This is a genomic window from Stenotrophomonas sp. SMYL8 (assembly GCF_036320065.1).
In the GTDB taxonomy this organism is placed as follows: Bacteria; Pseudomonadota; Gammaproteobacteria; order Xanthomonadales; family Xanthomonadaceae; genus Stenotrophomonas; species Stenotrophomonas maltophilia_A.
The window spans coordinates 1-50459 of the sequence record NZ_JAWIRR010000013.1; the positions used below are offsets into that span (position 1 = coordinate 1).

Annotated in this window: 74 protein-coding genes and 1 other RNA gene (1 of these 75 running past the window's edge); 27 read left to right on the top strand and 48 right to left on the bottom strand. The window is 64.5% G+C overall.

Annotated features, from left to right (window positions below; all coding sequences use genetic code 11):
* Positions 1-180 precede the first annotated feature (180 nt).
* From V3B25_RS11845 to V3B25_RS11855, 3 genes are all read right to left on the bottom strand, one after another.
* Positions 181-753, bottom strand: coding sequence for a hypothetical protein (locus tag V3B25_RS11845; protein ID WP_032128284.1), 573 nt, complete (start codon positions 751-753; stop codon positions 181-183).
* A 141-nt stretch (positions 754-894) separates the two neighbouring features.
* Entirely contained in the window at positions 895-1326 is a 432-nt protein-coding gene (locus tag V3B25_RS11850) for a GNAT family N-acetyltransferase (protein ID WP_049400306.1), read from the bottom strand.
* 85 nt (positions 1327-1411) lie between these two features.
* Positions 1412-1639: a hypothetical protein gene (locus V3B25_RS11855; RefSeq protein ID WP_228756320.1), complete on the bottom strand. Its 228-nt coding sequence runs from the start codon at positions 1637-1639 to the stop codon at positions 1412-1414.
* A 197-nt stretch (positions 1640-1836) separates the two neighbouring features.
* On the opposite strand from V3B25_RS11855, the gene ssrA reads away from it, so the two are divergent.
* Both ssrA and V3B25_RS11865 read left to right on the top strand, forming a co-directional pair.
* Positions 1837-2229: a transfer-messenger RNA gene (gene ssrA, locus V3B25_RS11860) on the top strand.
* Positions 2230-2393: 164 nt separating this feature from the next.
* The gene (locus V3B25_RS11865; RefSeq protein WP_329810791.1) at positions 2394-3599 is read left to right on the top strand and encodes an integrase arm-type DNA-binding domain-containing protein; all 1206 of its coding nucleotides are present in this window, start codon (positions 2394-2396) and stop codon (positions 3597-3599) included.
* 3 nt (positions 3600-3602) lie between these two features.
* Here V3B25_RS11865 and V3B25_RS11870 read toward each other — a convergent pair whose 3' ends face one another.
* The 3 genes from V3B25_RS11870 to V3B25_RS11880 form a co-directional block, all read right to left on the bottom strand.
* Complete coding sequence (locus tag V3B25_RS11870; protein WP_329810711.1) at positions 3603-4103, bottom strand: hypothetical protein; 501 nt, start codon at positions 4101-4103, stop codon at positions 3603-3605.
* Between the two features lie 80 nt (positions 4104-4183).
* Positions 4184-4798, bottom strand: coding sequence for a hypothetical protein (locus V3B25_RS11875; protein WP_329810712.1), 615 nt, complete (start codon positions 4796-4798; stop codon positions 4184-4186).
* Between the two features lie 80 nt (positions 4799-4878).
* A complete protein-coding gene (locus V3B25_RS11880; protein ID WP_329810713.1) occupies positions 4879-5307 on the bottom strand; it encodes a BLUF domain-containing protein in 429 nt (142 codons plus the stop codon).
* A 137-nt stretch (positions 5308-5444) separates the two neighbouring features.
* Between V3B25_RS11880 and V3B25_RS11885 the strand changes: the two genes are divergently transcribed.
* A complete protein-coding gene (locus V3B25_RS11885) occupies positions 5445-6110 on the top strand; it encodes an SOS response-associated peptidase (RefSeq protein WP_329810714.1) in 666 nt (221 codons plus the stop codon).
* 117 nt (positions 6111-6227) lie between these two features.
* Here V3B25_RS11885 and V3B25_RS11890 read toward each other — a convergent pair whose 3' ends face one another.
* The 37 genes from V3B25_RS11890 to V3B25_RS12065 all read right to left on the bottom strand — a co-directional run bounded on the left by V3B25_RS11890 (position 6228) and on the right by V3B25_RS12065 (position 32888).
* The gene (locus V3B25_RS11890; RefSeq protein ID WP_329810715.1) at positions 6228-8885 is read right to left on the bottom strand and encodes a sialate O-acetylesterase; all 2658 of its coding nucleotides are present in this window, start codon (positions 8883-8885) and stop codon (positions 6228-6230) included.
* A gap of 21 nt (positions 8886-8906) precedes the next feature.
* On the bottom strand, positions 8907-11969 hold the full coding sequence (locus tag V3B25_RS11895) for a host specificity factor TipJ family phage tail protein (RefSeq protein ID WP_329810716.1): 3063 nt from the start codon (positions 11967-11969) through the stop codon (positions 8907-8909).
* On the bottom strand, positions 11966-12343 hold the full coding sequence (locus V3B25_RS11900) for a nitrite transporter (protein WP_329810717.1): 378 nt from the start codon (positions 12341-12343) through the stop codon (positions 11966-11968). Before V3B25_RS11900 ends, V3B25_RS11895 begins: the two co-directional genes overlap by 4 nt.
* Complete coding sequence (locus tag V3B25_RS11905; protein ID WP_329810718.1) at positions 12340-12822, bottom strand: DUF1833 family protein; 483 nt, start codon at positions 12820-12822, stop codon at positions 12340-12342. The genes V3B25_RS11900 and V3B25_RS11905 overlap by 4 nt, the downstream gene beginning before the upstream one ends.
* Complete coding sequence (locus tag V3B25_RS11910) at positions 12819-13277, bottom strand: hypothetical protein (protein WP_329810719.1); 459 nt, start codon at positions 13275-13277, stop codon at positions 12819-12821. The genes V3B25_RS11905 and V3B25_RS11910 overlap by 4 nt, the downstream gene beginning before the upstream one ends.
* The gene (locus tag V3B25_RS11915; RefSeq protein ID WP_329810720.1) at positions 13277-15802 is read right to left on the bottom strand and encodes a phage tail length tape measure family protein; all 2526 of its coding nucleotides are present in this window, start codon (positions 15800-15802) and stop codon (positions 13277-13279) included. Before V3B25_RS11915 ends, V3B25_RS11910 begins: the two co-directional genes overlap by 1 nt.
* Positions 15803-15864: 62 nt before the next feature.
* Positions 15865-16089, bottom strand: a complete 225-nt coding sequence (locus V3B25_RS11920; RefSeq protein WP_329810721.1) for a hypothetical protein — start codon at positions 16087-16089, stop codon at positions 15865-15867.
* A 68-nt stretch (positions 16090-16157) separates the two neighbouring features.
* Complete coding sequence (locus tag V3B25_RS11925; RefSeq protein ID WP_197598303.1) at positions 16158-16547, bottom strand: phage tail assembly chaperone family protein, TAC; 390 nt, start codon at positions 16545-16547, stop codon at positions 16158-16160.
* The gene (locus V3B25_RS11930) at positions 16544-17263 is read right to left on the bottom strand and encodes a phage tail tube protein (protein WP_329810722.1); all 720 of its coding nucleotides are present in this window, start codon (positions 17261-17263) and stop codon (positions 16544-16546) included. Before V3B25_RS11930 ends, V3B25_RS11925 begins: the two co-directional genes overlap by 4 nt.
* Positions 17264-17326: 63 nt before the next feature.
* Positions 17327-17692 carry a DUF3168 domain-containing protein gene (locus V3B25_RS11935; protein ID WP_329810723.1) on the bottom strand — a complete coding sequence of 122 codons (366 nt, stop codon included), beginning with the start codon at positions 17690-17692 and terminating at the stop codon, positions 17327-17329.
* The gene (locus tag V3B25_RS11940; protein ID WP_180836782.1) at positions 17689-18171 is read right to left on the bottom strand and encodes an HK97-gp10 family putative phage morphogenesis protein; all 483 of its coding nucleotides are present in this window, start codon (positions 18169-18171) and stop codon (positions 17689-17691) included. The genes V3B25_RS11935 and V3B25_RS11940 overlap by 4 nt, the downstream gene beginning before the upstream one ends.
* Complete coding sequence (locus V3B25_RS11945; protein WP_329810724.1) at positions 18164-18499, bottom strand: phage head closure protein; 336 nt, start codon at positions 18497-18499, stop codon at positions 18164-18166. Before V3B25_RS11945 ends, V3B25_RS11940 begins: the two co-directional genes overlap by 8 nt.
* The gene (locus tag V3B25_RS11950; RefSeq protein ID WP_329810725.1) at positions 18496-18702 is read right to left on the bottom strand and encodes a hypothetical protein; all 207 of its coding nucleotides are present in this window, start codon (positions 18700-18702) and stop codon (positions 18496-18498) included. The genes V3B25_RS11945 and V3B25_RS11950 overlap by 4 nt, the downstream gene beginning before the upstream one ends.
* 60 nt (positions 18703-18762) lie before the next feature.
* Positions 18763-19071 (bottom strand): head-tail connector protein, encoded by a 309-nt coding sequence (locus V3B25_RS11955; RefSeq protein ID WP_279914471.1) that lies wholly within the window; start codon positions 19069-19071, stop codon positions 18763-18765.
* A complete protein-coding gene (locus V3B25_RS11960; RefSeq protein ID WP_329810726.1) occupies positions 19071-19373 on the bottom strand; it encodes a hypothetical protein in 303 nt (100 codons plus the stop codon). Before V3B25_RS11960 ends, V3B25_RS11955 begins: the two co-directional genes overlap by 1 nt.
* Before the next feature lie 66 nt (positions 19374-19439).
* On the bottom strand, positions 19440-20642 hold the full coding sequence (locus V3B25_RS11965) for a phage major capsid protein (RefSeq protein WP_329810727.1): 1203 nt from the start codon (positions 20640-20642) through the stop codon (positions 19440-19442).
* Positions 20639-21289 carry an HK97 family phage prohead protease gene (locus tag V3B25_RS11970; protein ID WP_329810728.1) on the bottom strand — a complete coding sequence of 217 codons (651 nt, stop codon included), beginning with the start codon at positions 21287-21289 and terminating at the stop codon, positions 20639-20641. Before V3B25_RS11970 ends, V3B25_RS11965 begins: the two co-directional genes overlap by 4 nt.
* Positions 21270-22499 (bottom strand): phage portal protein, encoded by a 1230-nt coding sequence (locus V3B25_RS11975; RefSeq protein WP_329810729.1) that lies wholly within the window; start codon positions 22497-22499, stop codon positions 21270-21272. The genes V3B25_RS11970 and V3B25_RS11975 overlap by 20 nt, the downstream gene beginning before the upstream one ends.
* A 2-nt stretch (positions 22500-22501) precedes the next feature.
* Complete coding sequence (locus tag V3B25_RS11980; protein ID WP_329810730.1) at positions 22502-24205, bottom strand: terminase TerL endonuclease subunit; 1704 nt, start codon at positions 24203-24205, stop codon at positions 22502-22504.
* On the bottom strand, positions 24198-24626 hold the full coding sequence (locus tag V3B25_RS11985) for a hypothetical protein (RefSeq protein ID WP_180836769.1): 429 nt from the start codon (positions 24624-24626) through the stop codon (positions 24198-24200). The genes V3B25_RS11980 and V3B25_RS11985 overlap by 8 nt, the downstream gene beginning before the upstream one ends.
* 142 nt (positions 24627-24768) lie before the next feature.
* Positions 24769-25137, bottom strand: coding sequence for an HNH endonuclease signature motif containing protein (locus V3B25_RS22330; protein WP_343240052.1), 369 nt, complete (start codon positions 25135-25137; stop codon positions 24769-24771).
* Positions 25137-25418 carry a hypothetical protein gene (locus tag V3B25_RS11990; protein ID WP_329810731.1) on the bottom strand — a complete coding sequence of 94 codons (282 nt, stop codon included), beginning with the start codon at positions 25416-25418 and terminating at the stop codon, positions 25137-25139. Before V3B25_RS11990 ends, V3B25_RS22330 begins: the two co-directional genes overlap by 1 nt.
* A gap of 1 nt (position 25419) precedes the next feature.
* Positions 25420-25902 carry a hypothetical protein gene (locus V3B25_RS11995; protein WP_329810732.1) on the bottom strand — a complete coding sequence of 161 codons (483 nt, stop codon included), beginning with the start codon at positions 25900-25902 and terminating at the stop codon, positions 25420-25422.
* The gene (locus tag V3B25_RS12000; RefSeq protein ID WP_329810734.1) at positions 25899-26354 is read right to left on the bottom strand and encodes a hypothetical protein; all 456 of its coding nucleotides are present in this window, start codon (positions 26352-26354) and stop codon (positions 25899-25901) included. The genes V3B25_RS11995 and V3B25_RS12000 overlap by 4 nt, the downstream gene beginning before the upstream one ends.
* Positions 26351-26839, bottom strand: coding sequence for a glycoside hydrolase family 104 protein (locus tag V3B25_RS12005; RefSeq protein ID WP_329810735.1), 489 nt, complete (start codon positions 26837-26839; stop codon positions 26351-26353). Before V3B25_RS12005 ends, V3B25_RS12000 begins: the two co-directional genes overlap by 4 nt.
* 102 nt (positions 26840-26941) lie before the next feature.
* Complete coding sequence (locus tag V3B25_RS12010; protein ID WP_329810736.1) at positions 26942-27739, bottom strand: hypothetical protein; 798 nt, start codon at positions 27737-27739, stop codon at positions 26942-26944.
* Positions 27715-28440: a hypothetical protein gene (locus V3B25_RS12015; protein WP_329810737.1), complete on the bottom strand. Its 726-nt coding sequence runs from the start codon at positions 28438-28440 to the stop codon at positions 27715-27717. Before V3B25_RS12015 ends, V3B25_RS12010 begins: the two co-directional genes overlap by 25 nt.
* On the bottom strand, positions 28437-28850 hold the full coding sequence (locus tag V3B25_RS12020; RefSeq protein ID WP_329810738.1) for a hypothetical protein: 414 nt from the start codon (positions 28848-28850) through the stop codon (positions 28437-28439). The genes V3B25_RS12015 and V3B25_RS12020 overlap by 4 nt, the downstream gene beginning before the upstream one ends.
* Positions 28851-29054: 204 nt before the next feature.
* Positions 29055-29369 carry a hypothetical protein gene (locus V3B25_RS12025; protein ID WP_329810739.1) on the bottom strand — a complete coding sequence of 105 codons (315 nt, stop codon included), beginning with the start codon at positions 29367-29369 and terminating at the stop codon, positions 29055-29057.
* Positions 29369-29578, bottom strand: a complete 210-nt coding sequence (locus V3B25_RS12030; protein WP_329810740.1) for a hypothetical protein — start codon at positions 29576-29578, stop codon at positions 29369-29371. The genes V3B25_RS12025 and V3B25_RS12030 overlap by 1 nt, the downstream gene beginning before the upstream one ends.
* Positions 29575-29778, bottom strand: a complete 204-nt coding sequence (locus V3B25_RS12035) for a hypothetical protein (protein ID WP_329810741.1) — start codon at positions 29776-29778, stop codon at positions 29575-29577. Before V3B25_RS12035 ends, V3B25_RS12030 begins: the two co-directional genes overlap by 4 nt.
* A complete protein-coding gene (locus tag V3B25_RS12040; RefSeq protein WP_329810742.1) occupies positions 29775-30143 on the bottom strand; it encodes a Ref family recombination enhancement nuclease in 369 nt (122 codons plus the stop codon). The genes V3B25_RS12035 and V3B25_RS12040 overlap by 4 nt, the downstream gene beginning before the upstream one ends.
* Positions 30143-30361: a hypothetical protein gene (locus V3B25_RS12045; RefSeq protein ID WP_329810743.1), complete on the bottom strand. Its 219-nt coding sequence runs from the start codon at positions 30359-30361 to the stop codon at positions 30143-30145. Before V3B25_RS12045 ends, V3B25_RS12040 begins: the two co-directional genes overlap by 1 nt.
* A gap of 189 nt (positions 30362-30550) precedes the next feature.
* On the bottom strand, positions 30551-31153 hold the full coding sequence (locus V3B25_RS12050; RefSeq protein ID WP_231109158.1) for a hypothetical protein: 603 nt from the start codon (positions 31151-31153) through the stop codon (positions 30551-30553).
* Positions 31119-32045 carry a helix-turn-helix domain-containing protein gene (locus tag V3B25_RS12055; protein ID WP_329810744.1) on the bottom strand — a complete coding sequence of 309 codons (927 nt, stop codon included), beginning with the start codon at positions 32043-32045 and terminating at the stop codon, positions 31119-31121. Before V3B25_RS12055 ends, V3B25_RS12050 begins: the two co-directional genes overlap by 35 nt.
* Positions 32046-32067: 22 nt before the next feature.
* On the bottom strand, positions 32068-32310 hold the full coding sequence (locus tag V3B25_RS12060; protein WP_329810745.1) for a winged helix-turn-helix domain-containing protein: 243 nt from the start codon (positions 32308-32310) through the stop codon (positions 32068-32070).
* Entirely contained in the window at positions 32307-32888 is a 582-nt protein-coding gene (locus V3B25_RS12065; RefSeq protein WP_329810746.1) for a hypothetical protein, read from the bottom strand. Before V3B25_RS12065 ends, V3B25_RS12060 begins: the two co-directional genes overlap by 4 nt.
* 122 nt (positions 32889-33010) lie before the next feature.
* On the opposite strand from V3B25_RS12065, the gene V3B25_RS12070 reads away from it, so the two are divergent.
* Entirely contained in the window at positions 33011-33229 is a 219-nt protein-coding gene (locus tag V3B25_RS12070; protein WP_164088798.1) for a hypothetical protein, read from the top strand.
* 218 nt (positions 33230-33447) lie between these two features.
* On the opposite strand, the gene V3B25_RS12075 is transcribed toward V3B25_RS12070, so the two are convergent.
* Positions 33448-33939, bottom strand: a complete 492-nt coding sequence (locus tag V3B25_RS12075; protein ID WP_329810747.1) for a helix-turn-helix domain-containing protein — start codon at positions 33937-33939, stop codon at positions 33448-33450.
* 82 nt (positions 33940-34021) lie between these two features.
* Here V3B25_RS12075 and V3B25_RS12080 point away from each other — a divergent pair, with 82 nt between their 5' ends.
* On the top strand, positions 34022-34684 hold the full coding sequence (locus V3B25_RS12080) for a S24 family peptidase (protein WP_329810748.1): 663 nt from the start codon (positions 34022-34024) through the stop codon (positions 34682-34684).
* 319 nt (positions 34685-35003) lie between these two features.
* Complete coding sequence (locus V3B25_RS12085; RefSeq protein ID WP_329810749.1) at positions 35004-35582, top strand: hypothetical protein; 579 nt, start codon at positions 35004-35006, stop codon at positions 35580-35582.
* 286 nt (positions 35583-35868) lie between these two features.
* Here the strand turns inward: V3B25_RS12085 and V3B25_RS12090 are convergent, their stop codons facing one another.
* A complete protein-coding gene (locus V3B25_RS12090) occupies positions 35869-36294 on the bottom strand; it encodes a hypothetical protein (RefSeq protein ID WP_329810750.1) in 426 nt (141 codons plus the stop codon).
* A gap of 173 nt (positions 36295-36467) precedes the next feature.
* Here V3B25_RS12090 and V3B25_RS12095 point away from each other — a divergent pair, with 173 nt between their 5' ends.
* The 17 genes from V3B25_RS12095 to V3B25_RS12175 all read left to right on the top strand — a co-directional run bounded on the left by V3B25_RS12095 (position 36468) and on the right by V3B25_RS12175 (position 44152).
* Entirely contained in the window at positions 36468-36704 is a 237-nt protein-coding gene (locus V3B25_RS12095; protein WP_329810751.1) for a hypothetical protein, read from the top strand.
* Positions 36701-36916, top strand: a complete 216-nt coding sequence (locus V3B25_RS12100; RefSeq protein WP_329810752.1) for a hypothetical protein — start codon at positions 36701-36703, stop codon at positions 36914-36916. The genes V3B25_RS12095 and V3B25_RS12100 overlap by 4 nt, the downstream gene beginning before the upstream one ends.
* Positions 36913-37185 (top strand): hypothetical protein, encoded by a 273-nt coding sequence (locus V3B25_RS12105; protein WP_180859081.1) that lies wholly within the window; start codon positions 36913-36915, stop codon positions 37183-37185. The genes V3B25_RS12100 and V3B25_RS12105 overlap by 4 nt, the downstream gene beginning before the upstream one ends.
* A complete protein-coding gene (locus V3B25_RS12110) occupies positions 37182-37508 on the top strand; it encodes a hypothetical protein (RefSeq protein WP_164088804.1) in 327 nt (108 codons plus the stop codon). Before V3B25_RS12105 ends, V3B25_RS12110 begins: the two co-directional genes overlap by 4 nt.
* Positions 37505-37681, top strand: coding sequence for a hypothetical protein (locus V3B25_RS12115; protein WP_329810753.1), 177 nt, complete (start codon positions 37505-37507; stop codon positions 37679-37681). Before V3B25_RS12110 ends, V3B25_RS12115 begins: the two co-directional genes overlap by 4 nt.
* A complete protein-coding gene (locus tag V3B25_RS12120) occupies positions 37674-38057 on the top strand; it encodes a hypothetical protein (RefSeq protein WP_329810754.1) in 384 nt (127 codons plus the stop codon). Before V3B25_RS12115 ends, V3B25_RS12120 begins: the two co-directional genes overlap by 8 nt.
* Positions 38057-38299, top strand: coding sequence for a hypothetical protein (locus tag V3B25_RS12125; protein WP_329810755.1), 243 nt, complete (start codon positions 38057-38059; stop codon positions 38297-38299). The genes V3B25_RS12120 and V3B25_RS12125 overlap by 1 nt, the downstream gene beginning before the upstream one ends.
* A gap of 77 nt (positions 38300-38376) precedes the next feature.
* Positions 38377-38586, top strand: a complete 210-nt coding sequence (locus V3B25_RS12130; protein WP_107432075.1) for a hypothetical protein — start codon at positions 38377-38379, stop codon at positions 38584-38586.
* The gene (locus tag V3B25_RS12135) at positions 38583-39695 is read left to right on the top strand and encodes a hypothetical protein (RefSeq protein WP_329810756.1); all 1113 of its coding nucleotides are present in this window, start codon (positions 38583-38585) and stop codon (positions 39693-39695) included. The genes V3B25_RS12130 and V3B25_RS12135 overlap by 4 nt, the downstream gene beginning before the upstream one ends.
* Positions 39688-39861 (top strand): hypothetical protein, encoded by a 174-nt coding sequence (locus tag V3B25_RS12140; protein WP_329810757.1) that lies wholly within the window; start codon positions 39688-39690, stop codon positions 39859-39861. The genes V3B25_RS12135 and V3B25_RS12140 overlap by 8 nt, the downstream gene beginning before the upstream one ends.
* Positions 39854-40294, top strand: a complete 441-nt coding sequence (locus tag V3B25_RS12145; protein WP_329810758.1) for a DNA N-6-adenine-methyltransferase — start codon at positions 39854-39856, stop codon at positions 40292-40294. Before V3B25_RS12140 ends, V3B25_RS12145 begins: the two co-directional genes overlap by 8 nt.
* A complete protein-coding gene (locus V3B25_RS12150) occupies positions 40287-40889 on the top strand; it encodes a DUF1643 domain-containing protein (RefSeq protein ID WP_329810759.1) in 603 nt (200 codons plus the stop codon). Before V3B25_RS12145 ends, V3B25_RS12150 begins: the two co-directional genes overlap by 8 nt.
* Positions 40882-41088: a hypothetical protein gene (locus tag V3B25_RS12155; RefSeq protein WP_329810760.1), complete on the top strand. Its 207-nt coding sequence runs from the start codon at positions 40882-40884 to the stop codon at positions 41086-41088. The genes V3B25_RS12150 and V3B25_RS12155 overlap by 8 nt, the downstream gene beginning before the upstream one ends.
* A complete protein-coding gene (locus V3B25_RS12160; RefSeq protein ID WP_329810761.1) occupies positions 41085-41669 on the top strand; it encodes a hypothetical protein in 585 nt (194 codons plus the stop codon). Before V3B25_RS12155 ends, V3B25_RS12160 begins: the two co-directional genes overlap by 4 nt.
* On the top strand, positions 41666-41974 hold the full coding sequence (locus V3B25_RS12165) for a hypothetical protein (RefSeq protein ID WP_329810762.1): 309 nt from the start codon (positions 41666-41668) through the stop codon (positions 41972-41974). Before V3B25_RS12160 ends, V3B25_RS12165 begins: the two co-directional genes overlap by 4 nt.
* An 11-nt stretch (positions 41975-41985) precedes the next feature.
* Positions 41986-42204, top strand: coding sequence for an AlpA family transcriptional regulator (locus tag V3B25_RS12170; protein ID WP_049459583.1), 219 nt, complete (start codon positions 41986-41988; stop codon positions 42202-42204).
* Positions 42205-42646: 442 nt separating this feature from the next.
* Positions 42647-44152 carry a S8 family serine peptidase gene (locus tag V3B25_RS12175; protein ID WP_329810763.1) on the top strand — a complete coding sequence of 502 codons (1506 nt, stop codon included), beginning with the start codon at positions 42647-42649 and terminating at the stop codon, positions 44150-44152.
* Between the two features lie 63 nt (positions 44153-44215).
* On the opposite strand, the gene V3B25_RS12180 is transcribed toward V3B25_RS12175, so the two are convergent.
* The gene (locus V3B25_RS12180) at positions 44216-45634 is read right to left on the bottom strand and encodes an MFS transporter (RefSeq protein WP_329810764.1); all 1419 of its coding nucleotides are present in this window, start codon (positions 45632-45634) and stop codon (positions 44216-44218) included.
* Positions 45635-45742: 108 nt separating this feature from the next.
* On the opposite strand from V3B25_RS12180, the gene soxR reads away from it, so the two are divergent.
* Together soxR and V3B25_RS12190 are read left to right on the top strand one after the other, a co-directional pair.
* Positions 45743-46213: a redox-sensitive transcriptional activator SoxR gene (gene soxR / locus V3B25_RS12185; protein WP_329810765.1), complete on the top strand. Its 471-nt coding sequence runs from the start codon at positions 45743-45745 to the stop codon at positions 46211-46213.
* A 93-nt stretch (positions 46214-46306) separates the two neighbouring features.
* Entirely contained in the window at positions 46307-46792 is a 486-nt protein-coding gene (locus V3B25_RS12190; protein ID WP_329810766.1) for a hypothetical protein, read from the top strand.
* 14 nt (positions 46793-46806) lie between these two features.
* Here V3B25_RS12190 and V3B25_RS12195 read toward each other — a convergent pair whose 3' ends face one another.
* Positions 46807-47268, bottom strand: coding sequence for an isoprenylcysteine carboxylmethyltransferase family protein (locus V3B25_RS12195; protein ID WP_329810767.1), 462 nt, complete (start codon positions 47266-47268; stop codon positions 46807-46809).
* A 153-nt stretch (positions 47269-47421) separates the two neighbouring features.
* Here V3B25_RS12195 and V3B25_RS12200 point away from each other — a divergent pair, with 153 nt between their 5' ends.
* Positions 47422-49443 carry an alpha/beta fold hydrolase gene (locus V3B25_RS12200; RefSeq protein ID WP_032128277.1) on the top strand — a complete coding sequence of 674 codons (2022 nt, stop codon included), beginning with the start codon at positions 47422-47424 and terminating at the stop codon, positions 49441-49443.
* A gap of 74 nt (positions 49444-49517) precedes the next feature.
* Here the strand turns inward: V3B25_RS12200 and V3B25_RS12205 are convergent, their stop codons facing one another.
* Positions 49518-50210 carry an alpha/beta hydrolase gene (locus V3B25_RS12205; protein WP_125895148.1) on the bottom strand — a complete coding sequence of 231 codons (693 nt, stop codon included), beginning with the start codon at positions 50208-50210 and terminating at the stop codon, positions 49518-49520.
* 98 nt (positions 50211-50308) lie between these two features.
* Between V3B25_RS12205 and V3B25_RS12210 the strand changes: the two genes are divergently transcribed.
* Positions 50309-50459, top strand: partial view of an AraC family transcriptional regulator gene (locus V3B25_RS12210; protein WP_329810769.1) — the 5' portion only. It continues 782 nt past the right edge of the window; only the first 151 of its 933 coding nucleotides appear in the window; it begins with the start codon at positions 50309-50311; the stop codon falls past the right edge of the window.

The following is a 50459-nucleotide window of genomic DNA, read 5'->3' on the forward strand; positions in this document are numbered from 1 at the left end:
TCCCCTTTGGGGGCCGTACGATCCTTTATCGACGTTCGTGTGCGGGATGGGGATCGCTCGACTCGTCTGTCGGCTAGTATCCGCAGATGCATGCTTGACGGTCCCTCCACCCTGGCTCCTACATACCGCGTAGGAGCCGGGAGGAACATACAAGCATGGCTCGACTCTACAAAAGGCGGGTCACCCCGCCAGCATGCCCTGCCTGCGCATCCGCGGCGACAGCGCCGCGTGCATCACCGCCAGGTGCATCACTACCGCCAGCTCCGGTGCGTAACGGTCATCGCCCAAGCGCCACTGTTGGGCCAGGTTCGCGGCATCAGCCGGCAGCAACGCCAGCAACTGGGCGTCGTCCAGTGCATCGGCCGCGCCCTGCAGCTGGCGCGCCATCTGTCGCGACTGCCACACATGCACGCCGATGCTGAGACTGGCCAGCGACATCAGCACCACAGCCAGCCCGTGCTCGAACCACTGCGACAGCACTTCCGGCCCCCACAGCAGGGCGGCCAGCACTGCCAGGCCCGGCAGGCGCCACCCCAGCCAATGGATGCGGCCGCGCTGCGACCAGTGCACCACCACCGCGCTGGCGACCAGTGCCGCAGCTGCCGTGGCCGGCAACTCCGTCACCCAGGTGGCCGCCAGCAGCACCGCCAGCACCGCCCAGACCCAGCCCGGCGGCAACGCACGCCGCTGGTAGTCGGCACCGACCGGCCCGATCAGCTGCCGCAGGCTGCGTTGTTGGCTTGCATCGGTCACCCATGGTCTCCGTGTCTGTCCTGGCTCGGATGGTCATCGCCAGTGTGTCGCAAATTCGTGCCCACGAAGTTAGCAATCCGCTATGACAGACGCTCTACAACAAGTTGCGGATTGACAGGACGCGCGGCTCGCCCGCAGCGCTCACCCCACCGACAGATCCTTGCTGAGGAACACCCTGCATGTGCCGGCCGGATCGCATGGCACCCGGCCGAACACGACCCATCCATGCTTCACATAGAAGTCGGGCGCCTGGAAGCTGAGGGTGTACAGCACGCCGGAACGGCAACCGCGACGCCGCGCTTCATCCTCTGCCGCCTTCAGCACACGCGACCCCAGCCCGTTGCCGCGATGGGCCGCTGGCAGATGGAACAGATCCACGAACCACAGGCCCAGTGAGGTTCGCCCGGTAAGGCCCCCTACTACCTTGCCGCTGGCCGGATCGGTAACCAGTACCGCCAGCGCGCGTCGATCGGCATACCCTGCAGCCTCCAGATTGAACTGGTCCAAGCCAGTGCCAATCACCTCCAGCGCTTCGTCGCTGGGTTCATCTGTTACTGCAACGTCCAGCGTCATGGCGTCCTTCCACTGGCTCAACTTCAGGAATCTGGATGCTATCAAGCCTGATCGCACCTACGCCGGCCCGCTTCAGCGTTTGGCGCTATTGCGGCCCGTCTTGAGCACAGACCGATGCCACTGCCTTCAACAACAGATCGGCCTGCAGCCCTGATGCAGGACCTGTTGCCGGAAACGCCGCCGCGAGGGCCTTCGCCGCCCGATCTGCGTGTGGCTGGATGTACCAGGACGATTCAGCCGACAGCATGCCACCGCGCACCTCTTGCCCGATCCGATACTGTCCCCAGTTGCCGGGGCTGACGGAAATGGCCATGAGGCCCCCCGTGGAGTGGTACCGGAAATTCGAGCACGGTGTCCCAAGGGATCGCAACGTGCCAATCAGCTGGGAGACGGACGCTCACCCGCGTGACTGTTCAGGAAGATTGCCGTAAGATCCGTCTCGTTTGGCAGGGTCAGTGTCAGCTTTTATGACGGCATTGGCCCCAAAGCCTTGCAATGCTTGAAGAAACCGGGGGTGCATTGGTTTCGACGGGGGTTGTGAAGTCGCCTGGCGCATGCCGAGGGGGTAGCTTTCCTCGTAAATCCAGCTGCAAAACTCTAGTTGCCAACGACGACAACTACGCTCCGGTCGCTCTCGCAGCCTAAAAACTGCGGTGCGTGACCTTCTGCCGACTTAGGCGGAGCCTCGAAACTGCTTGTGTCCATGCTCGCAGCGTAGAGTCATTATCATGGAATCGCGCTGGGCGGCTGCCTGTCAGTCCGGCACTAGAACACAACAGGCTGGTTCCCGGGTGCGCTTTGCACACCGTGCTGCTCGGGGATGAGATTCAACGGTGAGCTAAGCATGTAGTGCTGGGGATGGAGTGCCTTCGGACGGCGGTTCAATTCCGCCCACCTCCACCAACGAACGGTTCGTCAAGGACCGGAGAAGCCCGGAAACCCCCGCATCACAAGGGTTTCCGGGCTTTTTTATTGTCCGCAGCAGACCGGGGCAATCCGTTTCAATCCATGAGACGGTGGGGTATATCAAGGGGTATCCGACCGCACCCACTGAAGCGATACCCCCAATGCCTCTGACAGACGCAGCCATTAGGCGCGCCAAGCCCAACGACAAGCCGCAGAAGATCACCGACGGTGGCGGCCTGTACCTCTACCTCACCCCGACCGGCGCGCGCAGCTGGCGCTGGAAGTACCGCATCGCCGGCAAGGAGAAGCTGCTGTCGATCGGCCTGTACCCGGATGTCTCCTTGGCGCGCGCGCGCGAGGCCCGCGACGAAGCCCGCCGGCTGCTGGCCCGAGGCGTCGACCCGGGCGCGCAGAAGAAGGCTGCCGCCCTCGCCCACTCCGTCCTCGGCTCGGACAGCTTCGAGACCATCGCCAATGAGTGGCTGGCCACACGCCCATGGGTGCCCAGCTATGCGGAGAAGGTCGAAGCCTGGATGAAGAACGACGTATTCCCGTGGATCGGGTCGCGCTCTGTCGCCGACCTTTCCGCGCCGGACTTCCTCCGGGTGGCCCGGCGCATTGAGGAACGCGGCGCGATCGAATCCGCGCACCGGATCATGCAGAACTGCGGCCAGATCATGCGCTACGCCGTAGCCACCGGCCGCGCCGAGCGAAACCCGGTTGCCGACCTGAAGGGAGCGCTCGCGCCGCCGAAGGAAGCCCACCACGCAGCGATTACGGACCCCGTGCAGCTGGGTGGCCTGCTGCGCTCCATCGAGGCGTACAGCGGATCTGTCATCACCCGTTCGGCGCTGCGGCTGGCGCCGCTGGTGTTCCTGCGTCCTGGCGAACTGCGGCATGCGGAATGGGAGGAGTTCGACCTCGACTCGGCCGTGTGGACCATCCCTGCCAGCAAGATGAAGATGCGTGCTGCGCACTTGGTGCCGCTGTCCAGGCAGGCGCTGCAGATCCTGGAGGACATCAAGCCGATCACCGGCCGGCACAAATGGGTGTTCTCTGGCGCCCGCGATGCCAAACGCCCGATGTCGGAGAACGCCGTTACTGCGGCGCTGCGCAATATGGGTTACGACCGAACGATGATGACCGGCCACGGCTTCCGCGCGACGGCTCGCACCATTCTGGACGAGGTCCTGCACTTCCGCCCGGACATCATCGAGCACCAGCTTGCGCACGCGGTGAAGGATCCCAACGGCCGGGCCTACAACCGCACATCGCACCTGCAGGAGCGCGTGCGGATGATGCAGGTCTGGGCGGATTACCTCGATGGCCTGCGCGATGGCAACGTGGTGAGGCTGCGGGCCGGATGATGCCTACACGCCCCGCCGCATCTGCTCCAGCCCTGCCCTCAGCCACGCCTTGCGGGCGTCCTTCGGGCGAGGCTTGGTCTCCTTCGGCGGTCGGCGCGGTTCCAGCGCTTCCTTGATTCGCTCGATCTCCTTCGCCCCAGCCTCCGCCAAGCGCCTGGCCTGTTGCTGCTGCTCGCGGGTTGGCGGCAGTCCGGGCAGCGGCGGTGGCGGCTGGATCGGCGTCGTGTCGGTCAGACGGGCGACGGCCTCGCGAAGGGGCAGATCGGGATAGAGCCTGGCCGCGCACCAGCGCTCGGCGTAGCGCTTCGCCTGTCGGACGTTGGCGGCGCGCGCTTCCTTGGTGTGCCACATCTTCTGGCCTTCCATCCATAGCCGGACGCCGGGACCGCCATCGAACGTGACGTTCGCCGTTTCCCGCCCGTTGTACCAGAGCGCCCAGCGCTCGCCGGTCTGGACCCAGCCAGAGGGAATCGGGGCAGTGCGGAAGCCGTGGGAGGAATACATGGGCGGAAGGATACGGCTGGCGGTCGCAGATCCTGCGAACACGGCGGCGACCTAGCTGAATCGTTTGGGAGCCCAAATCGTCAGATCGGTCCCAGGTCCTTCACCACAGCCTGGCCCTGCTGCAAGAACCCGATCAGCAGACGCCCTCCGGCGACTTTCCGGCCCATCTGCTCGTTGAGGTAGTTTGCCTGGAGACGTCCCGCCGCCATCAAGTCGACCTGCAGCATGCTCGGCGCCACGCCCTTGAGTGGATCACCCGGTGACGCGAATTGGCCACCTATCGGCTGCACTGCCGTAGCCTGCCGACTGTCGCTCTTGGCGTAGGCCGTGGCCATCATCCTGCCGCTTCTGGGCGACCAGCCGCCCAGGACAATCTCGGTCCCCAGCTGTTCGATAGGCAGGTCAGCCTCTGCGGCCGCCTTCTCATAGTTCAACCACAGTTGGTCCATTACAGGCCCCATCTCGGCCGAAAGCTGCTCAATGGAGAAGTCGGCCCGGAAGCTCGCCTGCAGAGCCAGCTCGTAGATCTTCAAGAAGAACTGCGCTCCGCCTCTGGTGGCCAGCAGCACGTTGTGCTGCGGTATCAGGAGCACCTTTGCACCAGCAGAGTAAGCGCCTGTCAGCGCATCCTCCGCGAGCGTATCCACTGCAACGACAAGCTGGTCACGGCTGATCAGTACGTTGAGGATGCTCATAGGGCACGTCCATTGGCCAGCCGTGACTATGGCCGTCGCCCTACCCTCTGTCCACTGCGCTTGCGCCAGCGCGGCGCTGCTTAAGCAGCCTCGGCGAATGGTTCGACAAGTGCCACCAGCATCTCCATGGCGGTGGCTGGGGCGACTTGATCGCTCCCCCGCTGCAGGAAGGAAGTCCAGTCGGCCCGCACCAGCTGCACCAGCTCCGGCGGCGACAGGGGGATGCAACGAATAGGCCAGTAGGGAAGCCTGCGCTGCCCAACCCGCCCCCGCGCAATCTCGATCAGGCTTGAATGGCTGGTGGCGCCCGCTGCTCTGGAGAAGGCCACATCCAGGCCATCGGGCGGTCCCTCCATGTAAGCGAGGAACCTCTGCCCATCAAACAGCGTGACCCCGGTAACTCCGGCAGTGCGATTGAATCGCTCCGCGTCCGCCATGATCTGCGACAGGCGCGCCATGGTCAGGTCGCCGACCGCTTCGCTGACAAACACAACAGCCCTGTTGGGCATGTCTCTCTCCGGCCTCCATGGGGAGCCCGAGCGTAGAACCGCTACCGTAAGTTTCGCGTCGAGGCCGCCTGACCGGCGTCACAGTTCGCCCGTGCCCTACACGCCCCGGGCACGGCCGGCCGGGCTACCCTCCGGCCATGTGCGGCCGATTCGTCCAGCTCCCCGTAATCGACTTCGGCCAGCCGGAGCTGGCTGACCTTGCCCTTGGCCTGGCCGAGATCCAGCCCAGCTACAACCTGGCACCGACGCAGCGTGCCTCAGTGATCCTCGATCGCGGCGAAGGCCGGCAGGTCACCCGGATGGCGTGGGGCCTGCTGCCGTTCTGGGCCAAAGCAAAGGCCCTGCAGGGCTCAACCATCAATGCCAGGATCGAGACGGTGGCCACCAAGCCCGCCTTCCGGTCGGCATTCAAGAAGCGCCGCTGCGTGATCCCCATGGCCGGCTACTACGAATGGTCGGTCAGCCCCGAGGATGGGAAGAAAGACCCGTGGTTCATCCACGCCACCGGGCCGCTGCTGGCCGCGGGCCTGTGGGAGGACACCAGCCCCCTGCTGCCAGACGGCAACCTAGGCACCTTCACCATCATCACCGGCGACAGCAGCGGCGTGTCGGCCGACATTCACGACCGCATGCCGGTGTGGCTGCAGGCTGGCCAGATCGATGAGTGGATCGCCGCCAGCCCCGACGACGCCATGGCCATGCTGCTGGCCAGCGAGCCACCGGCGATGGAGGCCTACCGCGTCAGCCGCGCGGTGAACACACCACGCAACAACCGCGAGGATCTGCTGCTGCAGGTTGCCTGATCGAGGGACCGAGCATGTGCTCTGCTCGGCCCCTCTGCGATCACCCCAGTACCGATTGAACCAGCACCTGGCCGTAGCGCTCGAACTCCGCGGGGCCGGAGTGGTTGATGGGGCCGATCAAAGGTCAACGATGAACGCCGGACACCAGTTGTAGCTCGGAGCACCAACCTCGTCTGTGACCACCATGGAATCGCGCAGCAAACCGCGAGCTCCCACCAACGGACCGTTCTGACCACCGGCATCACTATTGCGCTGAACGGCGTAGCCCAAGCGGATGCGCTGGGTTGCAGGCGCCGCCGAGAGAGTCAAGCGCACAACCCCGTTGAACGTTCCCGTGGTCGCCGCCGAAGTCACTACCGGCGGACTACCGGTCCCGTCGTCCACGATGAACCCTGCACTGCCGGCGATCTCGGCGGTGGCTATGGTGTCACCGCTGCCATCAACCACCAGTGGGAACACATTGCAGTCGAACGTAACGTCCAGGCGGGTTGCGTCCACCCACCTGGAGCGAACAACCCGGATCGTACGCTGACCATCGCCCAGCACCTCGTTGATAGTTGCTCGTGCCAGCTGAGCACCACGACGATATTGACCCAGGCAGTTGAGATGGATCGTGTCACTCATGGGGAACTGGTAGATCGGCCCCGCCAAGCGGATGTTATCGACCCCATCCAGCTCGTAGTCCGACTCACGAATCGGCTGATTCCAGGTGCTGGAATTCGCGTGTGAGGTCTGCGACACCAGGAGAACGGGGGTATCCACCTGTCCGGTGGCCGCCTTGATGTCATCACACAGGAACCGGGCAAACTGCTGCATGGTGCGGCTACGGCGCCCCTTCGTCATCCCGGCCCACGTCGAGTCGCGTTCGCCCTGCATCCAATCGATCGCCGGTACAACAGGGGACCATCCGTTGTCGCGGCAGATTCGGGATGCGCGACGGACCGCCGCGAGGAAGAGCTTGTACTGTGTGCTGCCACGCGTAAGGTCAGGCAGCGCGGTAGAGCCGAGCGCCGAAACGAACGAAATGGTTCGTACGGAGTCATGTCCAGTCAGCGCCTCAACGTCCCGCCGCAAATGGGTTGCCCATGACATGGCGGCAGTCTGCCCGAGGTCCTGCGCAGCATTGAAGCTCTCGGCAACTGGGATCAGAGTCTGGTCGGTATCCTGGGTGTAGCGCAGGCCGCCACTGAACATCAGGCAGCTGCTCGGATAGGCATTGCTACCAGTGATTGGATCAGAGGCCAGCACATTCACCCCGAGTGCATTGCTTTGCCCCAAAGTCGGCAGGATGTAGCAGATACCCTCTGCAGGTGCGCGCCACGTTGTCGAGTAGCCACCATACGAGGCGCTCACCTTGTCGAACTGCTGCTGCCTATTCACGTCGGCAAGGGCGGGAATTCGTGAAACCGTCTCGGCGATATTGGGATAGATCCCCTTTTCCTTGACGGCCAGATCTAGGTTGATTCGACCCGGTACGTTGTTTGCGCGGGTCGTGAACACGACGCTGGCGGTGTCCGCCGGACACGTGACGAGCTCGTCAGTGTAGTCAACATAGACACCGCTCGCTCCACCATGTACGAACCCGATCGCGGCGCCAGAGGCATTGCGGAATACCGCAAGAGCAGCCACGGAACCAACAACCGTCGCAGTGACCTGGAACTGATCGCCCTCCACAGCAGGCACCACCGCGCAGCGGAAATCAGCCGTCGCAACAATGGCACCCGTATCCCTGTTGCAATAGGCGTTTGTCAGTTCCAGGTGGCGATCAACCCACCACTGCAGGGTGCTGTCGATCTCGGGGTCTCGGCGCTGTACGACGGTGCGCAGGGCTGCACTGTACGCTAGCCTATTGGGAGAGATCACCAATCCATCTCCCCCATTCTGGGTATACCAACCACGACGAAACTGCGTCACACCTGCCGCGTCGGTTTTTCTGCCAATCACCAGGCCGCCTGTTGGAGAGCTGAGCTTCCAGATCAGGATTTCCGGCCCAGTCACTGACACAACCTCCGGCAACCGGATCTCAATTTCCTGTTCAGCATCAGATGGCGAAAGATCAGCCCCTGCAAGGGTCACGGAAGCCATAAGCGTTGCATCGAGCGGCGGCATGCCGCCCGGGCCGCCAGGCATACGCTTGTAAATCTCCAGCGTCACAGACGGGAGGCGCGCGAAGTTCTGAACCCAGAACCGAAATACGTTCACGGCCAGAACGGTTCCCGTCGCCGACTGCTCACCGGCCGCCACAGCCGACAGGTTGCCCGCCTGCCCCCACATCTCTGAGCGTGCAACGTCCACCGCTGACGTTTCGCTGGTGGAAATGGCCACTGCGGCGTCTTCAGCTTCGCGCTGTGCTTCGGCGATGCCGAATCGCGTCGGGTTCCGGTCAGCTTTTTGGGTCAGCACATCCGGTGAACGCCATTCCAGACCAGCTGCGACCATCACATAGCGGCCACTGTTGGGCACGGTTAGGCCAGACACGGGATCAGTATGGCTGCCGGTGTCGCCGATCACCGCCACCTGACGGTTCAGCGGAATCTGTCCCGCACCACCGGCCGCGCTTGCAGCCGCCCAGGTCGGAAACTCGATGGTGCTGCCATCGGCCAGGAATGCCTGGAAGTCCGTCTCGATGCCATACCAGCTTTTCCGAGTAACGCCACGACGATCATTCCACGTCCTTGCTGATCCGTTGATGCCGGCATCCAGGTTCTCTGCGTTGTCGTACAAATCCAGGGGCGAGCTCGAGCCCACCGGATTGCCGGTGTTGTACTTGGTCATCTGGGTGTGTCTCCAGTGGCGCTACGGCGCGGTTGCGTCGTCGTATTGGTAGAAAGCGGGGTCGTACTGCAGGGCGGTCAGCTCCACCGAGCCGTCTTCGCCTGGCGTGAGGTCGGCGAGAACGGCGTCGTACCCAGCACGCGAGCTGTCGCAGAAGATCAGCTCCGGCGGGTCAATCGTCGGGTCGTCCATGATCCAGGTGTTGAAGGCGTGCTCGCCCGGCAGCGCCGAGGCGGCGATGGTCAGCCGGTGATCATCCACCCGCGTGGGCACGATGACGTTCGACAGCGTGCCGTCCTGAAACCGGACCAGGCACCGCGGCGCCGGAAGGCTCCAGTCCAGGTACTCGCCCACCTCGATCAGCAGCCGAGTACCTTCCAGCCTGGCCGACTCGATCATCGTGCTGGTGGTGCTCGACCCGGGTATGTCATCGAACAGCTTCACCCGGTCCCCGTACTGGTAGACCAGGCCCATCATCTCGGTCTTCGTCTTGTAGGTCAGGCGCTGGCCCTGGTGCTTCATCAGGCGCCGCATGCCGATCCGGTACGCGCGATCGCGAGTCCCTACACCCTGAAGTTCGTAGGACTCGACCTTCCAGGGCTCGGTGACACCAGGCAGCCGGCATTCCACCGTCTCTGCCGCCCAGGTCACCTCGTCGATGTAGGTCACGTCCACGCCGTCATAGTCGTCCGGCCCCGGCGAAATGAACGACGTGCTGAGCGGCTCAAGCTGACGCTGCGGCGAGATCCCGCCTCGCCACCCCTTCACCCCTTCCCGGCCGGCCGAACACATCGAATCGATCAGCAGGAAGTATCCCATCCCCGCCTGCGCCGCCATCTGCAGCATGTCCAGTGCGCTGGTGCCGGACTTCTCCGCGCTGAAGTCGAAGAACTCGCCTCGCGGGGTCCAGTAGGTGTCCTCCAGGTGCTGGAGCGTATCCATATCGATCTGGTCCGCCGGCAGGCCAAGGGACCGCATGACGTGGATCATGGCGCCGCTGATACTGCGTGCAGTGCCTTGGTCGTAGAGCCGTGTAGCCTCTACGTTGAACCGGCGGTCGGTCTGCGCTGCCAGCTTCGTCCCGGTGGTAACGGTCAGGCCGATGGTCGTCAGGTCGTCGTAGCGCGTCGGCCGCTGCGACAGCCGCGCTCGCAGGCCCTGCCAGTAGCACGCGTCCCGTGCCGAGTTGCCCCCGCGCTCGGTCACCCGCCTGACCCGCACCTCGACCTGCCCAGGGACGCCGAGGGTGATGCGCTCGGTGAAGCCCACAGCATCCTCGGAGTATCCGGTGTACGTGTGAGTCCGAACCGTCCATGGCGCGCCCGAGCCATACACCCGATACCCAACGCGGATGCTGACCGTGAACGTGCGTTTGTTGCCCTTGCTGGTGTACCAGATGAGGCCGCCGGGGAAGTTGAAGTCGTACTCGAACGCATCCGTGGTTTCGCCGTTCGGGCACACCAGGAAGGGCCCCAGCCACTCCTCGCCCTCCTGGAAGCCGGTGGCGCTGTAGTCGGTGGCCGTCCGGTTGGTCCAGCCTGGCCAGCTCGTGTCGACCACGCCAGCCTCTGTCAGTCGCTCTACGGCCAAGGTGAGCCCGGCCACAGCCGCAATTCGATAGTCGCTTTGGCCGCGCGACATTGCCAGCGACACCACACCGGGTGGCAGGCCGCCGAAAGCAGTTCCGGCCGGGCCGTCATAGGCCAACGTCACACGGGGCTGCGTCGCAGGTGTTCCGCCGCTCGTGGCCACACCTGCCGTGGATGTTGGGCTGCTGCCGAAGACCGAGGCCGGCAAGCCGCTGTAGGTGATGCTCCCACCAGCAAACGGGCTGGCCGCCTCCGCAACCGTGACCACACCGCCGGACTGAGTGGCCACCAAGCCGCTGTCCACCAACTGGTCGTTGATGGCGGTCAGCAGCACGCCGAGGGTGATGTAGTTTGCGACCAGCGCAACGCTGTAGGTGGTTCCCCGCCAGCTGATCCCGAAGGTGACCGGAGAACCGCTGAAGTCGAAGTTGCTTGCGGCGGCGGATCCCGTCACACGGGCAGCGCTGCCACCGACACCGGGCACTGCCGGCGAGCCAGGAACGTAGCTGGCCACGAACAGTGCGTAGTCGGCCCCGTTGTAGGTTAGTAGCACCGGCATGCCCACGTAGGGCGCCAGTTCCGCCACAGCACTGCCGGCGATGATCGAGTAAAGGCCGCTGGTGGTTGCGGTGAAGGACGCCGCAACCTTGAGCGTGAGCACGGCGCCGACAACCCAGCTGCTGGGCACGGAGCTGGTCGGTCGCTCGTTACCGTTCGCGTCGGTGACGGTCGCATTGTTCAGGGTGATCACGTTCCCCGATACCGTCACCGAGTCTGCGTTTATGCCTGTAGAGACATCTGCCGTGTCGCTCAGGTCCAGGCCGGCCGTGCCGGAGGCCGTCGCCCCGACCTCGGTGGAGTTCACCCAGTTCTCGGAGCGCACGTCGCCGCTCACATCCGCACCCGGTGGGTAGATGGTCATCTGCACGTCGCTGCCGAACGAGCTGATAGGCGTATTCCCCAGCCGGGCCGAGCCCACGGGGATGATGTGCCGACCTTTCCCCACGCACACGAACATGTGGGTTCGATAGGACTTCTCGCCTACGAAGCGGGAAACCGGCTGGACCAAGTAATCGGCCCAAACGCGGCATCGCCCCAGAACCTCCCGGACCGGGCTCCCGAGCCGCGCGGTGTTCGCCCGAGCCGTGTCGAGGCTGAGACTGTCGCCCTGCCCGTTTCGGCTCCCGGGCAGATTGTTGGCCATGTAGATCGCATACGCAGCCACCACCGCAACCACAACCCAGTAGATCACCGCGGCAATGCCCTCGTAATGAGGGACCGGATAGATGCGCACGTCGCTGCCATCGTCGATCCAGGTGGCTGCCCAAGCCTCTGGCGCAACCGGTGCGCCGTCCACCTCCAGCTCGATCGGCTGCTCACCCTCTCCGGTGTACCCGCGTACGTTCGCCCGCAGCCAGCCATCCACCGTCATCCGGCCATGCTGGTGGGTTTCCAGCGCTTCACCGGGCATACGGGAAGGAAACACCCGGATCACGCGTAGTACTCCACACGGTTGAAACGGCGCTCGAAGCGCGCCACAGGCAGGACCGTCACGTTGCGGCCGTCGTTGCATTCCAACGTGCACATGCGGCCGTCTACCTCCACCAGCACTGCGACGTGGGTCACCATGCTGCCCTCGTAGCAGAATGCCACGGCGCCCTCTACCAGGTCGCTACCGGCGTGCTGCAGAACCGCCTGCTGAGCCAGCTCGGGCAGATCGTCTCGGGTGGCGCCCAGGTGTTCATCCCACGCCGGCAACCCAAGATCCCGCCGCACCTCATTGACCACGCCATAGCAGTCAAGCTCGGGAAACACGCGGCCGCCGCTGACCCAGACCACGTCCAGGTACTTTTCAAGGTCGATCGTCATGAGATGTAGCGCAGCCCTGGGTGCTTGGAGAGGTTGAAGCGGTCGCGCGGCCAAGCCGTGTCGAGGATATTCATGAATCCGGCTGTGATCTGGACCTCGGTGGCCGACCACTGGCCACCCTTGATGACCATCGAGAGCGGGCGCTTGATTGGTGCAAGCAGATCGCTGCTCAGGTAGACCCGCAGGGTTACGGTCATCTCCTGCCGCGCGGCCAGCGCGGCGCGGATTTTGGTGCTCACCACGCCATCGATGTTGGTCAGGGCGAACCGGAGATCCTGCACGCCGTCGGCGTTGCGAGCCGGCTTGGCCACGTCCATACCGCAGGCCTTGAAGGTCACCGTCTGGCCAGTTTCCAGCACTGCAGTCAGGTCCTCCCACCCCTTGGTCAGGTAGTGGGTCTCGCCACCGACGGTGATGGCCAGAGTTTCGTGTTCGATCTCGCTGCCCCCGGACGCGTACAGCCGTTCAAGAATGCTCATGGCTGGGGCCACTCCCTGTTTGCGGCCAGGTCGATCACGTTGGCCCGCAGGAAGCCTTCCGGGTACTCAGACCAACCATCAGCCAGCAGAGGCCGGAGGTACAGTTCCAACTGTGCCGTGAACATCCACAGGTTGCTGTTGGTCAACGTCGGACCGTCGTAAATGTCGGTGAAACGCGCCTTGTAGTAGTCCATCCCCAGCGGACTGCGAAGGCGGCAGGCGAACCAGGACACGCCATCGAACAGTTGCTCCTGGAACCACTTCTCGAATAGAGCGGCCTGCTGGTCATTCAACAGCCATCGCACCTCGGTCTGGCTCGGGGTCGCCGTGTAGGCCCGCCGCGGCAAGGATCGCCCGCTCACGAAAGTAGACCGCGTCTGCGGGGATACATGGCGCAGCCCATAGCCCTCGCGCAGCGGTTCGGGCAACCACATCGGCTGCATGATCAGCGCCATTACCCGACCTTCCTTCTGACATTCCAGTTCGATCGCATCGCGCGTGATTGGGGACCTGTGCCGGATGTGGTGTCCGCTACACGATCCTGCCGCGCCAGGGCTACCGCGCGACGCACTGTCTGCTCCTGCATCAGCCGTTCCCGCTCGCTGATGGAGCCGTTCACGTTGAAATTCATCTCAAAGGTGTCGCCCCGACCTCCGCCAGCAGCATCGCGGGACACGCGGTCGAGGGTTGCGTCCAGCTTGGCGCTGGTGGCCGCGGTGGTGACCCGCTCGCCCTTCTGCAGCAACCAGGTTCCCGTCTCGGGAACGCTGTCGATGCCGTCGTGGGCCATGCCAACCGCCGAAACTTCGCCTACCAAGTTCGCAACTGCTGCCGCTGCTGCGGCCATCGCCGCCAGATTTGCAGGGAACGGAAGGCCGCTCGAAAGTGCCGAGCTGACCGCATCCTTGGCCGCCAGCGCGGCCTTCGCGACGGAGAACGCCTTACTGATTGCGAATGCGGCCCGGTAGATACCGGACTGCTCGCCGAAGCCGGCACGCATGACGCCCGCGACACCGGCCAATCCCTGCTCTGCAGCGGTCAATCCGACCTGCCATCTGGCCTTGTCGAGTTCGTCGAGTCTCGCCTGATGGGAAGCTGAAAGTGTTGCCTCCTGGGCGTCCCACTCCTCATTCAAGTCGGCACGCGCCTTCCGGTACTCCTCCAGCGCCTGAAGCTGTGTCGCGTACTTCTTGTTCTCTTCCTCGACCGCCTTGTTGATCTTGGAGAACTCGCCGCTGGCCCCGCCGTAGAGCGCGTCCGGGCCGCGATACTCGCTGCCTCCCGACCCTCCGACCTGCTCAATGACCTTTCCAGCGACCTTGGCAAACTCAGGGTCGTTCGCGGCGCCTGCCGCTGCCGCCGCCTGCAACGTTTTCAACCGCTCGCGGGCCAGGTCCAAGCCGAGCGAGTCCTTCTTGTTTAGCTCGTCCTTCAGCTTGACGAACGCCTCAGTGGCCTTGGCCGCCGCCTCGTTGGCTCTCTTCTGCTCCTGCAGAATGTCCAGATTTCGAGCGTCCGCGCGAAGAGACTCCTGCTTGCTGGCATTGAGGCCTTTCAGAGCGCCATGCGCAAGATCAAAGTTAAGCCGCTGCAGCTCTGTAGCACGTCCCGAACGATCCGCGCTCGTGTCGAACAGCTCGATCTGCCGTTTCAGCTGCAGCGAGGCGGACTCATAGGCATGCTCCAGCTGCTGCTGACCAGCCAGACGCTTCTTGGCATTCTCGGCATCAGCAGCTGCCGCGGCAGCAGAAGCTGCGGCTGCACGGGCGGCAGGATCGCCCGTAACGCCGGAAGGCGGCAGGCTGGCCTCGATGAGCCTGACGGTAGGCGCCGGCTTCGGTTGCATAGCAGCCCAGCCGCGGTCGGCGTACTGGGTCCCCGTCTGGTAGTCCTTGAGGAACTGGCTCCAGCCACCCCCTTGGGAGCCGAACAACCCGCTGTACTGGCCTGTCGCCAGCTTCATTACCGCGTTGCCCTGCTTTTCGATTGCGACCAGACCGCCACGAACACGGTCCAAGCCCTCAATCGTCCCACTGAAGATGCCTCCGAGGTCACTGATCTGCCGGAAGCTGTCCGCAATCGACGCCGTGAGGTTTCGGACCTCGGTGCCGTCCTTCAGATAGGTGGCGAAGTCCGTCAGGATCGATCCGAGACCTGCAATCATCGCGTCGAACCCCTCCCTGACCAAAGGGTCGTTGAGGGTGTCGATGAAGGAATTGATTGCAGCGGTGGCGCCGGCGAGGCTTCCATCACGACCAGTGGTGAGATCGTCAATGGTGTGGCGGAGTGCCGTCAGCGAACCTCCGAAGGTGTCCCGTGCTGCCAGTGCGGCACCAGCGTAGGATTCCTCAAGGATCTCCAGGATCATCACCTGGGCCTCGCCTTCCTTGCCGGCTTTGACGAGCTCGTCGATTGTGCCGCGCACCTCCTTGGTGAAGGCCGCCCCGAAACCCTGCTGGGCGAGCGCGGCGGCAGCCTTGCTGGGCGATTCCAGCGCGCGCCCGATGGTCTCCGCCGACTGGCTGACGCTGATGCCGAGGCGCGCCGACTGGTCGATGACCGCCTGCATGGCGCGGGGGATGTTGGAAGCCAGGATGCCCGAGTAGGACAGCAGTCGTGTCTGTGCCTCGACGATCTCACCGCCACTGAAGGTGGACTTGCTGGCAAGCGTATCGGCCATGTCCAGGAGCTGCTGCCGGGTATACCCGGCGGCCCCGCCCGTTGACCGGATGATTGCATCGAGCTGGGCAACCTCTCGCTCGGCACTCATGGTATTGCGAGCGATCAACAGGCCTACCGTCGAAAGCCCGGCAAGAGCGGCGGTCATGCCAGCGGCGAGCGCCAGACCAGCCAGCTTCGCCTCGGCCTCGACCTTCTTGCGCCACTTCTCCGCCCGGCGCTCGGACTTGTCCAGGCCGGACGCGAAGCCGCCGACCTCGGCGATTACGTCGATGGTCAGCGTACCAAGGGACCGGGACATAGCTCTCTCTGCTGCAGGGGCCGCCGATGGCCGGCCGGGTTGATGCGCACCCTACGGGCCGTCTACCACTGCTTCATCGCCTCCTCGAGGCTGATGGGCTCGGCATCCGCGTAGGGAATGAAGTCGGAGGGCTTGAAAGAGGCAGATCCGGGATTCTTGTTTGCGTTGACGAACAGAGCGGCCAGCATCCCTGCAGCCGCATCCATCCGCCCGCACAAGTTCAAGCTGCCGCGTTTGGCGCGGTACATACTCCAGAGCTGGAATTCCCGGATGCTGAGGCATTCCATTGCCTCAGCGATGCTGCGGCCGCCAATCCCGTTCAGGACCAGCTCGCACCACAGCTCATCTTCCGGGGTCAGCTCGTAGCTTTTCCCAGGTTGTTCACCTCGCCGATGGCCATCAACAGCGCCACCGACAGGTTGCCGTCCAAGGCGCCGCGCTCTGGATCAGCCTCGCCGGTGATATCCGCAACGGTGAACACTGCCTTGCCGTGCTCGTCGCAGATGCTGGCCGCGATGCGGCCGGCCACGCCGTCGTGTTTGTTCGTGGCCGACAGCACGTCGGACACCGCCGCCTGGAAGCCCAGCGGCCGCACATAGACGGTGGCGGTCAGCTCTTCGTCGCCCTGCTTCCAGCGGATCTCCTTCTCCACTGGCCGGCCAGTGAACGCGCCGGCCTTCTGCAGGCCGGCCACGCTCAGGCTCACTGCACGTGCAGTGGCTGTCTTCTTGGCTGCGCGGCTCACGGGGTTTGCGCCTTACGCAGCCAGACGCCCGAGCCGCTGCGCTGCATGGTCGCCGCAGTAGTGACCACGGCATTGCCCTGGAAATCGAACGGGAAGTCGCTCACGTAGGCCTGGAAGGTGTACCAGGTGCGGGTGTTGGGCAGGACCAGTTCAGCCACGGTGGAGCGCTCGGCCGTCGCAGCGGCGCCGGTGCCAGCGCCACCGCTGAACGCGACAGTCGGCGCGCTGGTGTAGCCGGTGCCTGGATTGGTGATGTTGACGCCGATCACCGAGCCGGAATCGACGATCGCAGTAGCCGTCGCTCCACTGCCACCACCACCGGTGATGGCCACGGTCGGCGCGCTGGTGTAGCCGGTGCCACCGTTGGTCACTTCGATGCTTGAGATGCTGCCAACCTGCTGCACGGTGGGTTCGATGTCCACGCCATCGGACCAGCCAATGGCCCACTGGATCGGATCGCCGCCGTCCACCTGCTCGGCCAGCTGCCAGAACAGGTAGTGGCTCTCGTTCTTCGGGTCGGCGTTGATGGTCACCGACGCCTGGCCGGGGGTGCGCAGGCCCTTTTTGTAGGTGCGGGTGTTCGTCTCCGACAGGCAGGTGTCGTCGATCTGGTCCGCGGGCGCAGTGCCGGGGTTGAAGGCCGTGATGCACTCGATCTCGCGGACTTCTCCGTTGATCAGGCCGTACAGCTGGGTTCCTTGGGTCAGGATGCTCATCGTTTCTCCTGCGGGCAATAAAAAGCCCCGCAGTGCGGGGCGTGGGTGGGGATGTAGCGGGCGTTACCGGGGGACCAGCCAGTCCACATCGAATGACAGGCGCAGCAGCTTCGTTTCGGGGTCAAGCATCTGGCTGCCCCAGCGGGTGATGTACCCGCAGGGCTCGAAGGCATCGCGCAGGGCGGTAGCGCCTTGGATCAGTGATGTTTCGTTCTTCGCATACACGTCGACCTGCGTGGTCAGCGCGTCCACGTCTGGCCGCTGGGCCAGATAGTTCTCTGGGCTACCACCGACGGTCTGCCAGACCGCATACGGCAACGCTGGCGGCTTCTCGATCAGTCCGAACGGGTAGACACGGGTCGGTGCCTCGCCGAAGGCCAGCAGCACCGCCGGTGACGCGACGCACAGCGGGAAGATGGGCGGGATCATGCCGCCCCCTGCTTCGCCAGCACACGGTCCAGCGCCTGGTTGAAGCTTCGCGCGAACACGTCGACGGCCTTCTGGCCGGCTTGGTCCGGCACTGGGCGGAAGATCGGCTGGGCGGCCATCTTCGAAGTGCCGAACTCCAGCAGGCGCCAGTACCAGGTGATGCCACCCGGGTTGCTGGTCCCGAGCTGCGCTGCACGGCCAGCCTGGGCGCCGCCCAGAACACCGACGCGGAAGGCGAGCACCCCATCCTGCTTGAAGGCGCGGCCGTTCCAGCGCACCGCGACGTTCTTCCAGATGGCGGTCTCGGTTTCGTGGTCATCCACCCGGCGGGCGTTGCTCTGCGCCTGGTCGCGCAGAACATTGGCCGCCCGCCGCAAGGCCGCCCTACCGCCCTTGTAGTTCACCTCGCGCTTCACCTGCGCCATCTTGTTGCGAATGCCGTCCAGGCCACTCACGTCGAATCGGATGCCGTCAGCCATCGTTGACACCCTCGCTGCAGGGGAGCGTGAGGTATTCCAAGCCGCTGACCGGGTCCGGTAGCACGCCATGGATGTTCAGGATCTTGCCGCGGTGGATCACCCGGCACTTGTCGGTCACGTCATCGCGCTGGCGGATGGTCACCCGCAAAGTGACCTCGCTGTCCACCGCCTTGGCTGCCACGAACTCGCGGGCCGACAGCGGCGCCACTTCGGCCCACACATCGGCAAGCGGCTCCCAGCTGACGGTCGGCGCGCCGGTCACAGGCGACTGCCCGTAGACCTGACGCTGAAGCTGCACCCGATGGCGCAGGCGGCCTGCGGCGATCATCGCGGCTTCCCGCTCAGGTAGGTGCCAGAGCCTGCCGGCTCCGCCTCGCCGCCTTCGCTGTCGCAAAGGTAGTCCACCAGTCGGTTAACCGCCTTGGCGTTCTCCTCGTCGGCCTTGGTCTTCTCCCGCAGCGCCGCCACCAGCTGGTGCGCCGCCTCGGTCTGGGCGCGCAGCGCGGCCAGCAATTCGCTTTGCTCGTTCATTCGCTTCTCGCATCCATTTCATGAGCCAGGCGCGCCGGCGCGCGCAGCCAGTGCAGGTCATCAGAAGCGCTTCCGATACCAAAGCAAGCTGTCGAACCCGAGGGGCACCCTTGCAGCGCTGTCCCCCACGGTGACCGCCTCCCTGACTGACACCCAGTGAGCGACCAGCACCAGGACTGCTTGCCGGACATCGGGCGTGAAGTTCATCTCGCCCTCGTCCGCAGGATCACCCTCGACCAGCACCCGATCACAATGCATCTGCACATGAGCCAAAGCCGCATCGACATACGACTGGAGCATCACGTCGCTCACCTCGTCGATGACACGGCACTGCTCGCGGACCAGAGCGAGATCGAGGGTGATTGGCATTACGGTGCCTCGCTTGCCTTGTCCTGCGGCTCGGTAGTGGCGGCCGGCTTTACTTCCTTGTTGCCCTTGGGCTTGGCCTGCTTGTCGCCTTCGGCATTTGCCTTCTGCGGCGCACTTGGCTTGGCTTCCTTGTTGCCCTTGGCCCCCGCGTCGTCTTCCACCGCCACGGCCAGGCCCTTCCCGATGAGGGTGTGGGCGTACTCGTCGTCCGCATCGAACGTCCGACCAGCCTTCACCACGTTGCTATCAGCGTTGAGCTTCACGGCATTGCCGATGAATCCCCATTTCGTCTTGATCTTCATGCCGTCTCCAGCAATTTGAGGGGGCCAGCATTGCGCTGGCCCCCTAGGTTGTGACGCCCCGGTGGATCAGGCGGTCGGGAACTGACCCTTGACGAGGGCTTCCCGGCGACGCACACCCAGGCCCAAGCGCTCTTCAACCAGCAGCGCGCGTTCGTTCTTGATGAACATGTCGTTGATCAGGCCCATCTTGAACAGGAAGGACATGCGGTCGAACAGCGTGGCCGCCCGCGCGAAGTTTGCGACGAGGAACTCGCCACCGGTATCCGCGTCGCCCTCGTCCATGCTGTCGGAGGTAATGACCGGGCGACCCCACAGGACCGGGGTAACCAGACCTTGCAGGTTGGCGAACAGGTAACGGTTCTGCGCGTCCTTCTGCAGCTCGATGTTCATCCAGTCGAGTTCAGTCATGACCACGCCATCCGCAGAGAGCTTGGACTGCTTGCGCACCTGGTAGATCGCGCGGCGGACGATGTCGATCGGAGTGTCGCCGGGCTTCGTCAACGCGGCGCTGTACGCGGTCGCCTGGGTCATGAGGCCGTTGAGGTTCTCGCCGGTGCCATCCCCCTTCAGAATCTGGGCCTCCTCCTCCAGCTTCAGGTCGTAGCGGAGCAGTTCCCGGATGTAGCCCAGAAGCTGCGGCACGTCGTCCAGCGCCTCGTCGGTCACCGGCATCCAGACGGCGATCTTCTTCACGCGATCGGTGACCGATTCGAACGTCACATTACTGGTCGGCTTGGTGCCACCTTCCGCCACCGGCGCCGCCCCTCGGGTATGCAGCAGCTCACGGAAGAAGGTGTACTGCTGGCCCGACACGGGGATGGAAGTCAGAAGATCACGGATGCGCAGTTCCTGCCGGATGCCCGGCTGGATGGTCGGGTCATAGTTCGGCGCCACGATTCCTGCGCTGGTGACCTTCGTTTCCTTCATCGAGGCCAGGTCGCCCTTGGTGATCTCGATCTCGGCGCGCTGCACGGTCTTTTGCTGCAGGCCCTTGTACTCGTCGTGGCCCTTCACCAGGTCGATGAAGGACTTGCCCTCACCGGGCTGGCCGCGGACCTTGACGCCCTTCTCTTCCAGCTCCTGCACCTTGTCGATGACGCGCTGCAGCTCGCCCTTGGTGTTCTCGATCGCGTCCTTCACATCCTTCGGAATCGCATTGCCTTTCTGGATGTCGTCGATGACTGCGTCGTACTTCTTCTGCAGGCCGTTGAAACCGTCCTTGAGCTGGGTTTCCAGCGACTCGCGGACCTTGGTGATGTCTTCGCTCATGATGTTGCTCCGAAAATGGATTGGATGGAACTACCGAGTTTCTTCAGCTCGTCCACGGTCGCCGTGGCCGCATCCGCACCGTCTCGGTGGATTGCAGGGAAGCCGAGCGAGGCGACGGCGGCCGCCTCCTTCTGCGAGAGGCCCATGCGTTCACGCAGGCCTTTCTCAAACTGCCGGACCGAAGACTTGACGCTCAGAATCTCGGCCTCAGGATTCATTCCAAAGGGGACGATTGACGCCTCCCATAGCTCTGCCTTCTTGATAACCCTCACGCGGCGCCCTTCGCGTGTCTCTTGGGCGTCCTCGATCGTGTTGAACCCGATGGACATCGAGTCAAGTGGCGCGTCCCCCTTCATCAGCTCATACGCATCACGTGCGTAGCTGACATTGAGGTTGATCTTTCCCTTAACCCATAGACCGTGATCATCGTCGCGATACTCGGCCGTACCGATCAGCTTAGTCAGGTCGTGGTACAGCGCCAGCTTCAGTCGCCCTCCGCGCGTTGTCTTCACGCGAACGAACGCACCCGGAAGAATCACGTCGTCGCCGAGATCGACGTTGTTGTAAACCGACGCGTAACCCTCGAAGTTCCCGGCCTCGTCGGCTTCCTTCACTTCGAAGGGGCATTCAATTCTGCTGACGGTCATTGCCTTGGGACTCCCATTGAGTGATGGCGTCGTACTGCGCGCCCTCAAGGCGCGGAAGGTTCTCTTTCAGTCGCACATCGTTGATCGACATCCAGCCCGACCCGCCGGAGCCGCCAAGCGCGGCCTTGTAATAGGTGGAGCGAGCAGCACTATCGCCACGCAGCAGGCCTTCCACTACGAACTCGACGAAGACCTCCGTGCCGCGGTGAATCTTGTCGTTCCACTCATCCTCGATCGCATCGAGGTAGGGCTTGAGCCCGTAGGTCACGAAGCCACTGTTCTGCTGTTCGAGGTTGGAGCCCATGATCGACGTGCGACCGGCGCGGTTGGCCAAATACAGCGGCACACCCCATACGCCAGCGAGCGCCTCTTCCTGGAACTGCTGCGACTCAATGAACTGGCTGTCCTTCTGGCTCAGCCCCGCCGGGATCAGCTTGGGGCCGCCCTGCAGAACCGCGATCTTGCCGATATCGTCTACGTCGCCCTTTCGGACATCGGGGAACTTTTCCATGATCTGACCCTGCTGTTCCTTTGTCAGGAACTGGTCGTAGACCACATAGCCGCCGGTGAAACCGCCCTTGCGCATGAATCTAGCCGACCAGTCCTGGCCGGCCTTGGCCAAGCCCATCGCCTCGGCCTGGTACTCCAAGGGCGAAAGACCGGTAACCCCGTCTGTACTGAACAGCTTGAAGTGCAGCATGTTCTCCGGAGACACGGGTATCCGCTGATCTTTCAGCTCGACGATGTAGAGCAGATCGTCGTCCGTGTCGATGCACACGTCATCGGCGGCGACCGGAATCAACCCGATCATTTCACCCTGCCGGTTCCGCTCGATGATCACGAACGCGTTCCCGCGAAGCGCCATGTTGACGACCACAGCCTTCAGCAGATTGAGCCGTGTGATGAAGGGGTTCGGCTTCCCCAGAAGGCGAAGGGCACGCTTGTTCGCGGGGCTGTCACCGCGCACGAGCGTGCGCTTTCCGCCTACGTCTTGGTAGAGCTTGAGTGGCAGCCCCGCTGCCGACTCGGAGAGGATCTTGACGCAGGTCCAGACGATCGGGATCGTGATCGCGGTCTTTGCGGTAATGCGAACCCCGGCCTTCGTTTTCCTGCCGCCGACTTCCATATCGACCTCCCGATAGTCGCCGGTCTGTGGATCGGTGTATCCGAAGAAGCGCCAAGTGAGCGGGTTGTACCAGCGCACGGCCATGGTCAGCCCACCGTCCCGAAGAAGCCGTTCTCCAGATACTCATCGACTCCGGGCTGGACCGATTCGACCGCGTGAGCCAGCCCCACTGCCATCAGCAGGGAAGCCATGTCATCGATCTTGTCCGGCGACCTCTTCTTGTCGGGCTTCATGTTCAGGTTTCCGTCTTTCAATGCGATGAGGTTGGACGCGCACCAGTTCAGGACTGGGTCGTTGCCGTGCTGGATCTTCTTGCCTACGTAGGCCCGCTCCAGCTCCTGCATCGCGGGGTGGTAATTCTTCGTGGTCTGGTTGAACTCGACCAGCGGGTGCCCGTCGGCCAAGAGGCGCTGCGCAATTTCAGCTGCGTTCCAGCGGTCATAGCCGATCGCCAGGGGACCGAAGCGGGCGATGTCCTCGCGAATCCTCGCCTCCACCACGCTGTAGTCGGTCACCTCTCCTTCGGTCGCCTCGATCAACCCGGCCGCGACCCAGCCCGCATACGGCACCACACCGCGCTCCGTGCGCGCCCGCACCGCGTCCTCCGGAACGAATCGACGGCCCCAGGTGTAATAGACGTCGTCCACCTTCCAGACCAGGCGCCAAGAAGTCATATCCAACGTGCTCGCCAGATCGAATGCGCCCCAGCACGGCTTCCCCGCGAGCCAGTCCAGGTCGACGGCGCCGCCGCACTTCTGCCACTTCGTCAGGTCCACCCAGCCGGTAGCCGAGGAAGCCGGCCGGTTGAGTCGCTTAATCTTGAATTCGGCCAGCTTCGAGGGCATCTGCCGCGCCTCGACGGCCTCCTTGCGGATCGCCTTCAGCAGGTGCGGGTTCGCATCCATCAGCGGGTTGGCCTTCGGCCAGGCTGATTCGTCGAACTCGTCGTCGTCATCGTCGACGGCGAAGAACACCACCAAGAAATGATCGGCCGAATCGCCCAGGATGCCCTGCAGCACCTGTTTGGCGAACTGCCGGATTTCTCCCCATGGCCCAGGGTTGGTGTACCCCTCGGTCGTGGTGTAAAGCCACAGCGGGTTGCTGCGCGCGCCGGCCGCCGAGGTCAGCACGTTCAGCAGGTCCGCCGATTTGTGGGCGTGGATCTCGTCCAGGCCCACATGCGATGGGTTCAGGCCGTCCTGCGTGCTGGCCTTTGCGTTGATCGGCTTGAAGCTGGCCCCGGTCTCCACCCTGCTGATCGAGTTGGCCCAGCAGGCCAAACCGAACGCCTCCTGCAGATCCGGTGTCTTCTCCGTCATCCGCTTGGCGACGTTGAAGATGATGCGAGCCTGGCTGCCGGTGGTGGCCGCCGAGATGATTTGGGCGCCCTCTTCCTCCTCGCAACACTGGCAGTACAGCAGGATCGCAGCCGCCAGGGTCGACTTAGCGTTCTTGCGCGCCACCGCAAACAGAGCAGAGGTGAAGCGCCTGCTGCCGTCCAGGTTGCGGAAACCGAACAGCTGCACGACGAAGAACACGTGGGACCGGTGCAGCTCAATCTCCGGTCGCGCCCACTTGCCTTCAACGTGTGGCAGCTTCTCGATGAAGTCGCATGGGTCGCATGCGTGCCACTCGTCGAACAGGAACGGCGGCCGCTTCCGCTTTGCACGCTTCAGGTCAGCAAGGAACCGTTTCGCCGCCAAGCGCACCCACTTCCCGAACTTCCGGCCCTTCTTGTCGGCTACGGCCTCTTCGGCATAGGCCGTGGCGATGCCGACGTAGTCACGCACGGGGCTTCCGCTTCGCACCATTGCTGGAGAACGCATTCCCCGACTTCTCGACCTCCCCCGCCGGCTTAACCTTGCCTTGGGCAACCGGCGTCAGGCCGAAGTCGTTCATCAGCCCGCGCAGCTGGGAGACCATTGAGGCCACGGGCGCCAGGCCGGCGGCATACAGCTGCACGGTGTTGCCGTGCAGAGCGCACAGCTGTCCGAACGCCGAAAGCCCAGCCTCGGTGAGCAGCTTGTTCGCGTGAAGAATCGGCGCCAGTCGGTCCCACTCCTTGATGGCATGGGCATTCGGCAGCCAGTCCGGCGCCGGCGGAACATCGGACACCAGAGGAAGTTCAGCGGCCGGCGCGGCGGGCGCACGGTCCGGGCGATCCGTCCCGGCCACCACCTTCAGCGATGTCGGTTTACGGGGATTCGCCATGGGTCTTCCAGGAGCGGCAATCTGGCCGCGAAAAAATGGTTTTTCTCAACTGACGGTGCAAAAAAACGCCTGGGCGCACGGTCAGGGAGGCGCACCGCCCCAACTTTTGACCCTCCCCCGCCCTATCTGCAGTTGTTGCGATTCATTCGCGTCCACGCGCGCATTTCGGGGTTGCCCTGACACCTCGATGCCAGTTCCCGAACCCGCCGTCCTCGGTCGCGGTCTTCCGGTCGTGGCAGGGCTTGCAGAGCGGCTGCCAGTTGTCGGTGTCCCAGAACAGCGCCTGGCTGCCCTTGTGCGGGGTGATGTGGTCGACCACCGTTGCGACAGTGACGTGGCCAGTCCGCTGGCACTCTGCGCAGAGCGGATTCCTCAGCAGGAATGTCGCGCGGGCGCGCTGCCATCTGCTGCCATACCCGCGCTCAGCCGTGGTCTGCCTCACTGCTGCGGCCGGCACGTTCACGACCGCCCGCCTCGGCATGGCGTTGTGCTTCGGTGCCCGGCGCGGCATCAGCCGCCGTCCGAAGGAATAGGTTTCCCCTGCACCTGATCAATGGCATCGAACTGTGCCTCGTACAGATCGAGGCACCGCTTGCGGCCGTGGCCCACTTCGAACACGGCAGACGGCGCCGCCTCTTTCACCCACTTGCAGCGCAAGCGCAGCTTGGCGTCGATGGGCACATAGGTGGCCACCGGAACCTTGATGACTGCTGTTGGCGGCGGGTTCTGCTTGGTCGGTGCGGCCTGGCACGCTGCCAGTAGCGCAGCGGTTGTAACCACGATGACGCGCATGTCAGTACCCCTTCAGTGCCGGACAGGCGGAATCGAGCAGCTCCAGTGCTGCCTTGCAGGTGTCGGGTCGTTGCTCGTAGCGGCCGCGCCAGGTGGACGCCTCCTTCTCGGATGCCTCGATCTTGCCGGCCAGCTCCTGAAGTGCTGCCGCGCTCTCTGCCTTGAGCGCTTCCAGATTCTCGGCTTCGGCCCTCAGTGCGGCGGCGACCTCGGCCAGTCGCTGATCGCGGCTATCCACGTCGGCCTGCAATCGGGCGGCATCGGCCTGCCAGTCGGCCTGGACCTGGATGACCTGGGCGCTCAGGTCGCGGATCTTCTGCTCCTTCTCCCAGGCAGTCAGCCCGGACACCATGCAGCCAAAGGCCAGCACGGCGCACACCAGCTTGACCTTGCTGCCGGGCTTGCTCAGCCACTGCAGCACGTCGGCAATGGCGCCTACGATCAGCGTCCACAGCGCGCTAAAGAAACGAATCAGTACGCTCATGGCTTCTCGCCTCCGATGGCACCGGTGGCCCGCTCCACCATGCGCACGTAGCCGGGCAGCAGCCGGCGGATCAGGACGCCGGACAGGCCGGCCAGAGGCAGCTGCGGGGCGCCCGCCAGCGCCGGCCAGATGGACGCGGCAACGGCGATGACCCATGCGGCCACGATGGCGTAGGCCACGACCGCCACAGCCAGGGCAGCCCAGCGCGCGGCGGTCTGCAGGAGGCGGTGGCCGCGACGGCGGCTGGCGTCAGCGGCTACCCGCTCCGCGTCCTTCTCCGGCAGCAGCAAAACGCCGATCAGCGCTCCCGCCATGGCAACCAGCAACACGGACTGCGGCACGCCGAGGATCACCCGTTCGGCCTCCCTCAGCGCATCAGCCGTCGCCGGTGCCACAACCGCCGCGGTGAACGTCCCGACAATGGTTTTTAGAGTGCTCACGGGCTCAGTCACGGCGCCACCGTTCCGCCGGCCTTGCGGTACACGGCCAACAGGTCGGAAAGCTGCTGTTCGTGCTGGCCGTAGCCAGCGCCAGGCAGGCTCGCCCAGATGTTGATGACCGCCTTGATGGCCTGCGGGATCTTGCCCGCCTGTATCAGCGGCAGCGCGCGACGCTCCCGGATCTGCTGCAGCGCGATCAGGTCCTGGCTCAGCGGCGAGAAATCCTTCAGGCCGAGCGTCTTCTTGTACGCATCGTAATAGCGGCGAAGCAGCTGGTAGCGGCCTGCCGCAGTGGACTGGATCTTGAGCTTCGGAAGGTCCACCAGCACGCGCGGATGGTCGGCGTAGCTCTTGAACAACTGCCCGCCAACGATCACGTCATAGCCGCGGTCCTTGGTGGCCTGCTTGCCGTTGTCCGTGCCTTCGGACCACGCCAGCATATCGAGGAAGGCCACGACGTTCACGCCGCCAGCTTGTTGGGGGGTGATCTGTGCCATGGCGGATCCTGAAATGAAAAACCCCGGCTGGGTGGCCGGGGTTAGGTCGTGCGCGATGGTAGAAAAATAGCGGGAAAAGTGCGGGGGTATCAACCCCGCACTTCACCAAGGCCATGCCTTGATGCTGAGCAGAGCGGGCAGATTGATCACCTTCGCCTGCAATAGAGCTGCGATGGCCATAATGACCGTGAGCCAACGGATAGCATTCTGGTTCTTCATCGACTCGCGGTGCTTCCGCTCCTCCTCTTCGTACTGGGACAAACTTGCAATCCCCTTCCCTGTCACCAAGTAGCGCACACCGTTCTTCTTCACTTCACCCAGCTCCTCCAATGCATCCAGCATGGCCTCTACCTGATCAAGCCGGTCAAACGCGTCGACATTGTCGGCCCAGAATTGCCCCAGCAGCCGGCTAGCTACATCCCAAGCCGTTGGCTGCTTATCTCCAACTCGCAGGCTTCTGACCGTGTTGAGCACGGTATAGCGCTCCACAGCAGTCTTCTTCCTGTAACGGTCCAACTTGGAACGCGCTGCTCTGATCAAACGCAATAGGCGGATTCGGATTCGTCCCCATCGATAGCGCCGCTCGAGAGCGAAACTCTCCCAGTCATTGAAGGTGAGCTGTACGAGTCCGAGATACTCGTCAATTCTCGGCTTAGCCAACCATGCCTCGTGGATGCTGATTTCCCTTTCTGGTCCGAAGTGGCCTTCCTCATCAAGGGATAGGCAAACTACCCGACCATTCTCAAGCCGTCGATACAACAAAAGGTCATCGCCAACTTTAAGCAGTACGCTCACACCTCGGACAGCCTCTCCGGCTGGACCAGTGCGCGGTATGCGGTCGGGAACCGCGTTGGCTTCGGCATACGCAAGCCATTTCAATAAGCGATCTGTCGAGAGCAAGCGACCTCCGAAATGTCACGGAGCGACATGGCCAAAGCGGCAGCCGCTTCCTGTTCCGCTTCCGTCATTCTATCCAGCAGCCACTCGTACACGCCACGCCAGCGTTCTCTGTAACTGGACTCATCCCGGCCGATGGCAGCAGCCCGCCGTCGATCGCTGACCGGGCCGAGCCCCGATCCGCCGCACACCTTGCACGGCACCAGCAGCTCCCCAACCATCGCCTGGCCCCTGCCCTCGCAAGCCGCACAGTGCGGCCGCTTGGCGATCTCGCTGATCACTGCCGCCGCCAGGGTTGGCAGCGACTCCAGGGTGCTGATCGGCCAGCACTGAGCCTTGATCCGGCCCAGCCGCTGCCGGGCTGCGTCACGGTTCTCCCGCTGCTCCGCCGTCGCCGCGCCGCCCCAGCCGATGCACACCTCGGCCAGGCCGAGATCAGTCCGGGCCTCAGCCAGCCGGCGCTGCTGGCGCTGCAGCTCAGGCGTCACCAGCGCAATCACCGCGTCCCGCAGCTTGTGCCGGCGCAGCGCGGCACCATCCGGCCACCAGCACGCCTCCAGCAGCTCCCGGCCCAACCCGGCAGGCACCATCCCCAGCGCCGCGGCAATGTCCTGGTTCGTCAGGTCCGGCTTCCCGCCGCCCCGGCCGACATCGAACTTCACCGTGGTCGGCCCCAGCCGTCCCATCGCCTCACGTGGATTCATGCCCCTTCCCCTGTCGTTGTGTGGCCGGCCGCTGCCGGCCCGCCCGTAATCCGCACCACCACCTGGCCGCCCGGCCGGCGCTCACTGCTGACGACCGGGTGGCTGATGAACCGCTTGTCGTCGATGCCCAGCACCTGGGCGATGCCGTCCCGGTATGCCTTGAACCGCCCAAGCATGTTGTCGTCGTCCGGTAGCGCCTTCCCCGGCGCCTGGTGGAAGCTCACCCACAGGTGCAGCTTCCCCGCCGGCAGCTGCAGCGCGCGCCAACCCGCCTCGTGCGCCAGCACCACCGCAGTCTGCCGGGCATGCTTCGTGGCCTTGGCCTTCCTGCTCCAGTGCACCCGGCCATTCGGCGACAGGTCCTTGCTCGGCCAAGGCAGGATCAGCTCCAGCGCGCGGTCAGCCTGCATGGGCCTGCACCGCTTCGACGAATGCCCGGCGCCACCGGTACGCCGTTGCCCTGCTGACGCCGAAGTCTGCCCGCAATGTCTCGACCGATGGGACGCTATGCCCGTACTTGGTCACCATCCGCAGCGCCAGCGTCAGGGAGGCGTTCTGCGTGTTCGGGCTTGGCCAGCCTGCCTGCTCGCACACGTGGTCCGAAGATCTCGCCATCACGGCACCTTCCTTCTCGCGGGAACGGACTCGACCAGTGCACAGGCCTGCTCGCTGACACGCCTCGACAGGGGCTTGGACTGCCCGCGCCCAGCGATGAACTCGACCGAGGTGATCGCATCGCGCAGCAGGTGGCGCAGTTGGGTCTCCTGCACCAGCACATAGCCCTCGGGCGGCGTGAGGGCGGCGGTGATGGCTGCCAGCGCGTCCTGCTCCCGCACCACAAACCACGTCCCGCCACCCTCGACTGCTGCGACAGACGGTTCGGCATGCAGGTCCAGCAGCTCCCGCGCCCGCTTCTCGATGGCGTCCATCAGTGCCTCCCCTTGATTTCAGGAACTGGCTCAAACTGCTCGTAGGTGCCCTTGAACCGGCCGAGGTGGTCGCTGACCACCTCCATTCCGAGCCCATCCATGCAAGGGACATCGAGAACGGAAACACGTGCGATCTCCCCACAGAACGGGAATACGTCCGGATCCTCCTTCACGACGACCAGCTGGCCCACTCGGAATACGGCGTTCATGCGCGCTGTTCCCAGCTGGCCGTCAGGTATTGCACCCGCCCGCCACGCGCCTTGAACTGCTCCACCGTCTCGGCTGGGCCGGTCTCGTTCTTCGTCGGCTTCAGCCGCTTGGGGCGGGAAACAGTGTTGTGATCCATTCGCCGCTCGCGTGGCGCACGCTGGGGGTTGATCCTCGGCGCCATGGCCTTCGTCTTCTTCATGCTGCCGCCCTCAATTCGTTCACGCAGGTCTGGTTTGCAATCAGCTCGTCGTCGGAGCCGTACGTCTCGTGGAAGGTCCGCGAGCCATCCATCAGGCTCGGGCCGTAGATCTGGCGCATCGTCGCGAAGGTGTTCCCCTCCATCGGATGCCGCATGTGGTGCCACTTGCAGAGCGCGTAGCCAAACATGTGCCCCCGGCGCAGGTTCCCGCTCTTGGCGTGGTTGTAGTCGCAGCCGTAGACCACCAGCTCCGGCTCCAGCAGCTGCTGCTGCAGCAGCGCCAGACAGGCCATGCACGGGCCGGTCTTGGCCAGCTCGATCCGGGCGGCCTCTTCCTTCGTCGGCGGTGGCGCCTTGGACCACATCAGCGCGCTGCCTCGTCGGCCAGTCGCCAACCGTGCTGCCACGCCTCTGCCTTCTCACTCAGCGGGCCGGCGCGCCGGTTTGCACCGTCCTCGGTCTCGCATTCGATCCAGACCAGGTGCGGGTTGTCGCTCAGGCGCAGGCCGTTGAGCCGCGCCGAGTAACCGGCGTTGATCTCCTTGGCGTACCGGCTGCGTGTGCTGTACTTGGTGAAGTCCATCAGCGTCTGTTCCTCGTGGTGCTGCGGCGCGCCGCGCTCAGTTCTTGGTCCCGCTTGTCCCACCCGGTCTGCCAGCGGCGACGCCGCGTCACACCGTCCAGCCCCATCTCGTACCGCGGTGCCGATTCCCGACTGCGGCAGGCATCGCGTGCCCAGCGGCCGGCCTGCTCCGACTGAACCAGCTCCGCATCAGTCACCATCGAAGTTCAGCTCGGCCGCTGCCCGCTCCATCGCAGCTCGCGCCGACTCCCGGTCACGAACCGGCCGCACGCCGTGCTTCTCCTGCTCGATCGCCAGCACCGGCTGCGGCAGTGGCTTGCCGTCGACCACGTGCTGGACAGCGCGCGTGTAGGCTTCCTCCAGCATCCGGCGCTGCTGCGATCCGTGGTCGGCCGAGGCGTAGACGTGCAAGTCCAGCAGCGACCGCACCAGCACCGTGAAGCCGCTCTGCGGCCGGCCCGGCGCCATCTCCCGCTCGACCGCCGCCATGACCGGAATGTCCAGGCACATCGTCAGGAACCTCGGCGGGTTCGGCGGCCACTCTCGGCCCTCGGTCAGGCAGCAGGCCATGCCGCGCGCGTGCTGTGCCCGGCTACGGCCCTTCAGCACCTGAAACCACGTGCCGGCCGCGATGGTCAGGCTGCCGTCCTTCTTGAACGGCGCCGCGCCGTTCTCGCGCTCCCACTTGCCCGGGAACATGGCCGTCATCTGCTTCCAGAACTCCCACAGGTAGGCCGACTGCGCCTCGCTCAGCGGCTCAGCCGACGACGGCGAACTCGGCGTCGACGACATCACCTGGTTCGAACCCAGCGCCTCCACCGTGGCCACCGCCTCGGCGTTGGGCGTAGAACTGCTGCTCGAGCTGCTCGGTGCGGTCGGCAGAACCGTGTTGAGGGCTTGCATGGGTTGCTCCTGCGGATGGCTGGGCGACAGGGATCACGGGCAGCGACAGGCCGGCGGCCATCGTCTGCTTCAGGGACTGGTTCGGGTCATGGCCTGCGGCCATCAGGTCGACCAGCTGCTGGCGGACCTGCAACCAGCCTTGGACCGACAGCGGGCGGCGGATCGCTGCGCGGTGCCGGACGAACCGGGCCAGCTGCTCGCGGTCGATGCCGTGTGGCGTGCTGCCGAATCCGGCCAGCTCGCGGTCGACCTGCTCGGTGGTCAGCGCCAGCGGATCGGCCTCGCGCTCACACTCGCGGTGTGAGGGTTGCTCTTGGTTGCTTTTGGTTGCTTTAGGTTCGGGTGCAATAGCTGTTGCACCCTTTTCGACGTCTGGTTGCACCCTTTCCTGCGTCGTTTTGCACCCTTTCCGACTCTGTTCTGCACCCTTTGCAAAGGGTGCAGAATTTGCACCCTTTGAATTTTCGGGCTGTTCTCCAGCGTCCCCATCCATGGCCAGATCACCACCGGCGATCCAGTACGGGCTGATCCGGTACTCACGCGGACGGCCGCCGGACTTGTAGCCCTTCATGCGACCACCGCCCTCGCTGACGACCTCCAGCCAGCCGATGCGCTCCATCTTCCGGAGCTGGTACTGCACCGAGCGCTCCGACTGCCTGGACTTCACAGCCAACGTGGCAACCGACGGGAAGATGCGGGTGCCGTCGTCGTGCGAGTTGTCGGCCAGAGCCAGCGCCAGCAGCAGCTCACCGCCACTACCCGGATAGCGCTCGAACACCATGCCTGTCATGCGTGCAGCCACGTCAGATCCCCAATGCCAGGTTCTGGCCCGGGGCCACTGGCCACCAGGTGCACGCCGTGCGGCCGCTGACCGCGCACGGCTTGTTCGGGCCGCGGTACACCCGGCCCTCCTTCATCAGCTCAGGCAGGCGCCGGGCGAGCATGTAGCGGTCCAGGCCGGTGGCCTGCGACAGCTCGTTGCTGACCACGCGCGCAGCGGCAGCGTGGCTGGTGTCGATATCGGCGGTGCGGGCCAGCGCGCTCATACGGTCTGCTCCAGACCCATGGCGCGGATCACCGCCTTGCGGAAGGTCAGCGCGCTGATCACCAGGTCATCCGACTCGTTGATGATCTTCTGCCCGTGCGGGCGGTCCTTCTCGTCGATCACGCCGTCTGCTACAGCCGGACTGATCGCCGCGCAGAGGTCGCCGAAATCCTTCATCAGCTGGCCGACGCCAACGGTGTCCGCCGCGGTGTCGATCGCGTCGATGCGGATCGGCAGGATGCCGCGACGGCGCGCCAGCTCCCGCTCGCAGTTGCTGCGGTACGGCTCCGGCAGGCTCATGACCCACGCGTCTTCCAGATCGGCCGGCAGCGTCTTCACCACACCGTCGAGATAGCGGCCGAGGATCTGGCCGTTGTGCTTCTTGTCGGCATCGCCGTCGCCGCCCAGGGTGATGCGGAACGGAACCTCACGGTCGTCCTCACCCAGCAGCGAGAGATACGTGTCAGCCACCGCCATCGCGAAGCTGCGGCGGTTGGAGCCGGTGTCGCGCAACATCTGCTCGGTGAATCCGTAGATCACCGTCTGGCGCTTGGGCAGGAAATGGGGCTTGGGCTTCATGACGGGTGCTCTGTTGCGCGGCAACATGGCCGCTATGGAGATCAACTTTTGGGGTGCGGCTGGCGCCGCCCTCCTTGCGTTACGCTGGATGTGCCAACAACCAAGCCCGCAAGGAGGGCGACATGGACGACGATCAGTACGAAGTGGCGATGACGGCAGTGCTTTCGTTGGCGATGGCTCTAAACCATCGAAAAATCTTGGACGTCGAGGACTACGTGACCAGGCTGTCGCTCAACTCGCTCTTTTCGAAGCAGAGCGGCGAGAACGGAAAAGCTGCGCTACTCGACGAACACATTCAGCGGCTACGCCAGACGTTCGCGGAGCGCGGCGAAACGCACTAGCAGCGCGATACCGGCGCCAGAACGACAGCTCTTCGGAGCTGATCGCGCGCGTCCACCACTCCAGCGAGTCCCTCACCTGTTCTTCAGTGAGGGACGACCAGATGCCTGCATCACTGGCCGGCAACGGGAAAGGCTTGGCCTGCGGCAGGCGTGCGCACCTCGACGCTCGGCCGACAGTCATGGAACACAGCATCGAAACGATCGCCAGCGCGCGCATATCAGGCAGCCTCCACGGGGATGATTCGGTCTTCGTCCGGGTCCGCCGGCGCGCTCGGCGCCTGACTCACTTCCTGGACACCCAGCAGCCGCATCACCTGCGGCAGCGACGGAACACTCTTCTCTTCCGGCCAGGCCTCAACCTGCTCCGCCGGCAGCTGCAGCACCTTCGCCAGCTGCTTGTCGTTCGGTACACCAAGCTTCTTCCGCAGCGCGCGCTTGCTCATCCGGCTGTCCACCTCGGCGCGAATCTGCTCGGCCACCGTCGGCCGCTGCTCCTGGGAATCAGCAGCTGCGCTAGGGCCAAACACGTCAGGCCGGAGTTCGTGCCGAGATACGCCGGTCGCCTTTTCAATGGCGAGCACGTGCCGCGAAGGAACTGGTCTATTGCCGTTGACCCACTGATTGACTGCTTGGGGCGATACGCCGAGCAGGCGTGCCAACCCGGCTTGGCCGGCCCCCGTCTTCTCTACGGCAGCAGCGATATGATTCATGCGCCCAGCTTAAGCGTCGCTTTAGTTCGCAGTCAAGCATTGCTTTCTTACATTGACTCGGCACCCCATGGACAATCAAGCGATGCTTGACAATTCCGCCATGGCGGCCGCCATCCGTTCGGCCATTGAAGAGTCCAAATTGACCCAGAAAGGGATCGCAGATTCCTTTGGCGTCACTGAGCAGGCCGTGTCGGGCTGGTTGCGCACGGGCAAAGTCGACAAGCGGAAGCTGCCAAAGCTGGCCCAGCTGACTGGCAAACCGTTATCCCACTTCGGGATGGGAGAGGCCGCAGCAATCGTCTCCACTCCTGCGACCACGCAGAGCTATGTTCGCGTCCAGCAGCTGGATGGAGATGCCGACATGGGGGATGGAGCAATCAACGAGGATTTTCCGGACGTCGTGCGTGCGATGGACTTTGCGCCAACTTACATACGGTCGGTCGTTGGATTCGTCCCTCCTCCTGGGCGCCTTGTACTGGTTACCGGTCGCGGGGACTCGATGATCCCAGTAATCAATCCCGGGGAATCCCTGATGGTCGACACCGGCGTCACTGCATTCGATGGTGATGGGATTTATTTGCTCAACACCGGCAATGGCCAGCAGGTAAAGGCCCTGCAGGATCGAGGCGATGCCGTGTATGTAGTCAGCGCAAACGCAGGGCTGTATCCAGCATTCCCCATGCCTCCTAACACCGTAATCGGAGGCAAGGTGTACCTACGTAATCGCATTGATAGATTCAACTGACGGATCAGAACAGGGGGATGCGGTGGCGCTTATCGCATGTGAAGAGTGTGGACGGCAGATCAGTGACCAAGCCGAAGCTTGCCCAAATTGCGGTCACCCTAATAGACGTAGGCATGGGACCCTTCCAGCTCCACCGAGTGCTGGGGCCGATGGTGTAAGGAAAACCGGGTGCGCTGTAGTTGTCTTGATGGCGGCGATAGTGCTTCTGGTAGCTATGTGTTCGCCGCGGCCCGATCACACCGCAAGTAGTCCCGGAGATAGCTTCGGTACTGCTCCGAGTGAGTCTCCTGAGCAAAAGAAATCTCGCCTATTCGCAGAAATGAACGACGCTAGCCGTTATGCGGAAGCTCGCCTTCTTACAGCAAAAGACCTAGCAGGCTCCTTCCCAGCCACAACTGAGGGTACTGCAGCATCCAAGCTTATCCCCGAGCTAGAAGAAGAAGTGAGGAAGGCCAACCTAGGGAAGCAATGGGTCTATCGCTCCTACGACGACCCAATGACCAGTGAAGCTTCGGTAACAGCTGAAGTGTCGAGCACTAATACTCATGAGTTCGATCGTCCTTATTCAAGGCCGCAGCACGCTACGCTAACCATTCGCAAGCACCCGCAGCATGGAAGTGATGTCATCATGAGCATAGAGCGCGGACAGCTGCTCTGCAGGAGCTACTCCGGCTGCAGGGTGCTAGTGCGGTTCGGCGATGAAAAGCCAAGAACATACGAAGCCGCTGGTCCAAGCGACAATTCCACGACGATCCTGTTCATCCGAGGCTACGCAGACTTCGTGCGGCGAATGGCATCCGCTGATGTCGTCAGGATTCAAGCTGAGGTCTATCAAGAAGGGTCGCCTGCCTGGGAATTCGACACATCTGGCTTCGACCCCTCGAAGCTCAAGCAGTAGCGCAACACAGCCCTTCACTCACGAAGGGCTTTTCTTTGGAAAGAACCTAAAGCACCGCTTGACTTTGGACTAAAGCATCGCTTTACTGTCTCCGAGCCGCCCATGAAACCCCACCCCGGGGCCGGCGGCAGGAGATCCCAGCATGGCCCCAATCAACCTGGAGCACGCAGCACTCGCCATCGCCGGCATCGGCGTGGCCCTCAACGCGTACGTGGTGTTGCGGATCAATCAGCTGCGCACCCGTATCCGGGTGATCCCGCTCAAGTCCGGCGAGGCCCTGCAGGCTTCAGCGCTTCTTCCTCTTGATCTTCGCGAAGACCTGAGTCTCGCAAGCCGTCGAAGTGCTGCACCAGGTGAATCGGCCGCTGTCGATGTTGCCGAGGATGTCGGGATGAGCAGCAACGCTGACGACCGTCCTCGGCTCAAGCCGGTGCGGGAGCTGGGTTCGTTGCAGGAAGTCTGTAATCACTGCGGCGCGCGTCTTGGAACGCCGGCCGGAATGGAAGGCCACTTCGTTGATGGTCACCGGCAGGTAGCCGGTGTTGATCACCTCGACAGCGCCAGTCCACACGTCGGCGCCGGGCACGTAAAGCGTCACGAATCGCACCTTCAGTCGGACCGTGTCCTTGCGGATCAGCCACACGGCGTTGAACACGCCGAGCGTAGCGCCCAGCACCGCAATCCCTAGCGTCAGCCAGTTCGTCCATTCCATGGCCGAAGCATAGCTGCGGCCGCCAGCAACGCGAATACCTCCCGGAGACCTCCATGCAGCGCCGCAAACGGCCCCTGTGGCCACTCATCGCCGCCGTCTACGCCATCTTCGTCTTCGCCATCGGTGCAGGCATCGGCTTCGGCCAGCGCCTCTTCGGGCAGGAGTGCTGAGCCATGGCCGCGATCACCACCACCAGCCGCGGCACAGCCCGCGCCGAAGCACGGCCCGGTGCAGGGACCATTGTCGTTAAGGTCGGCGATGCCTCCCTGCTCAGCCTGACCTCGGCCGAGGCTCGCGAACTGGCCGAACACCTGGCCGAATGCGCCGACGCGATTGACGAGGGCGCGACCGAGGTCGCCACCATCGCCCGCTCCAAGCCGCTGGCTCTCCAGCAGGCAGCAGCCGCATGAGCGCCGCCCACGCCAACCACTCCAACGCTCAGCGCGCCGCTGCTGCCGCAGGCATCGTCGCCCGCGCCGGTCGCCGCTGGGGCCTCCTCCCCTACCAGGTTGTCATCGCCTCCAGCATCGCGGCCAACGCCGTCCTGCGTCATGGCCAGAGCGCTGCAGGCGCGGTCGCTGCCGTCCGCAGCGCAGCGCGCGCACAGGCAGGTGCTGCATGAGCGCCCCCTCCAAGATCCCGGCCATCCGCCACGCGGTGAGCGCGCTCCACGGAGCAGCTGACGACGGCGCGGACACCCGTCGCTACGCCGACGCGCTGCAGGAAGCGGCCGAGGCCATTGATGCGCTGGTCGCAGCCGATGACGACTACGACCAAGCGCGTGACCGGTGGCTCAACTCGCCGAGCGATCACGAATCGTTCGAGGCGGCGCGGGAAGCCTGGGGCCGGCGCGCCATTGCGCTCGCCCGCGTCAAAGGCGGTGCCGCGTGACCGCTGCGAAGCATACCCCGGCGCCGTGGGAGGTCTGCCACGGTGGCCACGGAGGCCCGTCTGGATTCGTGATCGATGAGTACTACGTGCTGAATCGCGGCGTTGCCGACGACGTAGCAATCGCCTCGGACATCATCGATCCAGCGACCCAAGAACCGAGCGAAGCCAACGCCCGCCTTATCGCTGCCGCGCCCGAGCTGCTTGCCGCTCTGAAGATGGCGGAGTCGTTCTATCGCCACAACGTCGTCAAAGCCGACGAACCCAGCAGCGTACTCGACGCAATGCAGGCTGCCATCAAGAAGGCCACTGGCGTCTCCTCATGACCGACCCCGACTTCTTCGCCGCCATGACCGTCGGCATCCCGCCCATCACCCCGCCAATCCGTATCGGCCTCGATCTGGCCACCGGCAGCGACACAACCGTCGTGGCCGAGGTCGCAGCCGACGGAACGATCACCCGCATGGCAGTCATCCCACAGGAGCAGAGCAATGGATAAGCCCACCTACAGCTGGTCGCAAGACGAAGAAATCTGGCATGGCCCGTTTGGGTCCATCGACGAAGCCATCAAAGACGCATTCGATACCTGCGGCCAAGACGTGACCGAAGTGTCTATCGGCGAAACCGAGGTCATCGATACGGGAGCGCTGCTCACGGCGGATCAGTTCTGCGATCTGGCCCAGGAACGACTGAGCGACGAAATCGGCGAATCCGGCGACGACTTCCTCAGCGGCGCCACCGCCGAGCAGCGCGCCGAACTAGACGCTTTGCTCGCAGCTTGGGTGGCCAAGGTCGAGCCGGGCCAGTACTACCGCGTGGACGGCTGGAAGGCACATCGCTTCGCCGACTACCGCCTGAGCCGGGAAGCCGAGTAATGCGCCACCTGGCCCTGCCCTTCTTCTGCGCCGTCGTCGTCGGCCTGCTGCTCGCCACGCTCTCCTGGGCGCTGCGCAACCAGGTCGAACCCGTCGCCCTCGCCTGCGCCATCGGTGCCGTGTTCTTCGCATGGCGCTGCTGGGAAGACCTCCAGACCACCTGGCCAGCCTTCAAGGCCGAAATGCAGCGCCGCACCGCCGAGCGGCAGCGCGCGCCACTGGCCGCTGACGACACCCACTGAGCAACCGCCCGCCCGGGTGACCGGGCTCCGCGCCGGCCGGACTTCCACTCGCCGGTAACCCATTCCAGGAGTCCAGCGTGCGTAACCAGCTCGACATCTTCGACCACGACCCAGCCCGTATGGCAGCCGCCAACCGCGCCGCTGCCGAGCGCGCACTGACCGACGTGCAGTTCACCGCCACCGTCCGCCAGGAACGACACGAGTACTACGTGGGCGAAGCCGAACGCTGGGAACACCTCGCCGCGCACAGCGCGCGCTCCACCAACAGCAAGGACATGCAGGCATGAGCAACGACAACAAGACCCTGGCGGACGCGCAGCCCGGTGGGAGGGTGAGGCTGGGGGATCAGGCCGAGCGAACTTGGCCGTTCGTAGAGAGCCCGGGCGAGTTCACCGAACGACTGCGGGCCGCGATGCAGCAGTTCCCGTTGATAGGTGCAGTTCGACACGTTCTGATCGAGAATCCGCCAACCCTCTCCGCCCAGCCCTCCCCGGGTGGTCAGGATGCGCTGAAGGCTCTGGATGATCTGGCTGCGTTCTGTAGCGACGACACAGAAACGGTGGACCGCCACGTTGCCGTGATCCGCGCCGCCCTCTCCGCCCAGCCCTCCCTGACTGAACCTGGTGGGCTGAACTACGAGCGCATGTTTGTAGACGCCTGCGCCGCGCTGGCCGAGGTCTCTCGGGAACTTGGCTGCGATCCCGAACAGGGTGGCGCTGAGCCGATCCTTGCCGCGATTGCTGAGCTACGCGCCGCCCAGCCCTCCCCGGGTGGTCAGGGGGATAGCCGAAGCGAAAAGGCTGCAACTTTTCTTCGTCAGTACCTCACCTATCTGCGCAGCAGCCCAAGGCAAGGACTGCGGCCTCGCTGGTGTGACGTTTATGAGGCGCTCGAAGTCGCAATAGAAGCACTCACCGCCCGCCAGCCGTCCAAGCAACCGGATAGCGTTGCTCTGGGCGAAGCAACGGAATTCTGCATCGAGAAGGGCGACCGCCAGCCGGTGGGGGAGTCGGTGAGCGAAAAGCTGATGCGCCTGTTGCGGGAGCGCGCCGCGCTGCCGGAGTCGGTTGAACTGAGCTACCAGCGTGATGGGGACGGCACAGGGCGAGCATGGTGGGATCGACGCCATGCAGAGCTGGAGGCGCAGGGATACTGCCTCGACTTCGAGACTGATTCCGGCGCTGAGTGGTACGCCCTGCGCGGCATTGGGGATGAACTGCGAGCTGCGCTTGCCGAGTACGACGCCGCCCGGCCCGCGCAGGCCGTGGACCTGGATGCCATCCGCGATGCCGTGTGTGGGATCGCCCTCGTTTTCGACGGCGACCTCCCCTACATCAAGGGCATTGCGGAAGCGCTGGCCCTGATCGACAGCCAGGTGGAGGTGTCCCGTGGTTGAGCAACTGCATATCGGCGGCGTGGATGACGACGACCAGCGCTGCCTGCGCTGCGGATCGCCCAGCCTCGACACGGGCTGGGAGTGCAACGACTGCGGCTACGACAACATGCCGCACTACGCGGAGAACAACGGTCAGGGCGACAGTCAGGCGGTGGGCAATGGCTGACGGCGGCGCGTACATCGATTGGTATGGGAAGGGCCGTCACCAGAACTGGCGCACCCCTAGCGGCATCTTCGACGCCCTGCATGCCGAATTCCAGTTCACGCTGGACGGCGCCAGCGAGCCGGGGAATGGTCTGCTGCCCCTGGCATCTACCGCCGATGCGCCAATCAGCTGGACAGGCCACCGCGTGTTCTGCAACCCGCCATGGTCGAACATCCGCCCGTTCGTTGACCAAGCTCCGTGGGCTGATCTGGCCGTGTTCTTGGTCCCAGCCCGGACCAACGTCGGCTGGTTCCATCACGCGCTGCAGCTTGGGGCACGAACCCGATTCTTCCTTGGCCGACCCAAGTTTGAACTTCCCGACCACAACGGGAACGGGCACAACAGCCCGGTGGACTGCTTACTCCTGATCTTCGGAGGGCAGGCCCATGGCTGACCAGCTGCTCACCGCTGCACCCGGACTTCGCAGCCAAAACAGGTCCACTTCGTTCTCGGCCGCCCATTCTACCGGTCCCCATAGAGAGGACATTGAAGTGCAAACTGCCGTCATCAGCGACTGTGGCAATTACCGCTACGTGCTCACGCGTCCGAGCGAGGTTGCGCGCCCCGACCGTGGCACGGCCTTGTTCCTGATGCTGAACCCCAGCACGGCCGATGCCGAGGTGGACGACCCGACCATTCGCCGCTGCCGGGGCTTCGCCAAGGCATGGGGTTGCAACGGCCTGACCGTCGCCAACCTCTTCGCCCTTCGCTCGACCGATCCGTCGCAGCTGCTGGTGCACGCAGATCCAATCGGACCTCTCAACGATGACTGGCTGCGGCGGCTCGCCCGCGAATACGGCGACGTGGTGTGTGCCTGGGGCGCCCATTCCATGGCAGTGGGCCGCAGCGCCGCAGTTGCAGAAATCATGCGGCAGGCCGGCGCTCGCCTGTGGTGCCTGGGAACCACCAAGCAGGGCTATCCCCGGCACCCGCTGTACGTGCGTGGCGATCAGGCGCTGGTGGAGTGGAAGGAGCCGCCCCATGGCTGACCAGCCGTCCACTACTGCACAGGCGATCCACACCGCCCGGGTGTTCCTCAGCGAGTGCCGGGCGCGCCGACACGGCCTCGGCTTCTGGTTCGCCTTCAACGCTGCACAGCGCGCGCGCATCCGCGCCACTGCCCCCGCCCCGCTGCCGGCACCGCCGCGCGCACCGGCACTGCCGGCCCAACTGGACCTGTTCGTATGACCGCACCACTGCCCATTTCCCCGGCCACCGTTGTCGAGGCCACCAAGGCATCGTCGCCTGTCGCCGCGGTCATCACCACCATGCGCCGCCTGGGCGCCGCCGGCGCGCCAATCTCTGCCGACCAGGTTCGCGAGTGGAGCGACACCCTCCTGCAGGAGCTGTACTCGCAACCACCCGTGCGCTGGGAGTACCGCAACAAGAACGACGTGGGGCCCGGGTGCTGGGTGACTGCCACCCCTGAGCACTTCTATCACGCCGCGAAGCGCGGCTGGGTCGTGCGCGCTCTGTGGGAAACCCCGCGCGTCATCCAGCCCGAGAAGATCCACGACTTCCAGCAGCGCGTGTGTGTCCGCTGCGGCGAGAGCGAGGACTGGGCCGGCCCGGACTGTTTCCCGCCCGACAGGAAGGTCGACCCGCGCACCCTACTCCCGTTCGATCCGAAATGGCTGGTCGAGCCACTGGAGTGGCTCAGGGATGCGCCGGCCAACCTCAACACCTACGACCGCCGCCACCGTGCAGCGCAAGCCGCCTTCCTCCTGGAAAAGCTCCAGGCCCACATCGAGGAGTGCAACAAGCCATGACCCAGGAACATATCAGCCACCCGGAAGGGTTGCCGAACTGCGCCGCCGGCCACCGCGCGCGCCACATCCATGACAAGCGCTGTGCGTCCGCCGGCGGTGGCCACCTCGTCGAGTGCGCCTGCAGGTCGACCAGCAAGCACGCCGACCCCGATGCGGCCATTGCGGCATGGCGCCGGCTCAACCGCCCGGCGCGCAGCGCGCGACCGGCAGCGGAGCCCGCGGCGGTCGACAACGTCCTGCAGTTCCAGCTCGGCCTGGCCGAGCGCAAACCCAAGACTCAGCGCGCGGCGCTGGCGTCGATCTGAAGGAGGAAACCATGGCTACCGAGCCGCTCGTTTTCATCAAGATGCCCGAGGTCAAGCGCCGCACGGGTTTGGGCAAGACCACAATCTACGACCGGATCAGCGCTGGAACCTTCCCTGCGCCTGTGCCGCTCGGTGGCAACGCGGTAGGCTGGATCGAGGCTGAGGTGGACGCCTGGCAGGCTGCGCGGGTGGCGGAGCGGAATGGAATTGAACCCGCCAAGGCCGCATAGAATGGGGGTATGACTGGGGGTATCGCTATCGAGCACCACCACTAACCACTAGCTCCATCAACAACTTACGTTCACCTTGCGGTAGGGCCCACCCCACCAACGAACGGTTCGTCAAGGACCGGAGAAGCCCGGAAATTCCACCAGCGTGGGTTTCCGGGCTTTTTTATTGGCTGCTCTACGCCGCTGCGAAGTTCGACGCCCCGGCGCAATCGCGGTCCGATGCCGTCAAGCAATGTCGGCAACCGCCATCTTCTCTCGCTTTCGACATCACTAAACCACTTCAGAAATTTCCCACCCTCTCCTTGGGGGGGATGTGTCCGCGAAGCCGTTCGTCCTTGGTCGCCATCAAAAGGAGACCACGGGACACCTGCACCCTTCACATCCAAGCCGAGCCCGAAGGGCACGGCCTGTTCGACACATCTTCCACAAAGGAACTGTATCCATGCGTACGTCGCTTCGGGTTTCCCTTGCCAGCGCCATCACCCTGGTCCTGGCCAGCGCCCCCGCCTTCGCCCAACCCACCGAACGGGTATGGACGCGAGGCATGGCCAGCAACGAGCAGTACAGCAGTTTCATCGTCAAGTACCGGGACGGCAGCAGCAAGCGCGTCTCCGCCACCACCGCGCAGGATGCGCTGAAGAAGCGCCTCGGCGTCCAGCAGCGCAGCAAGCGTTCGATCGGCAACGCACCGCCAGCAGCCGCGTCCGTAACCCATCAACGCCGCATGGGCGGCGGGGCCGACGTGGTCACCACGGACAAGCCACTGGACCTCCCGGAAGCGCAGATCCTGATGCAGCGCATCGCCGACGATCCGGACGTCGAGTATGTGCAGCCGAACTACATGATGAGCGCATTCGCCACACCGAACGACCCACGCTACGGCGAGCAGTGGCACTACAGCAATCCGACCAGTGGTGCGCGCCTGCCCGGCGCGTGGGATCGCTCCACTGGCCAGGGCGTGGTGGTGGCTGTGGTCGATTCGGGCTACCTCAACAACAACGACCTGCAGGCCAACCTGCTGCCGGGCTACGACATGATCTCGTCGACCCGTCCGTTCAGTGATTGGCAATGCATCATCGGCGGAATGAATCCCGGCTGTGGCGGCTCCGACGATGGCGATGGACGCGACGCCGATGCCTTCGATGCCTCGGGCATCGCACACGGCACCCACGTCGCTGGAACGGTCGCTGCGGTGACCAACAACCAGATCGGAGTGGCCGGCGTGGCCTACAACGCGAAGGTCGTGCCGGTGCGCGTACTCGGCAACCAGGGCAATGGCGGTTCCGCCGACATCATCGATGGCATGCTCTGGAGTGCCGGCATCAACGTGCCCAACGTCCCGGCCAATGCGAACCCGGCCGAAGTCATCAATCTCAGCCTGGGCGGCCGCCGTGCCTGCTCGCCGGCCGAGCAGGATGCAATCGACGACATCACCGCGCAGGGCACCATCGTGGTGGTCGCCGCCGGCAACAGCAATCTGGATGTGTCCGAGTTCGCCCCGGCGAACTGCAAGGGCGTGATCGCGGTGGCTGCCAACGATCAGGGCGGGCGACGCGCGTTCTACTCCAACTATGGCGCAGGCATCCACATCACCGCACCCGGTGGTGAAACCTGGTCCTGCCGCGCGTCCGTCGGCGAGTTCCTGCCGCTGGCCACGCCACCTAACCAGGCCAACTGCGCCCCGACCCGTCAGCATCCGACGCAGGGCATCCTGTCCACGGTGGGTAACAACGCCTTCGACTTCATGTCCGGCACCTCGATGGCGGCGCCTCACGTCGCTGGCATCGTCGCGCTGATGCAAGCGGTGGCGCCGGTGCCAAAGACCACCGACCAGGTCAAGGACATCCTGCGTCGCACTGCGCACCCGATCGCCGCAGCGAACTGCCCGGGTGGCTGCGGGCCAGGCATCATTGACGCGGCCGAAGCCGTGAAGGCAGCCAGCAACTGATGGTATGGCGCAGCGGCCCGGCAAGGTCGCTGCGCCCTCCTCCGTTCCTCAGTTCACGTCCACCTACAGGCGGCACCACTTCACCAGCAGCATGCCCAGCATCGGCGCCAGGGCGAATGTGGCAAACAGCCACCGGGCCGCATGGGCGGTTCCCTCGGCTCCACCCGGATCGATCAATCCCGCGGCATTGGCGACCATGCCGGCAAGCGCTGCCCCGGCCGCGGTGGCGAACAGCTGGACGGTGGTGATCGACGCACCGGCGCGCTCCTGTTCCTCCGGCGGTGCAGAGGTCAACACGCGTGTCAGCAGGTGAGGCCAGGCCAGGCCCACGCCGATCCCGATGACGGCCAGCGCCACGCAGATCGGGACCATCTGCAACCACGTACCGCTGCCCGCAGCCGGCACCCGCAGCGCCAGCCCGATCATGCCCACCCACCCCAGCGCCGGGCCGATCATCAACGCCCGGTCAACGGCGCGCCCGCTGAAGCCGGAGCCGACCAACGACCCGAGCGTCCAACCGGCCGCCATCAGCGCCGCGAGGTAGCCCGCAGCAAGCGGTGATTGCTGATGCAGCACCTGCAGGAACAGTGGCACGAAGACCTCGCCGCTGGTGATCATCACCACCAGCAGCGACATCAGCCCATACAACGCGGCCAGCCGCGAGCGGAGCCGGAGAGCGCCGGAAGGAAGCAGCGTCTGCTTCGCGCGGGACTCGATCCTCACCAGCACCACTGCGAGGAACACGGCCATCACGATGCCAACGAAATTGTTGACTGCGCTCGAGGATGTACTGCCAAGGGAGACGCTGATGACGGCCAGGGTCAGCAGCAGGATCTGCAGCCACGGGACCGAGGACCTGGCCGCAGCTGAAGACGATGCCTCCCTCTGCGGAAGGACGTTCGACGCCAGCAGCGCGAACAACACGGCAACCGCGGTGACCGACCAGAATGCGGCCCGCCATACGCCCCATTCGGCGAAGACGCCGCCCACCGCAGGTCCGATCAACGTCGCCACGCCCCACATCCCCGAAACCAGGGCCATCGCGCGGGGCCAGAGCGGCTCTTCGAACGCGAGCCGGATCATGGCGTAGGCCAGTGCGAACAGGAAGCCGCCGCCGACACCCTGCACCAGTCGCCCCACCAGCATCATCGGCATCGAGGTCGCGAGCGCGCAGATCACGGCACCGGCTGCGAAGATGAGCGTCGCCAGTGCATAGCTTCCACGAGGCCCGGCACGTTCAAGCAGCTTGATCGACAGTGCCGAACCCAGGATGGACGCGACCACGAAGAGCGTGGTGTTCCATGCGTAGAGATCCAGGCCACCGATGTCCTCCACCACGGTTGGCAACATGGTGGTGGCGATGTAGACGTTGACCGCATGCAGTGCGACCCCGCCCGCCAGGGCAAGTGAGCGCACTGCATTGCGGCCGGACAGGAGATCGCCCCAGCGGGTGCCGGGGACGGCGATGCCTTGCTGTTCCATTTTCGTTCAAACCTATGATTCATGACCTGCAGCCCACGGTTGACATGCAGGAAAAAGGGAACTGCCTTATAAAACCTCATGTATTGATGAGGTCAAGGAACCCCGGCCATGAAGATCGATGTCAGCGTTCCGCTTTCCGTGGGCGAAGTCGCGCGTCGCAGCGGGGTCAGCATTGCCACCGTGCACTTCTATGAAGCCAAGGGACTGATCCATGGCTGGCGCAACAACGGCAACCAGCGCCGCTACCGCCGCGACGTGCTGCGACGCATTGCCGTGATCAAGGTCGCACAGCGGGCAGGCGTTCCCTTGGCCACGATCAAGATCGCGCTGGATGATCTTCCAGCCGAACGGGCGCCCAGTTCGAAGGACTGGGCAAGGCTGTCCAGCAACTGGCGCGACATGCTGAACGAGCGCATCCGCAGCCTGGTCCAGCTGCGCGACCAGCTTGACGGATGCATCGGCTGTGGTTGCCTGTCACTGAAGGACTGTCCGTTGCGAAACCCTGGCGACCAGTTGTCACAACGCGGCGACGGCGCCGTCTTGCTTGAATCGGACGACGGAGGCCGGGGCGTGCCATGATCCATTGCTGCACGCGGCACTGACTGGAACATCGCACAATGAGGCGGCATCCTCCGTCCGCGTTGCTGCCCACTACCTACAGAAGGACCTGCGATGAGAACCGTGATCATCACCTCTGCTCTGCTCCTGGCTGCTTTTGCCGCGACCCCGGCTGCGCACGCGGTTGCACCCGCCATCGCGCCGCCCGGGACCGCAACACTCGAAGCCCTGCTGGCCTGCAAGGCAGGCTCGACCTTCAGCGAAGCCGAGGCTATCGATGCCCTGCAGGCAGCCGGCCTGGCCAGGAAGCCTGGTGGCACGTTCGAGCCGGAAACCACGCCGGTCGCCCTGTTCGGCGGTACCGTCACCCATGCCGACGTGAATGTCGCCGAGGGCGAGAAGAGCATCTTCGTCTACTTGAACGGTGTCGACCCGAAGCGCCTGGCCAAGACCTGGTCGGTGACCACGGTCAACGAATACGCCAACACCGAAGCACCGTCCTACGTGAAGCGCATCGACAAGCACCACACCCTGCACGTGATTGCCGGTGACGATTACGAAGGTTATTCCGCTGCCGTGAAATGCCAGATCACACCGTGACGGCCTGACCCGCGCTAGAGCCAGCGCCGTACGCGCTGGCGGAAGGCTGCGTATGCCTCGGGAAAGCGGGCCGACAGTGCCCGCTCTTCCGGCATGATCTGCCATCGGTTGATGTACAGCACGAACAGCGGCACGGCCAGCAGTGCGGTCAGGTTCTGCAGGTACAGCATGGCACCTGCCAGGACAGTGGCCTGGCCCAGGTACATCGGGTTGCGCGTGTAGCGGTACACGCCGTGCGTGACCAGCACGCTCGACGTCGCTGGCCGCAGGGGGTTGACCGTGGTGCCCACGCGCCGGAAGGCCAGCTTCGGCAGCAGGTTCAATACCACGCCGAAGGCCATCACCAGACCCGCCAGCAACTCCGGCACGGGTAGCTGCAGCGCCGCGCCCGGCTGCCATCGGCTGACCATATAGCCGATGGCGGCGCACAACAGCATCACAAGAGGCGGAGGAACACGGGTCTCAAGCCATCGCATCGCAGCCCCGCATTCATCCTGTTCACCCCAGTGTCACACGGAAATGCCTGAATCGCCCGGTTGGCGGCATTTCCGCGCTCCAAACCGACCGCCCGGTATCTTCCGCTTTGACATGCCGACCGCTAGAGTGGCGCCACCGCGCAGGAGGATCGTATGGCAACCACGGGCTTGGGCTTCATCGGCCGCACGACCCTCATCATCACCGTGCTGCTCACCCTGGGCGGCTGCGCGACGTTGCGCCAGTTCGGGCCGTCGGTGCAGGTGGCCTCGGTCACCCCCGGCCAGTACATCGCCCTGAAACGCGGCGACATCCTGACCACCGGCAAGCTCAGTTCGGCCACCATGGAGACGCTGCGCGTCGCCGGCCTCGACGAAGGCGTCTGCGCCAAGCCAGGCCTGCCCTGCATCGAGGCGATGGAAGGCAGCATCGTGGTGCGCGAGGAGGACAAGCGCTCAAGCCTGGCCGAACTGTGGCTGCAGTATGCGATGACCTTGCCCGCGCCCAAGCGCGAGTACTCCACGTCGGGCCGTGCCAAGAGCGCGATCACCGAACTGGATGCGGACTTCCAGCCGCGCCTGGACGCGTGGATGCAGGTCGCGCGGCAGGCCTACGCCTACCTGTTCTTCACCGAGCGCACGGCCAACCAGCGCGGTTTCGAAGACCGCCAGACCCAGGTGCGCGACTACTACAACCTGGCCGTGCAGGAAGCCTCGGTACAGTTGTACAACGCCTATGCCACCGGGCGCGTGCATGGTGAAGCCAGCCACTTCCAGCTGGGCCGCTGGACGTTCGTGCTGGCGCCGTCGGGCCAAGCATCACCGCTGGATACGCGTACGCCCACCGAACTGGTACCGGCAGCCTCGCTGTCGTTCACCGGCACGCTGCGCAGCGTGCATCGCCGCGATGGCTTCGGTGCCGAACTGGTGGCCGTGATGGATGATCCAGCCGCCACTACGGCCACCACGCCGCCGGCCACCACAGCCGCCGCGCAGGCCACCACGCCCGTCACGCAGAGCTGGAGCGAGATGCCGTCGCCATCGATGACGGTGCTGCTGCGCTTCTCCGGAAAGAACCTGTGGGAAGTACTGCACGACGACGAGCCGGAACTGGAGATCCACGATCCCTACCAGGTCACGGAAGTCACCCTGCATGGGCAGCAGGTGCCATTGGCCGCGAACTTCACCGCAGGCTACGCACTGTGGCTGGCGCGCTCCAATTTCAGCCACCAATCGCTGCGTTCGCTGTTCGGTGGCAAGGGCGGCATCGACACGCCGCATCTATACATGATGCAGCCCTACGACCCGAACCGCCGCGTGCTGCTGATGATCCATGGCCTGGCCAGCAGCCCGGAAGCCTGGGTCAACGTCGCCAACGAGCTGATGCGCGACGACGAGATCCGCCAGGACTTCCAGGTCTGGCAGTTCTACTACCCGACCAACATGCCCATCGCGATGAGCCACGATGCGATGCGCCACACGCTGGATGAGGTGTTCAAGCACTTCGACCCCAGCGGCAAGGCGCAGGCCTCTCATGACATGGTGCTGGTCGGGCACAGCATGGGTGGGGTGATCTCACGGCTGATGGTGTCTTCTTCCGGCGACCACCTGGTAGAGACCCTGCTGGCGACCGCACAGATGACGCCTGCGCAGCAGGAGCTGCTGCGCACCAAGGGCGCGCCGGTGCTGACCTTCCTGCCGGAACCGGAAGTATCTCGCGTGGTATTCATTGCCACGCCGCACCGCGGTACCGATGTGGCGAGCACCCGCCTCGGCCGCTGGATCGGCCGCCTGGTACGGCTGCCACTGACCGTCCTGGAGGACGTGGCCACCATCGCCAACGACGGCAAGATCGATCGCAACGACGGCAAGCACGGCTACCAGATGAACAGCATCCAGAACCTGGACAAGGACGATCCCTTCGTGCGCGCCGTGGCCGACCTGCCGATGGCACCGAAGGTGCGTTACCACTCGATCATCGCGCGCGCCAAGGCAGATGGTCCGCTGGAAAAGACCGACGACGGGCTGGTGCCCTACTGGAGCTCGCACCTTCCGCACGCGGATTCGGAGAAGGTGATCGTGTCCGGGCACAGCGTGCAGGAAGCCACGCCAGCCATCGTCGAACTGCGGCGGATCCTGCATGAAGACATGCAGGAGCACGACCGGCAGAACAAGTAACGCAAGCGTGGCGGCATCACGGCAGCAGTGCTCTGGCGGGCCGGGACACCGCCACTGAGGCATGACCGGCGTACTCAGCCTTGTCCGTGGGCCGCAGCGTCGGTGATCAGTTCGGCCACCGCTACCGGCTGCGATGCCAACGAAGCATGACTGGCGTCCAGCGTAATGCTGGCACGTGGCTGCATGCGCGCCGCCATGCGCCGCTGGTTGTCAGGGTGGATCATGTGGTCAGCGCTGGAGACCTGGTACCAGCTCGGCTTGTGTCGCCACGCCGGGTCACTGACGGCATCACCGAACGTGCTCGCCATCGGCGCCTTCTGCGTGACCGCCATCACCCGCGCCTCGTCGGCCTGCAGGTCCTGGCAGAAACTCTCGTGAAATTTGCCGGGCTGCAGCCACAGATAGCCGTCGCTGTCCGGCGCCAGATTGGCCGCCGCCTGCGGCAGCTGTTGCTCGGTAATGCCACCGGGACTCTCACCCGCATCCGGCGCGAACGCGGCGATGAACACCAGGCCGGTCACGTTGGGTTCGTTTCCGGCTTCGGAGATCACCGCGCCACCATAGGAATGACCGACCAGCAGCACCGGCCCCGGGATCTGGCGGATCATGCGCCGGGTTCGCTCTGCGTCGTCGGCCAGCGACGTCAATGGCAGTTCCACGGCATGCAGGTCGTGGAAACCCCGGCGATCGAGCTCCAGGATCACCTTGGACCAATGCGCGGCGCCCCCCCAGAAACCATGAACCAGAACGATGCTTGGCTTGCTCATCTTGCAGAACTCCTCACTTGGATGGGATCGTTGCCCGACAGCCACCAGCGCTGCCTGAAGCCACCCGACCAGACTACGGATCGCCTCTGCCAGCGGCGATGCACGGACTCCTGAAAACCATGCCAAGGCTCCACACCACCGAATCGCTCCAGGCCGGATCCGATGCCTTGTTTGCGATCTTCCAGTCCTCGCGCATGCACGGCGGCGACATCACCCGCCACGTCGTGCAGCCCGATGGAACCCGCATCA

Excerpts from the sequence above, each read along its gene's own strand:
- V3B25_RS11850 (WP_049400306.1), bottom strand. The coding sequence starts at position 1,326 with ATGACGCTGGACGTTGCAGTAACAGATGAACCCAGCGACGAAGCGCTG.
- V3B25_RS11855 (WP_228756320.1), bottom strand. The coding sequence starts at position 1,639 with ATGGCCATTTCCGTCAGCCCCGGCAACTGGGGACAGTATCGGATCGGG.
- V3B25_RS11865 (WP_329810791.1), top strand. The coding sequence starts at position 2,394 with ATGCCTCTGACAGACGCAGCCATTAGGCGCGCCAAGCCCAACGACAAG.
- V3B25_RS11870 (WP_329810711.1), bottom strand. The coding sequence starts at position 4,103 with ATGTATTCCTCCCACGGCTTCCGCACTGCCCCGATTCCCTCTGGCTGG.
- V3B25_RS11875 (WP_329810712.1), bottom strand. The coding sequence starts at position 4,798 with ATGAGCATCCTCAACGTACTGATCAGCCGTGACCAGCTTGTCGTTGCA.
- V3B25_RS11880 (WP_329810713.1), bottom strand. The coding sequence starts at position 5,307 with ATGCCCAACAGGGCTGTTGTGTTTGTCAGCGAAGCGGTCGGCGACCTG.
- V3B25_RS11885 (WP_329810714.1), top strand. The coding sequence starts at position 5,445 with ATGTGCGGCCGATTCGTCCAGCTCCCCGTAATCGACTTCGGCCAGCCG.
- V3B25_RS11890 (WP_329810715.1), bottom strand. The coding sequence starts at position 8,885 with ATGACCAAGTACAACACCGGCAATCCGGTGGGCTCGAGCTCGCCCCTG.
- V3B25_RS11900 (WP_329810717.1), bottom strand. The coding sequence starts at position 12,343 with ATGACGATCGACCTTGAAAAGTACCTGGACGTGGTCTGGGTCAGCGGC.
- V3B25_RS11905 (WP_329810718.1), bottom strand. The coding sequence starts at position 12,822 with ATGAGCATTCTTGAACGGCTGTACGCGTCCGGGGGCAGCGAGATCGAA.
- V3B25_RS11910 (WP_329810719.1), bottom strand. The coding sequence starts at position 13,277 with ATGGCGCTGATCATGCAGCCGATGTGGTTGCCCGAACCGCTGCGCGAG.
- V3B25_RS11915 (WP_329810720.1), bottom strand. The coding sequence starts at position 15,802 with ATGTCCCGGTCCCTTGGTACGCTGACCATCGACGTAATCGCCGAGGTC.
- V3B25_RS11920 (WP_329810721.1), bottom strand. The coding sequence starts at position 16,089 with ATGGAATGCCTCAGCATCCGGGAATTCCAGCTCTGGAGTATGTACCGC.
- V3B25_RS11930 (WP_329810722.1), bottom strand. The coding sequence starts at position 17,263 with ATGAGCATCCTGACCCAAGGAACCCAGCTGTACGGCCTGATCAACGGA.
- V3B25_RS11935 (WP_329810723.1), bottom strand. The coding sequence starts at position 17,692 with ATGATCCCGCCCATCTTCCCGCTGTGCGTCGCGTCACCGGCGGTGCTG.
- V3B25_RS11940 (WP_180836782.1), bottom strand. The coding sequence starts at position 18,171 with ATGGCTGACGGCATCCGATTCGACGTGAGTGGCCTGGACGGCATTCGC.
- V3B25_RS11945 (WP_329810724.1), bottom strand. The coding sequence starts at position 18,499 with ATGATCGCCGCAGGCCGCCTGCGCCATCGGGTGCAGCTTCAGCGTCAG.
- V3B25_RS11950 (WP_329810725.1), bottom strand. The coding sequence starts at position 18,702 with ATGAACGAGCAAAGCGAATTGCTGGCCGCGCTGCGCGCCCAGACCGAG.
- V3B25_RS11955 (WP_279914471.1), bottom strand. The coding sequence starts at position 19,071 with ATGCCAATCACCCTCGATCTCGCTCTGGTCCGCGAGCAGTGCCGTGTC.
- V3B25_RS11960 (WP_329810726.1), bottom strand. The coding sequence starts at position 19,373 with ATGAAGATCAAGACGAAATGGGGATTCATCGGCAATGCCGTGAAGCTC.
- V3B25_RS11965 (WP_329810727.1), bottom strand. The coding sequence starts at position 20,642 with ATGAGCGAAGACATCACCAAGGTCCGCGAGTCGCTGGAAACCCAGCTC.
- V3B25_RS11970 (WP_329810728.1), bottom strand. The coding sequence starts at position 21,289 with ATGACCGTCAGCAGAATTGAATGCCCCTTCGAAGTGAAGGAAGCCGAC.
- V3B25_RS11975 (WP_329810729.1), bottom strand. The coding sequence starts at position 22,499 with ATGGCCGTGCGCTGGTACAACCCGCTCACTTGGCGCTTCTTCGGATAC.
- V3B25_RS11985 (WP_180836769.1), bottom strand. The coding sequence starts at position 24,626 with ATGGCGAATCCCCGTAAACCGACATCGCTGAAGGTGGTGGCCGGGACG.
- V3B25_RS22330 (WP_343240052.1), bottom strand. The coding sequence starts at position 25,137 with ATGCCGCGCCGGGCACCGAAGCACAACGCCATGCCGAGGCGGGCGGTC.
- V3B25_RS11990 (WP_329810731.1), bottom strand. The coding sequence starts at position 25,418 with ATGCGCGTCATCGTGGTTACAACCGCTGCGCTACTGGCAGCGTGCCAG.
- V3B25_RS11995 (WP_329810732.1), bottom strand. The coding sequence starts at position 25,902 with ATGAGCGTACTGATTCGTTTCTTTAGCGCGCTGTGGACGCTGATCGTA.
- V3B25_RS12005 (WP_329810735.1), bottom strand. The coding sequence starts at position 26,839 with ATGGCACAGATCACCCCCCAACAAGCTGGCGGCGTGAACGTCGTGGCC.
- V3B25_RS12015 (WP_329810737.1), bottom strand. The coding sequence starts at position 28,440 with ATGAATCCACGTGAGGCGATGGGACGGCTGGGGCCGACCACGGTGAAG.
- V3B25_RS12020 (WP_329810738.1), bottom strand. The coding sequence starts at position 28,850 with ATGCAGGCTGACCGCGCGCTGGAGCTGATCCTGCCTTGGCCGAGCAAG.
- V3B25_RS12025 (WP_329810739.1), bottom strand. The coding sequence starts at position 29,369 with ATGGACGCCATCGAGAAGCGGGCGCGGGAGCTGCTGGACCTGCATGCC.
- V3B25_RS12030 (WP_329810740.1), bottom strand. The coding sequence starts at position 29,578 with ATGAACGCCGTATTCCGAGTGGGCCAGCTGGTCGTCGTGAAGGAGGAT.
- V3B25_RS12035 (WP_329810741.1), bottom strand. The coding sequence starts at position 29,778 with ATGAAGAAGACGAAGGCCATGGCGCCGAGGATCAACCCCCAGCGTGCG.
- V3B25_RS12040 (WP_329810742.1), bottom strand. The coding sequence starts at position 30,143 with ATGTGGTCCAAGGCGCCACCGCCGACGAAGGAAGAGGCCGCCCGGATC.
- V3B25_RS12045 (WP_329810743.1), bottom strand. The coding sequence starts at position 30,361 with ATGGACTTCACCAAGTACAGCACACGCAGCCGGTACGCCAAGGAGATC.
- V3B25_RS12050 (WP_231109158.1), bottom strand. The coding sequence starts at position 31,153 with ATGTCGTCGACGCCGAGTTCGCCGTCGTCGGCTGAGCCGCTGAGCGAG.
- V3B25_RS12055 (WP_329810744.1), bottom strand. The coding sequence starts at position 32,045 with ATGGTGTTCGAGCGCTATCCGGGTAGTGGCGGTGAGCTGCTGCTGGCG.
- V3B25_RS12060 (WP_329810745.1), bottom strand. The coding sequence starts at position 32,310 with ATGAGCGCGCTGGCCCGCACCGCCGATATCGACACCAGCCACGCTGCC.
- V3B25_RS12065 (WP_329810746.1), bottom strand. The coding sequence starts at position 32,888 with ATGAAGCCCAAGCCCCATTTCCTGCCCAAGCGCCAGACGGTGATCTAC.
- V3B25_RS12070 (WP_164088798.1), top strand. The coding sequence starts at position 33,011 with ATGGACGACGATCAGTACGAAGTGGCGATGACGGCAGTGCTTTCGTTG.
- V3B25_RS12075 (WP_329810747.1), bottom strand. The coding sequence starts at position 33,939 with ATGAATCATATCGCTGCTGCCGTAGAGAAGACGGGGGCCGGCCAAGCC.
- V3B25_RS12080 (WP_329810748.1), top strand. The coding sequence starts at position 34,022 with ATGCTTGACAATTCCGCCATGGCGGCCGCCATCCGTTCGGCCATTGAA.
- V3B25_RS12085 (WP_329810749.1), top strand. The coding sequence starts at position 35,004 with ATGAACGACGCTAGCCGTTATGCGGAAGCTCGCCTTCTTACAGCAAAA.
- V3B25_RS12090 (WP_329810750.1), bottom strand. The coding sequence starts at position 36,294 with ATGGAATGGACGAACTGGCTGACGCTAGGGATTGCGGTGCTGGGCGCT.
- V3B25_RS12095 (WP_329810751.1), top strand. The coding sequence starts at position 36,468 with ATGGCCGCGATCACCACCACCAGCCGCGGCACAGCCCGCGCCGAAGCA.
- V3B25_RS12100 (WP_329810752.1), top strand. The coding sequence starts at position 36,701 with ATGAGCGCCGCCCACGCCAACCACTCCAACGCTCAGCGCGCCGCTGCT.
- V3B25_RS12105 (WP_180859081.1), top strand. The coding sequence starts at position 36,913 with ATGAGCGCCCCCTCCAAGATCCCGGCCATCCGCCACGCGGTGAGCGCG.
- V3B25_RS12115 (WP_329810753.1), top strand. The coding sequence starts at position 37,505 with ATGACCGACCCCGACTTCTTCGCCGCCATGACCGTCGGCATCCCGCCC.
- V3B25_RS12120 (WP_329810754.1), top strand. The coding sequence starts at position 37,674 with ATGGATAAGCCCACCTACAGCTGGTCGCAAGACGAAGAAATCTGGCAT.
- V3B25_RS12125 (WP_329810755.1), top strand. The coding sequence starts at position 38,057 with ATGCGCCACCTGGCCCTGCCCTTCTTCTGCGCCGTCGTCGTCGGCCTG.
- V3B25_RS12135 (WP_329810756.1), top strand. The coding sequence starts at position 38,583 with ATGAGCAACGACAACAAGACCCTGGCGGACGCGCAGCCCGGTGGGAGG.
- V3B25_RS12145 (WP_329810758.1), top strand. The coding sequence starts at position 39,854 with ATGGCTGACGGCGGCGCGTACATCGATTGGTATGGGAAGGGCCGTCAC.
- V3B25_RS12150 (WP_329810759.1), top strand. The coding sequence starts at position 40,287 with ATGGCTGACCAGCTGCTCACCGCTGCACCCGGACTTCGCAGCCAAAAC.
- V3B25_RS12155 (WP_329810760.1), top strand. The coding sequence starts at position 40,882 with ATGGCTGACCAGCCGTCCACTACTGCACAGGCGATCCACACCGCCCGG.
- V3B25_RS12160 (WP_329810761.1), top strand. The coding sequence starts at position 41,085 with ATGACCGCACCACTGCCCATTTCCCCGGCCACCGTTGTCGAGGCCACC.
- V3B25_RS12165 (WP_329810762.1), top strand. The coding sequence starts at position 41,666 with ATGACCCAGGAACATATCAGCCACCCGGAAGGGTTGCCGAACTGCGCC.
- V3B25_RS12170 (WP_049459583.1), top strand. The coding sequence starts at position 41,986 with ATGGCTACCGAGCCGCTCGTTTTCATCAAGATGCCCGAGGTCAAGCGC.
- V3B25_RS12175 (WP_329810763.1), top strand. The coding sequence starts at position 42,647 with ATGCGTACGTCGCTTCGGGTTTCCCTTGCCAGCGCCATCACCCTGGTC.
- V3B25_RS12180 (WP_329810764.1), bottom strand. The coding sequence starts at position 45,634 with ATGGAACAGCAAGGCATCGCCGTCCCCGGCACCCGCTGGGGCGATCTC.
- soxR (WP_329810765.1), top strand. The coding sequence starts at position 45,743 with ATGAAGATCGATGTCAGCGTTCCGCTTTCCGTGGGCGAAGTCGCGCGT.
- V3B25_RS12190 (WP_329810766.1), top strand. The coding sequence starts at position 46,307 with ATGAGAACCGTGATCATCACCTCTGCTCTGCTCCTGGCTGCTTTTGCC.
- V3B25_RS12195 (WP_329810767.1), bottom strand. The coding sequence starts at position 47,268 with ATGCGATGGCTTGAGACCCGTGTTCCTCCGCCTCTTGTGATGCTGTTG.
- V3B25_RS12200 (WP_032128277.1), top strand. The coding sequence starts at position 47,422 with ATGGCAACCACGGGCTTGGGCTTCATCGGCCGCACGACCCTCATCATC.
- V3B25_RS12205 (WP_125895148.1), bottom strand. The coding sequence starts at position 50,210 with ATGAGCAAGCCAAGCATCGTTCTGGTTCATGGTTTCTGGGGGGGCGCC.